Source organism: Flavobacterium melibiosi, assembly GCF_048158545.1.
GTDB lineage: Bacteria > Bacteroidota > Bacteroidia > Flavobacteriales > Flavobacteriaceae > Flavobacterium > Flavobacterium melibiosi.
On record NZ_JBLNKU010000007.1, the window covers coordinates 55,390 to 112,018 of the forward strand.

Below are 56,629 nucleotides of genomic sequence, written 5' to 3' on the forward strand. Positions count from 1 at the left end.
AAAAAATCAAATCTTTCACAAGAAGATTTTGGTAATTTTTTTGAATTAGGAAAAGGTTTGATTTCAAATTATATTCACGAAAGAGCACTTCCTAAAGTTGAGACAATCCAAAGAATATGTTTACACTTTGAAATTTCAATTGATGATTTTATAAATGCAGATTTATCAGCAGCAAAACCATACGCAACAAAACACGGTGAATTGTTGTATTCTAATGAGAAAGAAAGTCAGCCGTATGTAATAAGTCCTAAGTACGTGGAGTTACTTGAAAAATCCATAGAGGACAAAGACAAGATTATAAAGGCTCTTGAGGAAAAGATAAATCCTGAGAAAAGCAAAACAGCATAAAATCTTTATGCGTGTTGTGTATGTTCGAGAATTAAAATAAACCCAAATTATAAATTATGAAAAAATTACTACTTGCAGGAATGCTATTATTTAACCTGGTTATTTTTGCTCAATCCCAAAAATGGGAGCCGGCCGAGGAAATAACCGAGAAATCAACAACCGATAAAGAATATAATTATTTAACTAGAGGATTGTCTATTCAAGAAAGCAGCGGACTAGATATTATTGCTGGTTATCGTTTGACGCCTTGTATTATAAACAGGACTTTTGATAATAAACACATCTTTAATGTTTCTTATTTAGTTGATACAAAATCTAATTTGTTAAAAGGAATTTCTGTAGTAATAAATTCAAAAATGTATAGTAATAAAATTTATTTATGTATTCCAATTAAGAACGGTAAGCTAATGCTACAGCATCAAAAAATAATTGCTTCTCTTATAAGTCCTGTATCTACTTATTACTCATTTGTTATGGAGGAATGTTTTGCAACACTTGCTGTTCCTCAAGGATACTAATTAGCATTAAAAAATAAATAGAAAATAATTTGGCACGCGAATTGAGTATATTCGTACAAATTAATTAACCAAATTATATCAAAAAAATTATGAAAAGAATTATTTTCAGTGCTGTTTTATTAGCGAGTATTTCAGGATTTGCACAAGAAACCGCCAGCGTGAATGTTAGTGCAAATGCTGCAACTGCATCAGTAACTTTAAACGAAGGATCAATTATTAAAGTGGCTTTAAATGACGACATAAGCGGTAAAGAGGTCAGTGTGGGTCAAAAAATTAATTTCAGTCTTTCTGAGGACATTATACAAGGGAATTACATTGTATTAAGAAAAGGTTTGAAAGTTGTGGGCACTGTTACCGAAGCTGCAAAGTCTAAAGGACTGGGTAAAAAAGGTAAATTGTCATTTTCTATTGATTACCTGTATCTTGAAAATGGTAAAGTAGTGAAGCTAAGAAGCGACATTACAAAAAAATTAAATGGTAGCGGTGCTTTGGTTGCCACTACTGCGGTTTTATTAACTCCACTAGCTTTATTTGTAAAAGGTAAAAATGCCAAATACGAAAAAGGTGAGGTTTTTGAGGCTTATGTAGACGAAAATACAACAATTTAACGCACCTATTAGCGAGCCTATTTATAGGAAGTTCTTAAAAATTCTGATAAAATAAGGAGTTGAAAAACAGTTAGTTATGTTTTTCAATTAGTACAAAAATGACGTTCACAGAACTTAAAATCCAGTGAACAGCAATGTTCGTGCGGGTTCAAGTCCCGCTCTGAGTACTAAAAAAGCTTCAAACTATGTTTGGAGCTTTTTTTATTAAACAATTTTTTAAATGTATTTTATTTATATAATTTATTCTAAAAAATTAGACAGATTTTACGTAGGAACTACGGATGATGTCGAAAAAAGATTGGGTGAGCATAATTCAGGATTTTATAGCGAAGCTTTTACGGTAAAAGGAGCTCCTTGGGAGTTGAGTTTAAGTTTTGAATGTGAATCGAGTCAAAAAGCATATGGATTAGAGAAGTTTCTGAAAAGAATGAAATCTAGGGTTTTTTTGGAGAAAGTAATAGTTGGTCCGGATATCTTATTAGATATTCAAAATAAATTATAATGTTCTAACGGGTTCAACTCCGAAGCTTCGGAGCCGCTCTGAGTACTAAAAAAAGCTTCAAACTATGTTTGGAGCTTTTTTTATTTTATAATAAATCCATTTAGATTTTACTGTATTAATTACAAGTGTTTAAAAGTGCAGTGCTTTTAGTGTTTGTGTAATTTTAAAATAATCATCATCATTACGGTTTTGACTCTAATGATATAATTCATTTCAGGGATAGTATGGGGGCTTTTGTGATTAGTAAAAGAAATAATGATGAGTATAAATTTGTTTTCACTTCTAGAAAGGGAAAAATTATTTTTACAAGTTTAAGTTATGAACTTAAGTTTGAGTGTGAAGAAGATATTGAAAAGTTAAAAGCGGATATTGGATCAGCTGATTTTTTAAAGTTTAAGTCTTCCGGCGGGAAGTACTTTTTTAAATTGATGATGGAAGGTAGTCATTTTGCAACGAGTAGAAAATATACTACTTCATTAAGGCTTCAAAAAGGAATAAGTGAAATTGTGCTTTACGGTTCAAAGTCGGAAATATTAGATTTTTCAGAAAATGATTTTATTTTTATTGATTAAGATTAAGAAATACTGATTTGTATAAAAAAAGAGAGCAATTGTACGTACAATTGCTCTCTTTTTTTGGTTATCTATTCATGATTCTTAGTAAAGGTCATTATAGATAATTAAAAAAGCCATCTCGCATAGCGGATGGCTTTAAAATTTTTAGAATTTGAGTTCTAATTATTTTGCAGCTTCAGTAGCAGTAGCAGCAGCATCAGTTGCAACAGCAGCAGCAGAATCAACAACAACAGCAGCAGAATCAACTACAGCAGCAGCAGAATCAACAACAGCAGCAGCAGAATCAACTACAGCAGCAGCGTCCTCAGCAGGAGCGTCAGCTTTTTTACATGATACAACAGTCAAAACAGCAACAACAGCTAAACTTAAAAATACTTTTTTCATCTTAATTTAATATAAAAGGTTAATTATTAATTCGTGGCAAAGATATAAATTTTTTAATATGTAAAATATTTTTTTATTTTTTTTTTAAAAAATAATATTTAAGACCAACATTTCCATTCGTATCAATTATTATGCCATAGGATCAATTATGCGAAACATATAGCACTAATTTAATGAATAATACTCCTGCAGGCTTTATGTAAGCCAATTTTAACTTATATCTGTCCAGTTTTGGTACTAATTAAAAAAAATATTTAACAAATGGATTATTGGAATAAAAATGTTTTTTTTTTGATTATTTGTTTAGCAATAACGTTTTTAGTGTGAAATAATACTGGACAGCGATGAGTTTAAATTTTGGAAATGGTATTCATAATCACATTTGTGGCACCTTTATTCATTTGTACAAAAGTACCGCAAATATGTCCTCTTTCGTGTCGTTCTACCTCGTTTAGAATTAAGTTTGTAAAAGCAGTATTGAGTTCCTTTTTATTGGAGACAGAAATACAGCCTTCCAGATTCACTAGAGCAGTTGCTTCGGCAAAATGGGAGTAGTTTAGGCCTATAACTATTGGAACACCAAAAGTCGAAGGTTCAAGGATATTATGTACACCAGGATTCCCAAAACCACCGCCAACATAAGCAATGTCGGCATAACTATATATTTTGGTCAAAATACCAATCGTATCAATGATAAAAACATCGAAATCAGCTAGATTCTGTCCTTCTTTTTCAGAGAATAAAACGGTTTTTTTAGTGATGCTGTTTTTTAATTGCTGAATTTGTTCTTCTTTAATATTATGTGGCGCAATTATAAATTTGACATTTAATGTATTCGAATTAATAAAATCCACTAATAGATTTTCGTCTTTTGACCAAGAACTACCAATGACAATTGTTAACGTATCATTTTTAAAATTGGCAATGAAATCCAAAGTATTGTCTTTTTCTAAAATTGCTGCAACCCTGTCAAAGCGGGTGTCTCCAGAAACGGCTACATTGGTTTTACCTAATTCTAGTAATAATTTTTTAGAATTTTCATTTTGAACAAAAAAATAAGTAAATGTATCCAATGCTTTTCTATAAAAACCACCGTACCATTTAAAGAACATTTGGTTCTCTCTTAGAATGCCAGAAATTAAATAAGTTGGTGTGTTTTGTTTTTTAAGTTCACTCAAATAATTCAGCCAATATTCATATTTAATGAAAAACACTAAATCCGGGTGAATGAGTTTTAAAAATTCCTGTGCATTTTTTTTAGTGTCCAAAGGCAGGTAGACCGTAAGATCAGCAACGGTGTTGTTTTTACGTACTTCATAACCCGAAGGGGAGAAAAAGGTAACGACGATTTTGTGAGAAGGAAATTGCTCTTTTATTTTTTCAATCACGGGTAAGCCTTGCTCATACTCGCCTAAGGAGGCAGCATGAAACCATATTGTTTTATCCGTAGGTTTTATTTTTTGTTCCAAAACAGGAAAAACCAGTTTCCGACCTTCAACAAAAAGTTTGATTTTTGGGATGAAAAGTGCTGTGATTTTTAATAAAAAACCAGCAATTTGAACAATTAGATTATATAGAAAAAGCATCATTGAAATTTTGTGGCTAAAATACGTTTTCTTTATATTAATTTCTTCTGAAAGAAATATTTAAATTTTGGTAGTCAGGAACCCACTTTTTTATTTCATTGGAATAATATCTTTTTTAATGTGGGTTTCATTGGTTTAAACTCATTAAATAACTATTTTTGTTCTTCGTTTTAAGAAAGTGTTCGTCGTTTAAAGAAATTTTAAACTTTCGAATTTTAAACAAAAAATTTCAATGAAAAAAATCCAAATGGTTGACTTAAAAAGTCAATACGATAAAATAAAAATTGTTGTAAATGCCTCTATTCAAGAAGTTTTAGATACAAATACTTATATCAACGGACCTCAAGTTCATCAGTTTCAAAAATCTTTAGAAGAATATTTAGACATAAAACACGTAATTCCTTGTGCAAATGGAACCGATGCGTTGCAAATTGCGATGATGGGATTGGATTTAAAACCTGGAGACGAGGTAATCACTGCCGATTTTACTTTTGCAGCGACAGTGGAAGTAATTGCTTTACTGCAATTGACACCAGTTTTAGTCGATGTGGATATGTATAATATGAATATTTCTATCGAAGGAATCAAAAAAGCGATTACGCCAAAAACAAAAGCAATTGTTCCGGTACATTTATTTGGCCGTGCCGCTAATATGGAAGCTATTATGGCTATTGCCAAAGAATACAACCTATATGTTATCGAAGATAATGCGCAAGCGATTGGTGCCAATTGTAAATTTTCGGACGGCACTAAAAAGAAAGCGGGAACGATTGGACATGTAGGAGCGACTTCATTTTTTCCTTCTAAAAATCTTGGATGTTACGGAGATGGTGGAGCAATTTTCACGAATGACGATGTATTAGCGCACAAACTTCGCGGAATTGTAAATCACGGAATGTATGAGCGATATCATCATGATGTTGTTGGTGTAAATTCACGTTTAGACAGTATTCAGGCAGCGGTTTTGAATGCTAAATTGCCTTTATTGGACGAGTACAGCAAAGCGAGACAAGATGCAGCCAGGAAATATTCAACTGCTTTTGAAGGACATAAAAATATAATAGCACCAAGTATTTGTGATATTTGTGACTGCCATGTTTTTCATCAATATACATTGCGAATTATAGATGCTGATAGAAACGGTTTAATGCAACATTTGCTGGACAAAGGCATTCCATGTGCTATTTATTATCCGATTCCATTGCATTCGCAAAAAGCATATTTGGATTCCAGATATAAAGAGGAGGACTTTCCAGTTACCAATCAGTTAGTTAAAGAAGTACTTTCTTTGCCAATGCACACAGAATTAGACGATGAACAAATCAAGTTTATTACCGATAGCGTTTTAGAGTTTTTGAAATAATATAGAGACGCAATTTATTGCGTCTTTTTTTATGTGGTAAAATATTAAGAGATGCTATAAATTGCATCTGTACAAAAAGTAATCATGAAAATATTAGTTACAGGAGGTTTGGGTTTTATTGGTTCACATACCGTTGTCGAATTACAAAATGAGGGTTTTGAAGTATTAATTGTAGATAATTTATCGAATACATCATTGAGTGTGTTGGATGGAATTCAGAATATTACCGGAAAAGTTCCCGCTTTCGAAAAATTAGATTTGCGCGAAAAGGATAAGGTTCAGGACTTTTTTAAAAGACATCATGATATTTCAGGTGTCATACATTTTGCAGCTTCAAAAGCAGTGGGCGAAAGCGTAGAAAATCCATTGCTGTATTATGAAAATAACATCAATGCTTTAGTCTATATTTTGCAGGAATTACAGCAAAAAACAGAAGCGAATTTTATTTTCAGTTCCTCTTGTACCGTTTATGGTCAAGCTGAAACAATGCCAATTACCGAAAACGCACCAGTACAACAGCCAATTTCTCCTTACGGGAATACCAAAAAAATTGGAGAAGAAATCATCATTGATACTGCCAAAGTAACTAATGTCAATGCGATTTTATTGCGTTATTTTAATCCAATTGGGGCGCATCCTTCTACTGAAATTGGAGAATTGCCTATTGGAGTTCCTCAGAATTTAGTGCCGTTTATTACGCAAACTGGTTTTGGATTGCGTAAAGAATTAGCCGTTTACGGAGATGATTACCCAACTCCAGACGGAACTGCTGTACGCGATTATATTCATGTAGTAGATTTGGCGAAAGCCCATGTGATTGCTTTGCAACGATTATTGAATAAAAAAAATACAGCCAAAGTAGAAACTTTTAATCTGGGAACCGGAACTGGAAGTTCTGTTTTAGAAGTGATACATACTTTCGAAAAAGTAAGTGGTAAAAAATTGCCTTACAAAATTGTAGGACGTAGAGAAGGGGATGTTACTTCGGCTTACGCCAATACAGATAAAGCGAATACTGTTCTGGGGTGGAAAGCACAATCTACGCTTGAAGAAGCGATGGCTAGTGCCTGGAAATGGGAGCAGAAGATTAGAAAATAAAAAAAGGGCTGTCAAACGACGAGGGCACTGAAAAAGTCCTTAAAGAATTAGATTTCATTAAAAGAGTAGAAAAATAAGATTTTCTACTCTTTTTTTGTCCTGAAAATGAAGTGCTTAAGTAAAACTCGAATTTTCCTTAATCGCCTTAAAATGTCTAATTACTAAAAAGAGATACTTTTTCAGTGCTCTCTCAAACGACAGCCCTTTTTTTTTAATTATTTTTTTGCCGCTTCTTTCAATTTTTCTGCGGCTTGATTCATTTTGTCAGCCCCTTTTTCAAGAACTTCTCCTGCTTTAACCTTGGTAGAATCAGCTGCGGCATCCACTTTTACAGCTGCTGTATCTATAGCTTCTTCCATTTCATTACCAACGGCTTCTGTAGCCTCTTTTACTTCGTCTTTTGTTTCTTTTTTGCAAGAAGTCATTAAAGTCGCAATAAATGCTAATCCTAAAAGTGCTTTTTTCATTTTTTTCATTTTAAAAATTAAAATTGATTTGAACTCGTTTTATAAAGATAAAAAAAATCCTCACAAACTCTTGTTTATGAGGATACTATTTTGAACACTAAATGCTAATTATGCATTCGCAGTAAGTGTTTCTTTATCAATTTTTCCAATCAATCCGGCCAATACTTTTCCAGGACCTACTTCAGTAAATAAAGTTGCTCCGTCAGCAATCATTTGTTGTACAGATTGCGTCCATTTTACAGGAGCTGTCAATTGAATGATTAGGTTTTTCTTGATTTCTTCAGCATCAGAAACTGCGCTAGCCGTTACATTTTGATATACCGGACAAATAGGAGTAGAAAACGTAGTTGCTTCAATAGCTGCAGCCAATTCTTCACGAGCCGGTTCCATCATTGGAGAGTGAAAAGCACCGCCAACTGGTAATAACAAAGCGCGTTTTGCCCCCGCGGCTTTCATTGCTTCACAGGCTTTTTCCACTGCTGATGTTTCTCCTGAAATCACTAATTGCCCTGGACAGTTGTAATTTGCGGCTACTACAATTCCGTCAATAGAAGCACAAACTTCTTCCACAATATTATCAGCCAATCCTAAAACGGCTGCCATTGTAGATGGTTTTATTTCGCAGGCTTTTTGCATTGCCAAAGCTCTTTGTGAAACCAATCGCAATCCATCTTCAAAAGATAAAGCACCATTAGCTACTAAAGCCGAAAATTCACCCAATGAATGTCCCGCTACCATTTCTGGTTTGAAATCTTCACCAAGTGTTTTTGCCAAAATCACCGAATGCAAGAAAACTGCCGGTTGTGTCACTTTGGTTTCTTTCAATTCCTCGGCTGTTCCTTCAAACATGATGTCTGTGATGCGGAAACCTAAAATTTTATTGGCTTTTTCGAATAATTCCTTTGCTAATGGAGAGTTTTCATATAAGTCTTTGCCCATTCCTGTAAATTGTGCGCCCTGACCTGGAAATACGTATGCTTTCATCTGTAGTTTTTTTTATTTTTTATTTGTCAGATGGAATGCCAAAAGGCATTTCATATATTTTTGTTTAAAATTCTGCAGTGTTGCGGAAAATTTAAATTAAGCTGCAAAAATACTACTTTTTTGGGATTTATTGGAATGACTTTTAGGAGCAGGTGTTTTATGTTTTTTCATCACGAGTTGTCCCGCTTTCGCCTTTATCTCTTCGCTACGCTACGAGGATACCGGCTTTATCGGGGCTAAATAATTATTTTTGATTTCTTATTTGCTTTCTGATTTTTTGGGAAGTAGTTTAAATGAAGTCACTTTGAATCGATTATTCTCTACTTTTCCAACTACTTCGGCTTTTCTTACAGCTGCGCAAAAACCATCATTTGCATGTGCATCTCCATGAGAATCAATAGAAGTGCCGTCTACAAAATAGGTTTTTCCATCTATTCGAACAGCCAATTCACAGCCGTGTCCTTCCATTTTAAATTGGCATTGTCCACAGGCGGCTTCTACAATTTGTGATTTTGGTTGTTCTTTTTTATCCTGTGCGCTAGCTAAAGCTACAGAAAATAAAAAAATTAAAGTTGCTAACTGTTTCATTGTTTATGATTTACTCCTGCTAAGATAACTGTTTTATGACAGACGGAAATCATTAAATGGAATAATTTTTAAACATATAAATCCATAATAATCTGGAAAAACGAATGTTAAAAGAGGCCATGGTAACAATAACAACAGCAATAATAGGGATGATTCTTAAATCGAAAGTTTCCTTAAAGAAAAATTGGGCAATAAAATAGGTCGCAATTCCTTGGGCTACGGTCAGGCCATAATTGACATACATGGCACCGAAGAAATAGCCTGGTTCTTTCTCAAATTTAAATTGGCAATGTGAGCAATAGGGATTCATTTTAGGGAATCCAATATTGAAAAAAATGTTTTTTTCTTTAAATACTTTGCCTTCAAGACAATGAGGGCAATCATTATTTAGGATGTGAGCAATAGCGTTTGACATTTTATTATTTTTATCAAAGGTATTTCTTATCCAAGTCATGAATGTTTTCTATATTCGCTAATTATAGCACAATAAAGACATTTGAGGATTATGAAAAAATATCCTATTTATGACATTCAGCGGTTTAACTGTAATTCCGTGAATAGTGATTTGTATATTAATACATTCAAAAATCACTTAATCGACCATAGTTTTGTTGAGGAACCGCATCGGCATAATTCTTATGTTTTGGTCTTTTTTACGAAAGGCTCAGGAACACATGAAATCGATTTTGATGTATTTGCAATTCACCCCGGAAATATGTTTTTCTTACAACCTGGACAAATGCACCATTGGAATTTATCTGATGACGTGGAAGGGTTTGTGATTTTTTATTCGCAGGAAATGTACAATCTCTATTTTAGACAAAAAACCATCGGTGACTATCCTTTTTATTCATCAGTGACTAACAAACCTGAAATGGTGTTTGATTTAGCCGAGTCGAAAGCAATTTTGCCTTATTTCAATACTATGATTGCAGAAACTAAAGAAAATCAAATGTTGAAGCTGGATAAAATAATGAATCTGCTGGATATTATACATATTGAAATTGCCCGAAAATATAGTGAAACTTTTCTTCATGAAGTGCATTCCTATAATGTGAAAATTAAGAGTTTTGAGGTACTTTTAGAAAAGAATTTTAGGGTAGAAAAAACAGCTTCTTTTTATGCATCACAACTTCATATTACGTTAAAACATTTAAACAGGATAAGTAATGAAATCTTGAAAAAGACCACAACCGAAGTCATTACGGATAGAATTATTCTCGAAGCCAAACGCATGTTAATGGATAAAAAAATGACTGTTAATGAAATTGCAACAGAATTAGGCTATGATGATTATTCTTATTTCACACGATTGTTTAAAAAACATACCACAATGACTCCGACGGCTTTTCGAGTTTTTAAAAAGTGAGTTGCTGCGTCTGGTAAATATTTAAAATTGGATAAAAAAAGTTAGCCACGAATTTCACTAATTCTCTCTAATTTTATTAAAATTATAATGAATTAATTCATTGAATATTCGTGAAATTCGTGACGAAAGAAAATTCAATGCGAACAATTTGCGGTAAAGTCAATGGTAGTTACGAATTAACCGTAACCAAATTGGCTGCATTTTTCGCTTTTTCTATTACTTCTTCAATTGGAGTTTCTAATGTATCATTGACTAAAGCAACTCCCATTCTTCTATAAGGTCTTGAAGTTGGTTTGCCAAAGATTCTGAAATCAGTTTTGGGTAAAACAGCAATTTTTTCGATGCCGGAATACGTTGGATTTGTGGAGTTTTCGGATGCTAAAATTACAGCACTCGCTCCCGCTTTTTCTAATGTAATTTCGAAAATAGACAAACTCAAAATCGCTCGTAAATGCAATTCGAATTCGTTGAAGTTTTGTGTTCCAGCTAAAGTTACCATTCCAGTATCATGTGGTCTTGGCGATAATTCCGAGAAATAAACACCATCATCAGCCAAGAAAAATTCCACACCAAAAAGTCCTGCGCCACCCAAAGCTTCGGTTACTTTTTCGGCCATGTCTTGTGCTTCATACAAATCCTTATCGGAAATTCTGGCAGGTTGCCAGCTTTCCTGATAATCGCCTCTTTCTTGGCGGTGACCTATTGGTGCGCAAAATAAAGTAGGATTGTTATTTTGAACTACAGTCAATAAAGTGATTTCCGAATTGAATTTTACAAAGGCTTCCACAATCACTTCTACAACATCGCCTCGGGAACCTTCGACGGCATAATTCCATGCTTTTTCGATATCGGCTTCGGTTTTTATGGTCGATTGTCCTTTTCCGGACGAAGACATTAATGGTTTTACTACACATGGCATTCCAACGGCCTCAACACCTTTTTGTAACTCATCGGCAGTTGTAGCATATCGATACTTGGCGGTTTTTAAACCTAATTCTTTGGATGCCAAATCACGGATTGCTTTTCGGTTCATGGTGAAATTTGCCGCTTTCGCTGATGGAACTACAGTAATGCCTTGCTTTTCGTAATCATAAAAACGCTCGGTACGAATGGCTTCGATTTCTGGAACGATAAAATCAGGTTGGTGTTTGGCAACGATTCTATCTAAAGCTTCTCCGTCAAGCATATTGATGACTTCAAAACCATGTGCAACTTGCATGGCAGGAGCATTTTCGTAACTATCCACCGCGATTACGGTTTGCCCGATGCGTTGTGCTGCGATTACAAATTCTTTTCCTAATTCGCCTGAGCCTAGAAGTAGTATTTTCATATTTATCGTGTTAGGGACAAACGCCTCTTAGCAGTTGCAAGAATATTTAGTTTAATTCAGAATTCTAATTGTCAGCCAAAAAACAAAAAAGATCCCTCCAATTATTAAAATTCGATTTCCTTGTTTTCTGTCATTTTGAGAATAAACATAAATTCGGTTTCCATTTGGTAATGTTTTTTTATAAGTTAGCAAATGCCAGCCAATAAAAATTCCTAAAAATCCGCCCAAAATTGCAGTTATATATCCTAAAATTATATAAATTTTTTGATCTTCTTCGGGTTTTGACAATTCTAAAATTCTTTTCTGTTTAATTTCTTCGATTTTTTCGGGTGTAATTTCTTTGCCTTTTTCTTTAAGAATTTTTTTAGCAAGTGAAACGTCAAATTTATTCCATTCATCACTTTTTGAAACGACATCAATTAATTCGTCGTCAGAAAAACTTAACAGATAATAATCTTTATCAATTTCATTAATTTCATTTTCCGATTTATCAGTTAATATTTTGTTGGCTTTTTCAAAATCACTTTTTTTGAGTTTTATGCAATATTCTTTTCCAAAACTATTGTTAGCAAAAGTTGGGTCAAAACTCAAAGAATTGTCTTCTAATAAAAATTCGATATTTTGGTCATCAAGTAATGTACCTAATTCTTTTGCTGAATTTTGGTCATTAAATTTCTCAAATGTTATAAATTCTTCTTTCATACATATTTAATTTTTCAATTGGTATCCGTTGACTCACTATCTGTCGGTACTTTTTCATTGTTTTGCATGAGGGATAGAAGTGGAAATCCTTTTTATTCCCGTAGCGATAGCGAAGGTAATAAAAAGATTGCAACGAATAGCCTGACCCGCTTTTTCAGCGGGGCATGCCTATAAAAAAATAGTTTAAAGTATAAAGCGGTAAAACTTTAAACCTTAAACTATTTTAAATTTTAAACAGATTTTATATTATGCAGGAACTTCAGTAAGCGAAACTGCTTCTTTTATTCTGCGTAATGCTTCTTTCAATAAATCTTCGCTTGTTGCGTAAGAAAAACGGATACAGTCTGGGTTTCCAAATGCGTCACCAGTTACAGTTGCTACATTCGCTTCGCCTAAAAGGTACATAGAAAAATCGTTAGCATCTTTGATGAAAGTTCCTTTCAATGTTTTTCCGAAGAAAGAAGAAACGTCTGGGAATACATAAAAAGCACCTTCTGGAACGTTGATTTTTACTCCAGGAATGTCTTTCAATAATCCAACCACTAAATCTCTACGGCTATGGAAAGCGTCAACCATGTGTTTTAAAACACTTGGATCAGCATCTACTGCAGTAATGGTAGCACGTTGTGCAATACTGTTAGCACCACTTGTTACTTGTCCTTGTATTTTTGTACACGCTTTGGCAATGAATTCAGGAGCTCCAATATATCCAATTCTCCATCCTGTCATGGCGAAAGCTTTGGCAACTCCGTTTACGGTAATAGTTCTTTCTAACATTCCCGGGATGGAAGCGATGCTACAAAAAGTTCCAGAGAAATTGATGTGCTCGTAAATCTCATCAGCAACAACATAAACGTTTGGATATTTCTCCAATACTTTTGCCAAAGCCGTTAATTCTTCTCTGTTGTACACAGATCCACTTGGATTACAAGGAGAGCTGAACCACATCATTTTTGTTTTTGGTGTAATAGCTGCTTCTAATTGTTCTGGTGTGATTTTGAAATCAGTATCTACAGAAGTTGGAACTTCTACAGGAACTCCACCAGATAATTTTACGATTTCGAAATAAGAAACCCAGTAAGGGGCAGGTAAAATAACTTCGTCACCATCGTTTAACATTACTTGCGCAATGTTGTATAAGGATTGTTTTGCTCCCGTTGAAACTACAATTTGAGAGGGTTTGTACTCTAAATTATTGTCTCTTTTAAATTTTCTACAGATTGCTTCTTTTAATTCAGCATATCCTTCTACTGGAGAATATGTGCTGTAATTTTCATCAATCGCTTTTTTTGCCGCTTCTTTAATAAAGTCTGGCGTATTAAAATCAGGTTCGCCTAAACTTAAGCTGATGATATCTTTTCCTTGTGCTTTTAATTCTCTGGCCAAAGCAGCCATAGCTAGTGTTTGTGATGTAGCTAGATTGTTAATTCTGTCTGAAAGTGGATTATTCATTAAAAAAGTTTTGAAAGCCCCGAATTCCCATGTAGGAATTAAGGGAGGTTAATTATTATTTTTTAGTTTATTTATTTTCTGTTGAGATGTATTTGTGGTGCGTCTTTATTATATAAGTTCTGGTTTCATTCCCAATTCTTTCAAATGCTTAAAGTGAGCAATAACTGCACTTCGCATTGTTTTATATTCGTAATAAGGCAAGTTGCATTCTTGAGCAGTTTCTTTTACAATTTTTGCGATTTTACCATAATGTACATGACTAATATTTGGAAAAATATGGTGTTCTATTTGGTGGTTTAATCCGCCGGTGTACCAGTTTACAATTTTGTTTTTTGGAGCAAAATTGGTTGTGGTAAACAATTGGTGAATCGCCCAAGTATTGTCCATTTCCCCTAACTCATTTGGAGATGGATTAGTGGTTTCTTCCACAACGTGTGCCAATTGAAAAACAACGCTTAAGATTAATCCTGCGGTATAATGCATTACAAAAAAGCCAATAAGTACTTTCCACCATGTAATTCCTATAAGAATAGGTAATACAATCCAGATGGAAACGTAAATTACTTTTGTAATGATTAAAGTGGTCCAAAGTATTTTTGGGCTTTTGGGTTCACCATAGGATAATTTTCTTTTCAGGTAACTTTTCATTTGTTTAAAATCAGTGGTGATAGCCCAATTGAAAGTTAGTAATCCATATAAAAAAACGGAATAATATTGTTGAAAACGGTGAAAATTATACCATTTGGCTTCTTTTGTGAAACGGATGACGCGTCCGGCATCTAAATCTTCATCATGACCAGGAATGTTAGTATAGGTGTGGTGTAAAACATTGTGTTGTACTTGCCAGTTATATACATTTCCTGCAAGAACATAAATAGTTCCTCCCATGAATTTATTTACCCAATTTTTATTCGAATAAGAACCGTGGTTTCCATCGTGCATTACATTCATTCCAACTCCGGCCATGCCAATTCCCATTACAATAGTCAATAATACATGTGCCCAAAAAGGCATATCCAGTGTTAGTATCAAAAAATACGGCGCAAGAAAAACAGCAAACAGAATTATAGTTTTCAAATAAAGTTTCCAATTTCCTGTTTTTTGGATATTATTTTCTTTGAAGTAATTGTTTACCCGTGAGTTAAGTGTTCTAAAAAACTTTAGATTATCTTGCTTTGCAAATGTAGGGGCAGTATTCTTCATATAATTTTATAATAATTCCCAAAGGTAATTATTATAAATTTTCAATATGCAAAATTGAGTTAAATATTTACAATCTAAAAATAGTACTTTTGTTAAAAAATTAGAGCATGGACGAGATTCTTAAGTATTTTCCTTATTTAACCGATATTCAAAAAGAGCAATTCACAAAATTGGATTTTCTATACCACGATTGGAACGAAAAAATCAATGTCATTTCTAGAAAAGATATTGATGCTTTATACACCAAACATATTCTGCATTCGTTGGGAATTGCAAAAATTATAAAATTTGAACCGGGAACTTATGTCTTGGATGTTGGTACTGGCGGTGGATTCCCTGGAATCCCATTGGCGATTCTTTTTCCGGAAACACGTTTTTTTCTGATTGATATTATTGCTAAAAAAATCAAAGTGGTTCAGGCTGTTGCCGAAGCATTGGAACTTAAAAACGTAAAAGCGGAACAATTGCGTGCCGAAAATGTAAAAGGTGATTTTGATTTTATCGTGAGTCGTGCGGTAACGAATATGCCGGATTTTGTTTCTTGGGTAAAAACTAAAATCAAGAAGCAAAATAAACACGAATTGAAAAACGGTATTCTCTATCTTAAAGGCGGTGATTTAACCGAAGAGTTAAAGGATTTTCCAAAAGCTACGGAATATAATTTAGCTAACTTTTTTGAAGATGAATTCTTTGAGACTAAAAAAGTGGTGCATTTACCACTGAAGTTTGTGGTTTAGAAATTGTATTGCTGTATTGAATTTGTGTCTAAACTAGAAAATACATGACTTAAAAAATAATAATTTAATGACAAATAAATTAAAATCATTTTGCTTTTTGTTGTTACTACTGGTAGTAGCTAATACTAATGCACAAAAATCAGATGTAGGGAATTGGTTTGCTTATTTGGGCAACCAAAAAATAAATGATAGATGGAATTTTCATAATGAAGTGCAATATCGAAACTTTAATTTCGCAGGAGATCTCGAACAACTGCTTATTAGGACAGGTTTAGGTTATAATTTATCTGAAAATAATAATAATGTATTGCTTGGTTATGCTTACATTCATTCAGAACCTTATATAGCGGGAACAGATGATAAATCTCAAACAGATGAGCACAGGATTTTTCAGCAATTTATTACAAAACAACAGTTTGGACGAGTGAGTATTTTACATAGATATCGTTTTGAACAACGATTTCTTCAAGATGATTTTAAAATGCGTTTGCGTTATTCTCTCTTGTTAAATATTCCAATAAATAAAAAAGTGATGGAGAAAAATGCTGTTTATGCCTCGTTGTCAAACGAAGTCTTCATCAATACACAACAAAATCATTATGATAGGGACCGTATTTATGGTGGTGTTGGATATTGTTTAAGTAAATATATTAAAGTTGAGGCGGGTGTGATGTCACAACTTTTGCCGACAAATAGTAGAACTCAATTTCAAATTATGATTTTTAATAACTTGCCTTTTTAATTTGTTAAAAAGACTATTCTCTAATCTAATTTAGTGTTTAAAAAATAGACCCCGCAAGACTTCAAAATTATTTGAATTCTTGCGGGTTTTTTAATTCTAGAATCAAGAATCTTCATTCTGAAATCCTAAATCTTTTAAAACTATTCTCCTAAAAATGGATATCTATAATCTTCAGGAGTTACAAAAGTTTCTTTGATGGTTCTTGGTGAAGCCCAACGCAATAAGTTCAAAGCTGAACCCGCTTTGTCGTTAGTTCCAGATGCTCTTGCACCACCAAAAGGTTGCATTCCTACAACAGCTCCTGTTGGTTTGTCATTGATATAGAAATTACCCGCTGCGTTTTGCAATTTTGTAGTCGCTTGCTCAATTGCATAACGGTCTTGACTGAAAACAGCACCTGTTAGAGCGTATTCTGAAGTGGTATCAACTAATTCTAAAGTTTCTTCCCATTTGGCATCTTCGTAAACGAAAATGGTCATTACAGGTCCAAATAATTCGGTTTCCATTGTCGTGTAATGAGGATTAGTAGTCACAATTATTGTTGGTTCAATGAAATAACCAACAGATTTATCATAATTACCCCCAACGATAATTTCCGCATCAGTATCTTTTTTAGCTTGGTCAATAAAACTAGCCAATTTGTCGAATGAACCTTCGTGAATAACTGCCGTGATGAAATTTCCGAAATCTTCCGGAGAACCCATTTTCATGGATTTTGTATCAGTGATTAATTGTTCTTTTACGGCTAACCACAAACTTTGTGGAACATAAGCTCTTGAAGCTGCGGAACATTTTTGACCTTGAAATTCAAATGCACCACGTACAATTCCTGTTGCCACTTGTTTTGCATTGGCACTTGGATGTGCAATAATGAAATCCTTTCCTCCAGTTTCTCCTACAATTCTTGGATATGTTTTGTAATGGTGAATATTGGTTCCAATTTTTGCCCAGATATCTTTGAATACATGTGTTGAACCTGTAAAATGGATTCCTGCAAAATCGCGACTAGCCAAAACGGTATCAGTAATCATCAAAGCATCTCCAAAAACAACGTTGATAACGCCATCTGGAACTCCAGCTTCTTTGAAAACTTCAATTATTATTTGTGCAGAGAAAACTTGGCTGTCACTTGGTTTCCAAATCACTACATTACCCATCATTGCGGCACTTGCAGGAAGATTTCCAGCAATGGCAGTGAAGTTAAAAGGAGTGATAGCATACACAAAACCTTCAAGAGGTCTGTATTCTAATCGGTTCCACATATCCGAATTTGAACTAGGCTGATCACCGTAAATTTGAGTCATAAATTCTACGTTGAAGCGTAAAAAATCGATAAATTCACAAGAAGCATCAATTTCGGCTTGATGGATATTTTTAGACTGCGCAATCATTGTTGCTGCATTTATTCTTGCTCTATATGGACCAGCAATCAATTCAGCTGCTTTCAGGAAAATGGCTGCTCTTTGTTCCCAAGCCATATTTGCCCATGCAGTTCTAGATTCCAATGCATTTGCAATCGCTTTTTCGACATGTGCTTTTTCGGCTAGATGATAGGTTCCTACGATGTGTTTGTGATCGTGAGGAGCGGTCATGTTTTTTGTATTTCCGGTTCTAATTTCTTCGCTTCCAATATATAATGGGACATCGATTTTAGAATTCCACATTTTTTCGTAAGCTGCTTGAACAGCTGCTTTTTCTGGTGAATTTGGTGCGTATCCTTTTACTGGTTCGTTTACCGCTTTTGGTACATGAAAAAATCCTTTTAACATATTTATAGAATTAGAAAATTAGCGAATGTTTGTGTATGATAATTTTTTTCACAAAAGTACGAATGATTGTTTTAAAAATCGTCATTTGTTGGTATAAAACTATTGGTGGTAAATTAGATCGTTTGTGTTATAGCCCAGATAGAAATGGATAGCCCGGAGTAAAAAAAGTTTTTTTTGCGGCTCTAAAAAAGCGACTAACTGAAGCTCTTTTTAGGGCTTGCAAAAATGCTGTTTTTATGAGGACTTGTAATGAATAGCTGGAATAGCTACTAGAAATAAAGGCGATAATTTTAGTTTAATGCAAATGGAGCACACAGTCTAAAAGTAGGTACAATAACTTTGAAATTTTTTGTGGAAGTAAAATTAATCATGTTAAAGTATCCTTTCATTGCTCCATAAGGAGAGGATAATAGGCAACCAGAGCTGTACGTATGAAATTCGCCTGGTTTTAAAACTGGTTTTTTTCCAATGATACCTTCGCCATCTACTACTTCAATATCGTTTAAGGAATCAAAAATTTCCCAATGGCGAGAAGTTAACTGTACAGAATCTTTACTGTGGTTTTCAATTGTGATTTCATAACTAAAGGCAAAGTGAATTTTATAGTTCTTGAAGTAGGTGCCTTCAAAACTAGTCAATACCGATATCTTTATGCCTCTTGTTATTTGAGAAACCATAATAAATAAATGAATAGGTGCTTAATAATGACAAATTTACAAAAATTTGATTTCGTATAGTCATTTTTAGAAAAGTTTTTTTTAGTTGATGATATTTAATGAATTTGCCGTGCCTTTTCCGATGGCTCTATCATATCGATCGATATTTTCCCGGTAATAGACCATTATAAAATAATCATTTTCTGTTTGATAAAAATTTCCGTCAATTGCATTTTCATGATCGATAATTCCTTTGTTGTCTGCAATTGTATATTGGAAATTTGTAAATCCTTGTTTTATTAAAACTGCTTTTTCATAAATGCCCTTTTTTTCATTATAATCCATTTTGTATTCTGGTGTTAGATTATAATTATTGAACATTCCGGTGATGTAGATGTCTTTGTTAATTCTAAAAGTAGGGGCGGAAAGACTAAAATAGGCCCAGGCATAATCGGCTTCTATTTCGCTGTTGGTTGCGTTTATATTCTTAACAACAAAATTTCCATTCACGTCTTGGGTTACCGAATACGGATAATTTGTTCTGGCATCATTTGTATATAAATGAGAACTGTAGATTTCATTATTCGAATCTACTCGGGCTACATTATTATTAGCAGCTCTAATATCTTTATTTTCAAAATACAAAAACTCATTTCCTGCCCAAAACTGTGTTTGAGTATCATATTTATAAATTAAATCGTTTCCAATGGTATACTGGGGGGCAATGTTTGTAATGGCGTCATTGAATTGCCCATTTTGAAGTAAAACTACTTTCACGTTTTTCAATGGATTTTGAAAAGTAATGGTACTGGATTTAATGGTAAATTCTAAGTTGTGTTTGGAATCTAAATTACTCACGGTTCTGGCTCTTTTTACTTGGATAGGAATTGTGACAATATCTTCATAAAGGATGAATTTTCTGGAGAAAACGACTTCTTTGTCGTTGTTTAAAATTTTCAGCATGTAATTGCCACTGATTAATAATTGGGTAAACTGATTTGGAATAGCCAGCCTATAATGGGAATAGATTTGTAACGTGTTGAAAGAATTAGTGTAATCTGAGATTCGTTGGTTATCGAACCCTTTCAAATACTCGCTTTTAGGGATGTCTGTTGGTTTCCAATTATAATCGCAATGAGCTATTTCGTAGTAATAATCAGCTTCATTACCAAACAGATCGTCAAATTGCAACTGAAATCCTTCGCCTAATTTAAAAATTGGAATTACATTTTGTTCATTTTGTACAAAAGAAATCGTCTTAATATTATAGGGTGGAGCAGCCTCTTTTTCTACTTGTGCAGTAGTTGAAGTGATTATGAAAAGCAGAACTATTTTTTGAAAAAGAGCTTTAAGCATATATTTTGAATTGCTGAAATGTAAATATAACGAATTAAGCAATACTATTATTATGCGAATTATTGAGTAGCTTCATTTGATTTGTCCCAAATCTATTTAAAACAAACCGGAATAATTTCCCCTTTGGCTAAACAATATTTTTCTACTAATTCAGGTTTGATTTTATTAGTGTAATCTTCTTCAATTACTTTAAAACCAATGTTTCGTAATTTATCAAAATAATCGCGTCCATAAATACGAACGTGATCGTATTGACCAAATATTTTAGCGCGTTCTTTTTGATCTGTAATTGAATCATCAGCAAAAGTAGTTGTTCTTGATAAATCCTGTGGAATTTGTAAAATTGCCATTCCGCCTGGTTTCAAAACCCGATACAATTCCTGCATGGCTTTTGTATCATCCGGAATATGTTCCAAAACGTGATTGCAAAGAATAACATCATATTGATTATCTTCAAAAGGCAAATTACAAATATCTGCTTTCACATCTGCTAATGGTGAAAACAAATCGGTTGTGGTGTAGTCCAGATTTTTCTGATTGCGAAACAATTTATAAAAGGCCTGTTCTGGTGCAAAATGCAGCACTTTCTTTTTTTCTTTTGAGGTAAAAAAATCGGTTTCTTCATTTAAATACAACCACAATAAACGATGTCTTTCTAATGAAAGTGTACTTGGCGAAAGCACATTATTTCGTTGTGTTCCGTATCCGTAAGGTAAAAACATTCGAAAACTTTTCCCATCAATAGGATCTGTGAATGTGTTTCCTTTTAATGCCAATGCAAGAATTGGACGAGCCACATAACTTAAACGAATAAGAATTGGACGCGGGATAGTGTTGAGTATAAGTTTAAAAAGTTTTTTCATTACAGAACCAAAGGTGTTTGTCTAAACTCATCTTCTTCATTACTCACAATTCCTAATGCTTGATACACATACGCAAAAGTCGATAAAATCTCTGGTTTCCCATCGATAATTGCCACGTCATGTTCAAAATGCGCACTTGGTTTTCCATCGGCAGTAAGGATTGTCCAGCCGTCTTTTAATTGTTTGATGTTTCGAGTTCCCATATTAATCATCGGTTCAATAGCGACAACCATTCCTTCTACAAAAAGTTTTCCTCTTCCTTTTTTGCCATAATTAGGCATTTCAGGATCTTCATGCATTTTTTGTCCTACGCCATGACCTACTAATTCACGAACAACGCCATAACCATGCGCTTCCGTATATTTTTGAATTGCATTTCCTACGTCTTCTACACGATTTCCTAATTTGAATTCGCGGATTCCTACGTATAAAGATTCTTTGGTTACCTGTAATAATTTTTTAGTTTCAGGAGCGACTTCACCTATTTCAAAAGAATATGCATGATCGCCATGGTATCCATTTTTATATGCGCCACAATCTACAGAGATTACATCGCCGCTTTTTAAAGGCGTATTGTTTGGGATTCCATGGACCACTTGCGCATTTGGACTCATGCAAAGTGAATTCGGAAAACCATATAATCCGAGAAAACTTGGTTCAGCGCCATGATCACGAATGAATGTTTCGGCTAATTTATCTAGATATAAAGTAGTGACTCCTTCTTTTATTTCAGAAGCAATCATTCCTAATGTTTTTGATACGATCAACGCACTTTCGCGCATTAATTCTATTTCTTCACGTGATTTTACAATAATCATAATTTCCAATTTTCAGTTTGCAAAAGTACAATTTTATGAGAACTTTTAATGTCAAATATTTGATAATAAAAAAAGCTGCTCTAATTAGAACAGCTTTTATTAGTTTTATTTAAATCGTATTTAATATTTTGATTCAAATTACATCTAAGTTTTACAACAAAGAATGACAGGTCATTACCTCTGGTTTTTCTACTCCCATTAATTCCAAGATAGTTGGAGCGATATCGCCAAGAACTCCATCATGAATAACTCTTAAGTCTTTGTCCACTAAAATAATTGGAACTGGATTTGTAGTATGTGCTGTATTTGGACTTCCGTCAGGATTAATCATAGTTTCACAGTTTCCATGATCTGCAATTACGATGGTAGTGTAATTATGGGCTAATGCTGTCGTGATTACTTTCTCTACACACTTATCAACAGCTTCACAGGCTTTTATTGCGGCACTCATAATCCCGGTATGTCCCACCATATCACCGTTGGCAAAATTAAGACAAACAAAATCTACTTCTTCTTTCTCCAATTCTGGAACCAAAGCATCTGTCAATTCAAAGGCACTCATTTCCGGTTGCAAATCATAAGTGGCAACCTTTGGAGAGTTTTTCAAGATGCGGCTTTCTCCTATAAAAGGTTGTTCTCTTCCTCCAGAAAAGAAGAAAGTCACGTGAGGATATTTCTCCGTTTCGGCAATACGAATTTGCTTTTTATGTGCTTTTTCTAAAACCTCACCAAGAGTTTCAGTTATATTATCTTTATTATAAACGACTTTTACATTTTGGTAAGTTTCGTCATAATTAGTAAGGGTTACATAATACAAGTTTAACTTGTGCATATTCTGCTCATGAAAATCTTGTTGTGAGAGAGCTTCGGTTAATTCCCTTCCTCTGTCTGTTCTGAAATTAAAAAATATAACCACATCGTCTTCTTCAATTGTGGCCAATGGTTTGTCATATTCATCAACTATAACCGTTGGATGAATAAATTCATCGGTTACATTAACTTCATAACTTTCTTCGATGGAAGCAACTGCATTTGTTGAATGTGTTCCAATTCCGTTTACCAATAAATCGTAAGCGAGTTTTACTCTTTCCCATCGTTTGTCACGATCCATTGCATAATAACGTCCCACAACCGAAGCCAGTTTTACAGTAGTATTAGCAATATAATCCTGTAAATCCTGAATGTAATGTTTACCGGATTTTGGGTCTACGTCACGACCATCAGTGAAGGCGTGAACGAAAACTTTTTGTAATCCGTGTTTTTGCGTAGCGTCAATCAAGCCGCGTAAATGAGAAGTATGAGAGTGTACACCCCCATCAGAAACCAGACCTAAAAAGTGTACTTTTTTATTGTTTATTCTGGCATAAGTAAAGGCATCAACTAATACTTGCTCCTTTGCTAAAGTGTCATGTGCAACGGCAAGGTTAATTTTGGCTAAATCCTGATATACAATTCTACCAGCACCAAGATTCATATGTCCTACTTCGCTATTTCCCATTTGTCCCTCAGGAAGTCCAACATTTAAACCGTCAGTTCGAAGTTGGGCGCTTGGAAAATTTCTATATAAACTGTTAATAAATGGCACATTGGCATTGTCAATTGCAGATACCTTAGGGTCAGGAGATTTTCCCCAACCGTCCAAAATCATAAGAATTACTTTTTTGTTCATTATACTATATTTTAAACAAAGATAAAGTATTTCTAAAAATGTTCGAATGAATGGAAATCACTATTATACATTCGGAGGCTAACAATAACAAATAATGATTATTTTGTTGTGGAAAGTTGTCTTTTTTAAAATTAATGCATTTAGAATTTATTCTTAACTTGATTGTAATCTATAAAATAACGCACACTTATTGAGAAAACATGACTCAATGCATCGTTATTCAGTAGATTAGTAACATTGTCCGTAAACTCTTTATTGATGTCTCTTTCAAAGGCACCAGCATTATTTCGATACAAAACAGAAACTTGACTTCCGGGCGCAAACCACCAAGAATAGGACAAGTCAGCATTCCAGGAATAAAAACTCGAGTTTTTATTAGTTGTATATCCTGTAAAATCAGCAAGTCTTCCGTTTTGTTCTAATGATAAAGTATTTTTATTTTCGGCATACGACCAATATTGACGCAACGAAATATTAAATGTCATTTGACTATTCAGTGAATACTTTCCAGAAAGGGTATTGGAATATGTGATAACATTTCTATTAGCAAAAATGATAGTATTTGGCGTAGCCGAATTCATGTCATCATTAATGCTGTCAATGTATCCTTTATTGTTGTTTTGTCTGAAAAAGTTGAAGTTGTAATTCAGAGATAATTTGTCATTAAAACGATATCTTGGACCTACAGAAAAACCATAGGAATTTCTTCCTGCTTCATCAAAAAAAGCATAAGAAGGATTTACATCAATGGCAAAACTATTATTGTAATTGGTCGAAACATATACATAACCTCCAATTTTCGTTGGTTTTATCACATATCTGTCGGCCGTTCTGGGTTCATAATAATCAAATGTTTCTAATGCATTAGCATCAATTCCAATTCCAAAAAAGTGATTTTTTTTGTTTTTGGAGTTTATCTCAAAATTGATATTACTGGATTGAATTTTACCAGTTTCTTTTTGAAATTGTGAGTAGACATTAAGGTTAGTATTAAAGCTGTTAAAGTACTTCGTTGGATTAAGGATTCTATAACTGGTATTACCATATAAACTGTAGTAATTAGTTTCAAAATTGATTCCTAAATCATTATTGTCGAAATCTTTAGTAGTTATGTTAGCACCAAAACCATAACGGTATTTTCCGCTGGTCTCTGAGAAATTTAATTGGGAATTAATCCCTTTTTTATCTTCAACACTGTTGATGTAACTGTATTTGAAATCTCCGGCAAGATTGTAGGTATTTTTCTTTGTGTTCAAATCCCAAACTAATGCGGTCACATTTCCATCCCTAAAACTTCCGTTTCGAGTCACATTCGTGTTTACAAATGCAACTGAGGAATTTTTGCGAAAGCGTTGATCTAAAACCAATACGCTATAATTTGCCAAAGGTTCTATTTCATTTCTTATTTCGCCACTATCATTGTTAAAAATAGTAGTAGGTGTTTTTTCAGTAACAGCGTTCAGAATTCCGATTCCTAAACCATCTTTGGTTCTACCAGAAATTTTAAATGCATTGATAAGACTAATATTTGGTGTCTCTGTAAATGATTCATTTTCATTTAGTTTGTATGTTGGGACTCCTCCAATTCGTCTCGAATAAACCAAATTTCCTTTGCTAAACAAATCGGTTCCTTCCGTGAAAAAAGGTCTGTTCTCGTTAAATTGTTGTTCGAATGGCCCTAAATTCAGGATTTGATCATCGTATTTTGTTTGTCCAAAATCAGGAATAAGAATCATGTCCAGTGTAAAAGCATCGTTTATTCCATACTTTAAATCTAATCCCCCTTTTAGTGTTCCGTATGTTTTTTGTTGTGCATTGGCATTTACATAAAAAGAAGAATACGGCAAAAGAAAGAGTCGAGTAGGTGGTTTTATGTTTTCAATTCCTTCCAAAACTCCTGTTTGTTGGGTGAAAGTTCCCAGTTTTGAATCAATGAAATTCCAAGTATATTTATGACGATCTCGTCTAATTTCTCTAAAAAAATTAAGTCCCCAAGTTTGTTTATTCTCACCAGAAAAACGCAGTGCTGCATATGGAATTCTCATTTCTACAACCCAGCCTTTATCCGTAATTACGGCTTTGCTTTTCCAAACGGCGTCCCAAGAATAATCCTCGCCATTGGTATCTGTGGTAATGCAATCTGCCTGACCATCTGCTGCATTGACAAAAAATTGAAAATCTTGTTGTCCATCATTAAAGCCATTTATAAAAACACCAAAAAGGTCAGAAGTACCAAAATTATCTCGTTGGGTAATTTCTCTTAAGATTTTATCTGGATTTTCATCATACATAATGGCTCCAATATATACGGCGTCATTATCGTATAAAACTTTTACTTCGGTTCTCTTATTTTCTGGAATTGCTTTGCCATTGTCTGGATCAAACATGATGAAATCATTGGCTATTGCAGCTGTTTGCCATGTATTTTCGTCTAATTTTCCGTCGATTTCGATTTTTTCCGAAATGAATTTAGTTTGTAAGACTTTTTTTTGGCTGTAGCCAAAAGCATATAGTAATAGAAAACAAAGTAATAACTGATTTTTCATGAAACGATTGATTGGTTGATTGATGCAAAATTTAGAAAAACCAAATAGCTTCAAAGCGAGTAATCACCAATCCACGGAATAGTTTGAGTTAATAGACTCCCTTTTCAATCGAATGTTACAGTTTGATGTGAAAAAATTAAAATTTATTTTTCACTGCATTGTAATCAATAAAATAGCGAATGCTTATGGAAAGCACATTAGTGAGGTCGCTATTAAGAATACTTTTAAGATTTTTTGATAGATCTTTTTCGACTACACTGGCTCTTTCTAATCCATAGTTACGGTACAAAATGGATATTTCACTTCCCGGAGCAAACCACCAAGAATAGGATAAATCGAAGTTCCAAGAATTAAAATTCCTGTCTTTGTTTTCTGAGTACGTACTGTTTGGAGTTAAATAACCGTTGTTTTGTAAGGTGAAAAATTCATGATTTTTTGAGTATGACCAATAATAACGGGCTGTTAAGTTGATAGTCATTTTATTGTTCAATGAATATTTTCCTGTAAGGTCATTTTGAACTATTTCTCGATTACGTTCCGTAAATACAATGCCGGAATCATTAGAGTCAACCCATCCACGATCATTTTTCATATTGGTGTATTCTAAAGCATAGGCTAACGAAAGTTTGTCATTGAATCTATATTTTGGACTTGCATAAACGCCATAATTAAATCTTCCTTTTTCGTCATATTTAGTAAACGAGGGTGTCATGTCAAAAGTTAATGCATTATTTCGGTTCAATTCAAATCCAAAATAAGAAGCAATTCTTTTAGGGATATAGACGTATCTACCATACTCACGAGGCTCATAAAAATCAAATGTTTCAAGAGGATTTGTCACGATGCCTAACTCAAAATAATCATTGTTTAAAGAAGTTGCTTTTACCACTGTTTTATACCAGCCTTCTTGAATTTTCCCAGTTATATTATGAATTTCTAAATTCAATTCCTGTTCTATTTTTAGGGTGTTAAATATTTTTGTAGGGTTTAATATTCTATAACTCCCATTTGCCAATGCAGCATGATAGTTTGTATAGAAAATAATTCCTAAATCATTGATATCGTAATTCTCCGAGATGTATTTTCCGGAGAATAAATAGCGGTACCTTCCGCTTGTTTTTGCAAAGTTTAAAGAGGCTTTAAAACCATTGTAATCCTTAAAATCATTAATTGCGCTGTATTTAAAATCTCCGGATAGATTGTATTTATTTGCTTTGGTGTTCAGATCGAATAATAAGGCTGAGACATTCGCATCTCTGAAACCGCCATTTCTGGTGGTGTTTGCATTAACAAAGGAAACCGATGAATTTTGGTTAAAGCGCTGATCCAAAACTAGCATATTATAATTGGTTAATGGTTGTATGACTTCTTTTAATGTGGTATTCGAGTTATTATCGCGAATAGTTGCATAAGTTTTCTCGGTAACGGCATTCAAGAATCCAATTCCTAATCCTTTTTCGTTACGACCAGATATTTTTACAGCATTAAGAACATCTACAGTGCTTGGAAAATTGCTTATTTCTTGGTTTGGGGATAATTGATATTCCAGTATTTCTTGTTCTAGAATAGGACTACCGCCAATCCTTCGGGAATAAAACAATCCACCTTTGCTAAATAAATCGGTTCCTTCTGTAAAAAAAGGTCTGTTTTCAGCAAATTGCTGTTCAAAAGGTTCTAAATATAGTACAGCATTGTCAAATTTTGTCTGTCCAAAATCAGGCACCAAAATGGCATCTAATGTAAAGGAGTCGTTTATTCCGTATTTTATATCCAACCCAGCTTTTAAAGTCATGTCAGAACCAATATCACTTTGTTGATAGTAAGCAGATGAATACGGAATCAAGAAAAGTCGGGTAGGAGTTTGTATACTTTCAATTCCTTGAAGAATTCCCGCTTGCGGAATAACAGCGCCAATTTTAGTATCAATCCTATTCCAAGTATATTTTTGGACATCTCGCTTGATTTCACGCATGAAGTTTAAACCCCAAGTTTGTTTATCGGCTTTCGAAAATCGTAAAGCAGCATAAGGAATTTTCATTTCAACAACCCAGCCAAATTCAGTAACTGTTGCTTCGCTGTCCCAAATGGCATCCCAAGTAAAATCTTCAAGATCTTCCGTTGCCAAACAATCCATTTGAACTCCTGCGGCACTTACAAAAAACCTAAAATCTTGTTGACCATCATTGAATCCGTTAATGTAAACAGAAAAGTGATCTGAAACCCCGAAAACATCTCGTTTTGTTATTTCTCGTTGAATTTTTTCTGGTTCATTGTCATAAAGTAATGCCGATATGTAAATGGCATCGTTATCGTACAGTACTTTTACTTCTGTTTTTTTATCGTTGCTTATTGGTCTTCCATTGTCGGGTTCAAACATTATAAAATCGGTAGCTACTGATTCTGTTTTCCAAATTTCCTCGTTAATTTTTCCATCGATGGTGATGTTTCCAGTGATGGATTTGGCCTGAAGCGTTTTTTTCTGGCTATAAACTGTATAACTAAAGAATATTAAAAAAAACAGAGCTATAGAATGAAATTTGGACATAAATTAGAATTGTATCAAAACAAAAATAACAAAATTAACATAGAAAGTGTTTTTTTTATGATTTTTCACTCAATATTTCCCTTGTATGTTCGTTATAGTTAGACTAAAGTTTTGTTAAATTATTTTTAATGGTTTTATTTTACCGTAGGTTTGCAATCCCAAATTAGTATATAACTTAAAGAAAGCCAATGATTTATAAGATATTTCCTGCGATTTTATTTATGCTTGTTTCCTTCTCTCCGAGTAAAACAAGTTTTTCTGAGCCAAAGAAGGTTAAGTCAGTGGTTTATGCCAAAAAGGTAGAATCTAATGTTGATGCTAAAATTGAAATGGCCTATAATAACTTACATTCCAATCAATTTGCCTTGCCTAAATTAGAAAGCTTCGCAGTCGCTTTGAAAGGGTTTTATTCGTTGAAAGAAAAGGGATTGATCAAGAAAGACATCTTAACCTTAGTTGATTTTAGTTTGTCTTCCAACACTAAAAGACTTTGGGTGATTGATTTGATTACTGGTGATGTATTGTTTCATTCTCTTGTTGCTCATGGAAGAAATACCGGCGAAGAATTTGCTTCTAATTTTTCTAATTCAGCTGAATCGTATAAAAGCAGTTTAGGATTTTATGCTACAGGTGAAATTTACAATGGTAAACATGGAATGTCCCTTAAATTAGATGGTTTAGAAAAAGGAGTTAACGATAACGCAAGAGCAAGAGGTGTGGTCATGCATGCAGCTGAATACGTTTCTAATTCGTTTATTAAAAATAACCACAGATTAGGAAGAAGTCAAGGTTGTCCTGCTGTACCGGTGGAATTGTCTAAAGAAATTATCAGTGTAATAAAAAACAAATCGTGCTTCTTTATATATCATCCTTCAAGGATTTCTAAATTTGGAGCAGAATCAATTTCTTAATTTAGTGTATAAATCAGCATCTAGATTGTAAATATCATCTCTAAAAATTAATTTGTTGTTTTCGCTCCAAGCGGTCCAATATAATAAATGGAAGGAAACTTCTTTTTTGATTTTTATAAATTTTGTTTTTTCATTTTGTAAGGTTTCTGTAATTTTTTCCAGATTCCAATTGATGGCATCATCCAATAAATACTCCGTTAATTCTAATGGATTGTCTACTCTGACACAACCCGAACTCAACGAACGATCTATTTTGTCGAAATAATCCCTGTGATTGGTGTCGTGTAAATAAACAGAGAAGCGGTTTGGAAAAATAATCTTAACCATTCCCAGCGAATTAAAAGTTCCTGGACTTTGCACATAACGATAACTTTTGGCTTGCGATAACTGCCATTCGTAAGGACTTACAATTCTCCCATTACGATCATATACCTTAATATTTGATTGGGCTAAATAGCTTCGGCTTTTTAAAATGGCAGGAATAACATCTTCTCGCAAAATGGTGGGAGGAACAGTCCAAGTTGGATTATAAACAACCTGAGTTAATTTAGACGATAAGATTGGTGTTTTTCTTTTAGCTCTTCCCACTATTACTCTGTGCGTTCTTAGTGTATCTTTATCTTTAATTAACGTCAATCTGTAGTCGGGGATATTAATGATTACGTATTCTTTTCCCATTTCTTTAGGATACCATTTCCATCGCTCAAGATTTACTATAATTTGTTGCATTCTTTGTTTTTTGGAAAAATTGAGAGAGGAAATTGTTGCAGGTCCAATTATTCCATCCATAGCTAAGCCATGACGGTTTTGAAATTTTTTTATGGCAAGTATAGTTTCTTCGTCATAAATGGGCGTTAAGCTGTCTTGAAGTTGTAATTCTTTCCAGTAAGTCAATCTTTTTTTAATGTCAATTATGGAAAGATTGGTGTCGTTTGGAGAAATTATTTGAGCGATTTTTAATGCTTTAAAATTATCTTTAGGAAAAGTATTAATCAATCTCAGCGCTTTTTTTAACCTTTTGTAAGCAATATGATTGGGTTTCAATTGCTCTATTTTATCTGCTAAGGAGTCGCTGTCCAGTAAATTTGTCAAAGTCTCATTTAGGTCAATGTAGTTTTCTTTTAAATCCCAGTTTTTATATAGTTTTCTTGGATTTAATGTTCCGTTTGTCAAATTCGAGATGTATTTTTGAAAACTTGAGGTCAGTAAAATGTCATATTTAGCTAAATCAGAATCGTCTAGTGTCGCTGATTTTTTTTCGAAATCATTTAATGTTTTTACTTTATAATCCTCTGGATTTAATCCTTCCTCATCAGATTTAAGGAGTTCTGCTAAAATTATTTTTCTATTTTCTTTAAATTGCCAAACGGTTCTGTATCCAGTAGATTTATAAAAATCAGTGAGTGTTTTGTCGTCAAAAGAAATTAATAACGTTGAGTCAATTTTAATTGATTTGCTTTCAGGTTGGATATGAGGTTCAACAGTCTCTTTTTTTAGGAGTACCTCGCTTTTTAGTTCTTGCTTTTTACAACTAGTTATGAGGCATAGCAATAGTATTAGGGATAATTTATTCATCACTCATTTTTTTAAACATGATAACATGTTTTCCAACTTCTGATATTTCAAAAGGCAATCCTTTAACTTGGTATCCCATTTTTTCATAGAAACCAATTGCCTTTTTTCGGGCATTGAACCAAATTAAATTTGCTTTTTGGACTGAACAATATTTCTCAGAATTGAGAATAAGCTTTTCGCCGAAACCCTTTTTTTGATGCTCTTCTAAAACTGCCATGCCCCTAATTTGATACTGTTTTTCTGTCACAAATAAATTATTTTTTGCTTCGAATATTGAAATAACGCCAATGATATTGTTCTTGTCAAACAAACCAAAATGGGAGGTAGTTTCTAAATTATCGCCATCAAAATGACAGCTATCTATCGATTTGTCGGCTCGAAGTACAGGATATCTTACTGGAAATGTCTCTAAAGCGGTAATTTTTTTGATATTTTGCGTCATTTTTTTTAATATTTTTTCAGCTTAATAAAGGTATAATATTTTCATATTAAATTCTTTATGATTTGAATATGCTTTAATAAAAAAGTTGTGGGTGTAAGTTTGCAATTTTTTAAGAAAAAAAACTTGCATTGAAGCAAACTTATTAATTATATTTGCACCGTTGTTAATGCGAAAGTAGCTCAGTTGGTAGAGCTCCAGCCTTCCAAGCTGGTTGTCGCGAGTTCGAGCCTCGTCTTTCGCTCTAAGCCTCAAATTTAGTTTTGAGGTTTTTTATTTAAATTTTGTCATGCGAAAGTAGCTCAGTTGGTAGAGCTCCAGCCTTCCAAGCTGGTTGTCGCGAGTTCGAGCCTCGTCTTTCGCTCTTCAAAGCCGAAACTTTATTGTTTCGGCTTTTTTGTTTATTATAAATTCGTTTCAGAATCATTTTATAAAACTCAAATCAGTTCCGCTTTCTAATTCTTCAGGAGCTTGGTTTTGTCTAAAAAGTCTCGCAGATAAGTTTCCTCTTAAAGTTATTTTTTCACCTTTAACATCCAGCCAACTTCCTTCTCGTAATCCTAAAACGGGAATAGTATTAAAAGCATGAAACTCTTTGATTCTTGTTTCGCGCGTTTCGCCCATGTGTTTTGATTGTTCATTGACATCTAAATAATGCGGATTTAAATTGAAAGGTATTAATCCCAAAGTTTGAAAGCTCGGCGGGTAAATAATAGGCATATCATTCGTGGTTTGCATCGTCAGTCCGCAAATATTACTTCCGGCACTTGTTCCTAAATAAGGCGTTCCTGCTTTTACGGCGTCAGCAAGAACGGTCATGATTTTGTTTTTATACAATTGTGAAACCAGTAAAAAAGTATTACCGCCTCCTGTAAATATACCTTCTGCATTTTGGATTGCTTCAGCTGCATCTTCAAATTCATGAATTCCTTTTATTGTTTTATTTATTTTGGCAAAAGCCAAAGCAACTTTTGAAGTATATTCCTCATGTGAAATACCTCCTGAACGTGCATAAGGAATAAAAAGTATCGTTTTGCAATTTAAAAAATGCAAGCTTAATTTGGGTAATAAATAGTCTAAATAGTCCCCGCCATGAAGGGTAGATGTACTGGCGATAAGTATGTTTTTCATTGTGTTTTCTTGTAAAGAATAGTTTGGGTTAAAGATATAAAATTGTGTTTTTTTATGTTGTGATTCCGTTTTTTAATTAACATATTTTTACCAAGTCGTTAATAATTAATTTGGAAGAGAGTAAGATACTTTTACAGGATACCAATAATCGAAATTTGATTGTCATCTGATGAGTAGAGTTGTATGCATTTTTTTTATTTTAATTGCTTCTAAGGGTTTTGCGCAAGAATCTATTCCTGATAAATTGGACGGAAAAATAATTGCTGACATGTCGAATTTAGGAGGGATTTATGTGATAAATTTAAAAACTGAAAAAGCAGCAATTACTGAAAAAGATGGTTATTTTTCGATACCTGCAGTTCTAGGAGATACACTTATGTTTTCTGCGGTGCAATTTAAGGGAATTCGTATTGTTTTGACCCAAAAACATTTTGAAAATGATTTTCTTTTTGTCAAAATGGAGCCAATAATGAATCAATTAAGAGAAGTTGTCGTTAGAAGGGGATTTGATAATATAAATGCAGTTGCACTTGGGATTATTCCAAAGGGACAAAAATCCTATACAGTTGCAGAACGTAAATTATATACTGCAACGGACCTTAATGCGTCAGCTAATTTGTCTGGAATGGCTGGCGGCTCAATTTCTGCAGATCCTTTACTCAATTTTCTTTCTGGCAGAACGGGAATGCTCAAAAAACAACTGGAAGTAGAGAAAAAAGAGTTTTATTTAAAACAGTTAGAAAAACTGTTTGATATTGGCCATTTTGTAAATAAATTAAAAATTCCTTCTGAATATGTAAAAGGATTTGAATATTTTGCGGTTGAAAATATTAAATTCACGAAAATTTTGGACACAAAAAATAAAACTACAATTGAATTTTTATTGGGCGAATTAGCTACAAAATATAACGAAATAATAGCCAGTGAAAATAAATAATACGTTACTGCTGTTTTTGTTTTTTATAACGACTATTTCTTTTGGTCAAGCTATTTCTGAAAAAGAAATTAATGGAAAAATTACTGCTGATACAATAACTGTTGAAGGTATAAAAATTGTCAATTCATCTACTGAAAAAGTAACTGTAACCGATAAGAATGGATTCTTCTACCTATTCGTAAAAGAAGGAGATGTTTTAGTTTTTTCTGCTGTAAATCTTGTAACTTTACATAGAAGAATGAGTAAACAGGATTTGATTCAGGATATTCTTAAGATTCAAATGTCGCCAAAGAGCATTGCGCTAAAAGAAGTTATTGTCAATGAAAATTCACAAATAACTGCTGAAAATTTAGGGATTATTCCTTACGGCCAAAAAAAATATACGCCAGCGGAAAGAAAATTATACACTGCAACTTCTGGTGGTGGTATCGATGGTTTGCTAAACACTATTTCGGGTCGTAAAGCGATGCTTAAAAAAGAAATAGTAGTTGAGAATAAGGAACAGTCATTGAGTAGACTTTTGCCGCTTTTTGAGGATAAATATTATATAGAAACCTTAAAAATTACTGCTGATTATATCAAAGATTTTCAACATTATTGCGTTGATGATGCCAGTTTTACCGCGGCTTTGAAATCTAAAAATAAAACATTGATTATGTTTTTAATTGTTGGACTGTCTGAAAACTATACTAAAATTATTGCAGATGAAAAATAAAATCATAATACCGGTTTTGTGTTTGTGTTGTCAATTTTGTTTTAGTCAATTGACAAGAAAGACATTGTATGGTCAAGTGGTAAATGATTCCATTAAGTTAGAAAATGGAATTGTTTTCAATGTTACTTCTAAGACAGGAACGGTTATAAACCAACAAGGGTTTTTTAGTATTTTGGCAAAAGCCAAAGACACATTAGTTTTTTCTGGCTTAACTTTTAAATCAAAAAAAATAGTTCTTACCCAAAAAGAAACTTCGACTCCACTTTTAAGGATAAAACTGGATGCATTTATCAATTTGTTGCCGGAAGTGCTGGTTTATGGAGATAAAAAATTAAATCCGATTTCAGGAAATTCTCAAAAGTATGTCGATATGCAATATTTTGATGACGAGAAGTCTTCTCCAAAAAATAGAACGATGCCATCTGATGGAACTATTGAAAATGGAATGAATTTTGTTAGGATATATAAAGATGTATTAAAAGCTTTGAGGAAAAACAATCCTGAAAGAACAGATTTTACAAGTGAAATAAGCTTTACGGAACTGGTCATGAAAAAAGTTAGTTACTCCTTTTTTACAAATACATTAAACCTGAATGATGATGAAATTGGTCTTTTTCTTATTTTTTGTGAGAATGATTCCAAGTCAAAAATAGTCATGAAACCTGGTAACGAATTTCAAGTAATGGATTTTCTCATTACAAAAAACAAAGAATTTAAAAGAATTACTACTTTTGAAAAATGAAATCGCCATGATTCCAAAACATAAATGAGATTGAAGAAAAGGCGATACCGTATTCCGATAAAAAACAAACAGAATCTTCGTATGAAAAAAACAATCTTATATGCCTTTATTGGGTTTTTATTCCTGAGTCTAACCGCTTTCAGCACCCATAAATTTTATATGGGGATATATCAGGTAAATTATGCTCCTGAAAAGAAAATGCTCCAAATTACCTCTCGTGTTTTTATTGATGATTTGAATAATGCTTTGGAAAAAAAGTATAACAAAAAAGTGTATTTAGGGACCGAAAAAGAATCCCCTGAAGAAGTAATTTTATTAAAGAAGTATTTCTTGGAGAAATTCTCTGTAAAGGTAAACGGTCAATCCAAGTCCATCAATTTTCTAAGCAAAGAGCTGGAAGGGGATATCCTTATTTGTTATTGCAACGTAAAGGAAATTACTAAAATTAATACGCTTGAAATTTTCAATACAGTTTTGATAGATTGGAATACTGAACAGCAAAACATTACCCATGTTACTGTATTAGGAGAGAAAAAAAGTATACTCTTTACAGATTCTAATAAAGGCGAAATGTTAAAATTCTAATAAAATGCAAGTAATTTGTTAAAAATTATTATTTTCACACGCTTAAATAATTTTCCTTCTATAACATGAAAAAAATCACATTATTATTTATTTTTCCAGTAATTCTATTTGCTCAAGAAAAACCCACCACATTAACCCAGAAACAATCAGGAAAGCTCGACACGAACAAGTTTAGTCAAATGTATGACTTATTAGCCACGCCTAATATGTTTCGTACTGCTTCCGGAGCTCCAGGACCAGCTTACTATCAGCAACAAGCAGACTATAAGATAGACGTGGAATTAGATGATAAAAATGCCAAATTAAGTGGCTCTGAAACAGTAACATATTATAATAATTCTCCAGATAGTTTAGAGTATTTATGGGTGCAGTTAGATCAAAATCAAGCAGCTAAAAACTCAGAATCCCCTTTAGTTGAAAGCGAAAAGATAGAACAAGTATTGCCAGCAGATAAATTTGCAAATGAATATTTGAAGAAAGGGCTTGATCGCGGGTTTAATATAGAATATGTAAAAGATGCAAAAGGGAATCTCTTGTCTTATACTGTAAATCAGACCATGATGCGAATCAATTTAGTGACTCCTATTAAACCTGGTGAAAAATTTATATTTTCTACTAAATGGTGGTACAATATAAATAATTACATTCAAGATGGAGGTCGTTCTGGTTATGAACCATTCGAAAAAGAAGGGAATAGATTGTATGTAATTGCTCAGTTTTATCCTAGAATGGCAGTTTATAATGATGTAGAAGGATGGCAGAATATGCAATTTTGGGGAGGTGGGGAGTTTGCTTTACCTTTTGGAAATTTTGATGTAAATATTACGGTTCCTGCCGATCACGTTATGGATGCAACAGGAGAATTGATGAATAGAAGCGAGGTGTTTACGCCAGCTCAGGTAAAAAGATACGAATTGGCACAAAAAACATTTGATAAACCGATTGTTATTGTTACCCAAGCAGAGGCTGAAGCCAATGAAAAAGGATTTTCAGACAAGAAAAAAACATGGAAATTTAGTGCTAAAAACGTAAGAGATTTTGGTATCGCCACCTCAAGAAAGTTTATTTATGATGCTATGGCGGTACAATTAAGTAGTAAAGTTGTAATGGCTGAATCACTTTATCCTAAAGAAGCAAACCCGCTTTGGGGAGAAACTTCAACGCAAATGGTAGCGCATACTTTAAAAAGTTATTCTTCTCATACCTTTGACTATCCTTATCCAAAAGCAGTCTCAGTATCTGCAGAAGATCAAGGGATGGAATATCCTATGATTTGTTGGAATTTTGGTCGCCCTGATGCAAATGGCGTGACCAGTGAACAAGTGAAAAATGGAATGATAGGAGTGGTGATTCATGAAGTAGGGCATAACTTTTTCCCAATGATTGTTAATTCTGATGAGCGTCAATGGACTTGGATGGATGAAGGTTTAAACTCTTTTATGGAATTTATGGCAGAACAGGAATTAGGAACTAATTTTCCTTCAAGACGTGGGCCTGCAAAAAACATTGTTCCTTACATGAGCGGAGATCAAAAGTTTCTAGAGCCTATTATGTCAAATTCGGAGGGTATTATTCAGTTTGGAAATAATGCCTATGGAAAGCCAGCTACGGGTTTAAATATTCTTAGGGAAACCATCATGGGAAGAGAATTATTTGATCATGCTTTTAAAGTGTATGCGAATAGATGGAAATTCAAACACCCAACACCTGAAGATTTCTTTAGAACGATGGAAGATGCTTCGGCAGTAGATTTAGACTGGTTTTTTAGAGGCTGGTTTTATTCAACTGATTTTGTTGATATTGGTATAAATGAAGTGAAACAATATTATGTTTCAGAAACTCCTACAGTAGCGTTGAAAGATGCTAAGATTAGAAAAGGTCGTTTTGGAATGGATAAAGGTCCATTCGTATATTTAATTTCAGAGAATAGCGATGAATTAAAAAATTCGGATAAGAAATCTTTAGAAATTGGACAAGTAAAATTGCTTTCGGAATATGTAGACCAAAAACTTACCGCTGAAGAAAAAGCAACGATGAAGACGCCTAAATATTTTTATGAAGTAGAGTTCAATAAACCGGGAGGTATGCTGATGCCAATTATTGTTGAAATTACTTATGAGGATGATAGTACAGAAACGTTCAAGTATCCAGCTCAAATCTGGAGAAAAAACAATGAGACTGCCAAAAAAGTATATGCAACCGAAAAAGCAATAAAAAAGATTCAAATTGACCCAAAATTGGAAACTGCTGATATAGATGTTACGAATAACACTTGGCCAAAATCAGAGGTGAAATCAAAATTTGACTAAGAAGAACAGTATAAAAGAGGCTTGAATTAAGCCTCTTTTTTTTATGAAAAAATTAAAATACTGAGATTTAAAAAATGATATCTTTGTATTCAAGAAAAATCTAAAAATATGTTTGGTATAGGAGGAGGCGAATTAATTTTTATAATGTTTATTGTACTTATGCTTTTTGGTTCGGATAAAGTGCCTGAGATAGCACGTACTATGGGAAAAGCGATGGCGCAGATAAAAAATGCTACCAACGATATAAAAAGTGAAATTCAAAAAGGAGCTGAAGCCAATGGTTTTGATACAAAATCATTGAGTGATATAAGAGGTAGTATTACCTCAGAAATCAATAAAGCAAAAGATAATCTGTTAGGCGATACTTCAGCATTTAGCGATATGGCGGGGAATATTACCTCAGAAATAAACAAGGCTAAAGACAATCTATTAGGGGATGCAACAACAGAAATAGAAAAAGCAAAAGATAATCTATTAGGGGATGCAACAGAAATAGAAAAAGCAAAAGAAGAAATTGACGATATTACTGGTCCTATAAAACGCCAGATGTAATGTTGGAAAAATTACTGTCTTTAGATACGAAATTATTTGTTTTTTTGAATGGATTAGGGTCGGAAACGTATGACGGACTTTGGTTATTTATTACCAAACAAAGCAACTGGATTCCTCTTTTTTTACTCCTTTTGTATGTTATTTATAAAAAACTAGGTGCTAAACAAACCTTGTATTTACTGCTGTTTGTAGCAGTTTTAGTTACGATTACAGATCAAACAACAAACTTGTTCAAGAACGGATTTCAACGATTACGCCCTTGTAATAATTCTGAAATCAATTCTTTTATACGCATCGTTCAAATCCGAAGCTCATTTAGTTTTTTCTCAGGGCATGCAGCAAATTCAATGGCAGTTGCGACATTTTTGTATTTTAATTTTAAAGATAAAATCAAATTTTTCGGTTTCCTGTTCTTGTGGCCGCTCATCTTTGCGTACAGTAGAATCTATCTGGGATTGCATTATCCATTAGATATTTTATCAGGCTATTTGTTCGGACTTACTTTTGGATTTTTGATGTTCAAAGGATACAAAATAGCACAGCAAAAATATTTCCCTCTATAATGCATTGCGAGGAGGAACGACGTGGCAATCTGGAGCTTTTTCCTGCTCTACGCTGTATCTTTTTCTTGTTATTCTTCTTAGGTCAGAATAACAAGAAAAAGGATGCCGCTTCCATCAGGGCTAGGGCATTTGTTTTCAATAGAAATATCCTAAACTAAAGAACTCGACTCACTGTCAATCCATCACGAATAGGCAACAAAACCGTTTCTACTCTTGGATCAGTTGCTAATAACTGATTGTATTCCAATAATATTTTTGTGCTCAAATCTTTAGGATTCAATGGTTCGAGAATTTTACCACTCCACAACACATTATCCGATAAGATAATTCCGCCTTTATTCATTTTTGGAACAATCAACTCAAAATAGTTAAGGTAATTTTCTTTGTCGGCATCAATAAAAACCAAATCAAATTTTATATCAAGCGTTGGGATAATGTCAATAGCTTCACCTAAATGTTGTACAATTTGCTTTCCCCAAGGCGATTTGTCAAAATGTTTTCTTTGAAAATCAACCAGCTCTTCTTTGATGTCAATCGTATGCAATTGTCCGGTTTCTTGCATGCCTTCGCACAAACACAACGCCGAATAGCCAGTGTAAGTGCCAATTTCCAGAATATTCACAGGCCGAATCAATTTAGACAACATACTCAAAACCCGACCTTGAAAATGCCCGCTCAACATTCGCGGCAGCAGAATTTTTTGATAGGTTTCTTTATTCAAAGCGGCGAGTAAAGCCGGTTCTTTTTCTGAATGTTGTTCGATATAATCTTCTAATTCTTGGGAAATGAAATGCATTATCTTAAACTTTTTATTGGGTCTTGAAAAGTATTGAATATTCTAACAACATAAATTGTGTTGTGATGGAATTGGTAAAGTATTTTGTAGTTTCGGGTAATTATTCTTCTGCAATCAATTCGGTATTCGTCAATTTGAAATTGATCAGGAAAAGTTATTGAATTTAAATTTTCGAAAATTTCATCGGTTATTTTAGTTGCAACAAGGAGAGAAATTTTTTGTTCTAATGAAAGATAAATATCTTTTAAATCAAGTTTTGCATTAGTAGTCCAAAAAATGACATAATTAGTATTATTCATTTTTCCAGGCTTTCATTTCTTCAATAAGATTTTCTTGAGAAATTACTCTGTTGTATTTAATATCTTCTAATCCTTCTTCAACCTTATTATGATATTCCGAAAGTGTTAAGGCATTTCCTTTAGCATCGTAAGAAACAATTTCATTCAAATAATTATCAAATACGGATGATACAATACGGAGTACTCTTTCGTCTGCTAAATCTAATTGAAGTTTAATTTTTTGTTTTAATTCTGGAAGTCCCATTTTCACTAATTTATATACAAATTTACAAAAAAATATAATAGGTTTCTTTATTGTATTTGGTCTGCTATTTAGACTCTTTTTATAATTTCACTCCATTTAATCTTCTAATTCTTGGGAAATGAAATGCATTTTTTGAATTTTTTTCAATGGAGAGCAAAGTTATCAAATTATCAAATCAACAAATCAACAAATTGTCATTAAATTTGCACCATGGAAATCGAGAAAAAAGACATACGATCCTTATCAAAAGAACAATTGCGAGATTTTTTCGTTGCAAATGGTGACAAAGCCTTTCGTGGAAATCAAGTTTACGAATGGTTGTGGAGCAAAGGTGCACATAGTTTTGAGGATATGACCAATGTTTCTAAGGGAACACGAACGATGCTGGAAACGCATTTTGTTATTAATCACATCAAAGTAGATACGATGCAGCGCAGTGAAGACGGAACCGTGAAAAATGCCGTTCGTTTGCATGATGGTTTGGTGGTGGAATCGGTTTTGATACCTACAAATACAAGAACTACGGCTTGTGTTTCGAGTCAAGTAGGTTGTAGTTTGGATTGCAACTTTTGCGCTACAGCGCGATTAAAAAGAATGCGAAATCTGGAGCCGGCTGAAATATATGATCAGGTAATTGCCATTGATAAAGAAAGCCGTTTGTATTACAATCATCCGTTATCGAATATTGTTTTCATGGGAATGGGAGAGCCGCTTATGAATTACAACAATGTGTTGAAGGCAATCGAAATGATAACTTCTCCGGAAGGTTTAGGAATGTCGCCTAAGCGTATTATGGTTTCGACTTCGGGAGTTCCTAAAATGATAAAAAAACTCGCTGATGATGACGTGAAATTCAAATTAGCAGTTTCTCTTCACTCGGCAATCGATGAAATTCGTTCCAGAATTATGCCGTTTAGTGCTAATTTTCCTTTGGCGGATTTACGCGAATCATTAGAATATTGGTACCGAAAAACCAAAAGCAAAATTTCTTACGAATATGTCGTTTGGAAAGATATCAATGACAATAAAGCTTCAATAGATGCTTTGGTGAAGTTCTGTAAATATGTTCCTTGCAAAGTGAATTTGATCGAATACAATCCAATTGATGATGGAGAATTTCAACAAGCTTCCGAAGAATCAATTAATGCGTACATAAAAGCACTGGAAGCTAGTGGTATCGTGGTGAAAGTACGAAGAAGCCGCGGAAAAGATATTGATGCTGCTTGCGGTCAATTAGCCAATAAAGAAGCGTAAAAGATTTATTTTCGAAAAATATTCAAAAGAATGCAAGCATTTGTAAGATTACATGCTAAAATTGTATCTTTGAATTCTAAATGAATATTACTTCACAAATAAAACAGCCCATTTTCAATGAAATGGAACTTTTTGAAAAAAAGTTCTATGAATCGATGACTTCAAAAGTGGCTTTGTTAAATAGAATCACGTATTACATTGTCAACAGAAAAGGAAAGCAAATGCGTCCTATGTTTGTTTTTTTGACTGCTAAAATGGTTTCGGCCGGAATAGTAAACGAAAGAACGTATCGTGGAGCTTGTGTTATCGAACTGATTCATACTGCGACATTAGTTCACGATGATGTAGTGGATGACAGCAATCGCAGAAGAGGTTTTTTCTCGCTTAATGCACTTTGGAAAAATAAAATTGCGGTACTTGTTGGTGATTATTTATTATCCAAAGGATTGTTGCTTTCTATTGATAATGGAGATTTTGATTTACTTCGGATTATTTCTGTCGCTGTACGCGAAATGAGTGAAGGCGAATTACTTCAAATTGAAAAAGCCCGAAGACTTGATATCACAGAAGATATCTACTATGAAATCATTCGAAAAAAGACAGCGACACTTATTGCTGCCTGTTGTGCTCTGGGCGCAAGATCCGTTATTGAAGATGAAGTTCAGGTAGAAAACATGCGCAAGTTTGGAGAACTCATTGGAATGGCTTTTCAAATAAAAGATGATTTATTCGATTATACGGATGAAGCCATTGGTAAACCTACCGGAATTGACATCAAAGAACAAAAAATGACTTTGCCTCTTATTCACGTTTTGAATACGTGTACTTCAAAAGAGAAAACATGGCTTATCAATTCCATTAAAAACCATAATAAAGATAAAAAACGCGTCAAAGAAGTTATTGCTTTTGTGAAAAACAATAACGGATTGCTTTATGCAGAACAAAAAATGATAAAATTCCAGCAAGAAGCACTTTTGCTTTTAGATAGTTATTCTGATTCGGAGTTTAAAGATGCGCTGATTTTGATGGTAAATTATGTGATTGAAAGAAAAAAATAATTATTTTTTTAAATAATTTTCTCTCGTTAACTATTGATTTTATTGGCTTTTTTTGATTTTAAATTTATACAATCAAAAATTTTTATATTTAGGATGCAACCTTTTTGCATTGTCAATCGTCTATACTTATAGAAACACTTTATAAAGATTTTGAAAGTAATCAACTTACATCAGGAAGAAAATGAATTAATCCGGTTAGCTGTCGAAAATAATCGGCAGGCACAACAGCAAATTTATACCCAGTTTTCTCCAAAAATGTTAAGCGTTTGCCGCCAATACATAAAAGACATTCATCAGGCCGAAGATATCATGATTACAGCTTTTATGAAAGTGTTTACCAATCTGAAGAATTTTCAGAACAAAGGAAGTTTCGAAGGTTGGATTAGAAGAATCATGGTCAATGAATGTATTTCTTTTATCCGAGTTGAAAAAAAACTAAAATATAGTGAAGATGAAACCTATTTTGAAGAAAGTTTCAATAACATCGAAAGCCAATTTTCAATAGACGATATCCAGTTTTTAATAGACAGTTTACCGGATGGTTATAAAATGGTTTTCAATTTATATGCTATCGAGGGTTATAAGCATCAGGAAATTGCCAGTATGTTAGGAATTAATGAAGGAACATCAAAGTCGCAATTGTCACATGCCAGAAAAATGTTGCAAGGACAGATTAATACCTTAAAAAATTACAGTTATGGAACCGAATAAATTAGAAACACAGTTCAAAGAGCAATTAAATTCTCGGGAAATCAAACCATCAGAAATGGCTTGGAGCAAATTGGATGCGATGCTTACGGTTGCTGAAAAACCAAAAGCTAAATTCCCTTTGATGTATATTGCTGCAAGTATTCTGGGATTTCTATTAATAGGGACAGTTTATTTTAATCAAAAAGACGTTGTGATTCAGAATTCAGCTGTTCCTAAAACTACTGTAGTTCTTGACAATAGTATAAAACTAAAACCGGAGGATAAAAAAGGTTTAGTTACGAATGTTGTTCCAAAATTAACTTCGAGAACTAATAAAACTCCAAGTTTAAAAGAAAAACCGATAGTCGTTAATAATAATTCAAATCAAAATCAAGTAGCAGAAGTTTCAATCAGTAATCAAAAAACAGAACAAAAAACAATCAAATCACAAACTAGCAATGTTGCAGTTGACGAACTGTTAACAGTTGTTGAAAATCCTTCGAAAAAAGAAAATCAATTGAATCAAAAGCCGGTTGTGCGTGTAAATGCAAGTAATTTACTGTCTCAGGTTGATGGAGAATTGGAACTTTCCTTTCGAGAAAAAGTAATCAACAAAATAAGCAAGAATTACCAAACGGTAAAAGTGGCTTTGAACAATCGTAACTTAGAATAAAAATCATCAATCACCTTTAAAATCAAATCATCATGAGAAATTTTACAATTTACTTAGTAACACTGTTATGTTTTTTTGCCAGTAAAATGCTTGGACAAGAAACATTTGAAAAACGAGCAAAAACCATTGCTTCAAAAATTGAAACCATTACGAATGAAGAAAAAACGGCTTTGAAAATAGAAGTTGAAGCAGTTAATGATCAATTAATCAACGGTACAATTACAAGAGAAGAAGCGGAGAGTAAAAAGAAATTATTAGCTGAGGCCAGAGCAATCAATATCGAGTCAAGAGTAGTTGTGGAGCAAGAAGCATTAAAAAACTTGATTCAGGAAAAAGTTGACGGGAAAATTAAAGAACAGGATTCTATTCGAACATATAGTTTTTCTTTCCACAGAAAGAACCATAAGCATGATTTTAAAGATACAATCCAGATAGAAAGAAGAACAACGTCACAGTTTGTCTTTGCGGCCGGTTTGAATAATTTAGCCACGGATAGTAAACTGGAAGATTCTGATTATAGATTCCTGGGTTCTCATTTTTATGAATTAGGTGTTTCTTACAATAGCAGAATTGCTAAAAATAACAATTTACTTCATGCTAAATATGGCCTGTCTGTGATGTACAATAATCTTCGTCCTACTGATAATCGAAGTTTTGTAGTCAATGGGAATCAGACTAATCTTTTGGTTAATCCTATTGATATAAAAGATTCTCGTTTTAGAAATGTATATTTAGTGGTGCCAGTTCATTTAGAGTTTGATTTTTCGGGTAAAAAAATGAAAGAGGATAAACCATTTTTTAAAACGCATCAAAGTATTCGTTTTGGAATAGGTGGTTATGCAGGAATTAATTTGAAATCAAAGCAAATCATCAAGTATGATGACAATGATTTGAAAGCTACGGAAAAAACCAAAGGGGACTTTAATACCAGTAATTTTATCTATGGTTTGAGTACTTATATTGGCTATAAAGAAACGAGTTTGTACTTGAAATATGATTTAAATCCGTTGTTTAAAGATAATGTGATAAAGCAAAACAATGTTTCTTTGGGATTGCGTTTTGATTTAAATTAAAATTTGTTTGAGTTAGTTTTATACTTTGAAAAGCACTTTGTATGAAGTGCTTTTTTTGTTTTAGATATTCAATTATAAACTTTGATTTGTGTATTTTTACACACTTTTCAACTATTAAATATTTTATCCAATTTGATTTCAAAAGCCACTATAGATACTGTTTTCGAAACTGCTCGAGTAGAGGAGGTTATTGGTGATTTTGTACACTTGAAACGTGCAGGAAGTAACTTCAAAGGGCTAAGTCCGTTTTCTGAAGAGCGTTCTCCATCGTTCATGGTTTCTCCTGCCAAAGGAATTTGGAAAGATTTTAGTTCTGGGAAAGGTGGCAACTCTGTGGCTTTCTTGATGGAACACGAAAAGTTTACGTATCCGGAAGCTATTCGCTATTTAGCCAAAAAATACAATATTGAAATTGAAGAAACCGAGCAAACGGATGAAGAGAAAGCCAATACTGATGTTCGAGAAAGTATGTATTTGGTTTCGGAATTTGCAAAAACGTATTTCCATAATACACTTTTGAATTCGGAAGAAGGAAAAGCAATTGGGTATTCTTATTTCAAAGAAAGAGGTTTTACAAATGAAACTATAAAGAAATTTGGATTGGGTTATTCCCCAGAAGCTTGGGATGCTTTCACAAAAGAAGCTTTAGGAAAAGGATACAAATTAGAGTTTCTGGAAAGTACGGGTTTAACAATCGCTAGAGAAGACAGGCCATTTGACCGTTTCAAAAGTCGTGTGATGTTTCCAATACAAAGTATGTCAGGAAGGGTACTTGGTTTTGGAGGACGTATTCTCACTAATGATAAAAAAGCTGCAAAATACCTGAATTCTCCAGAAAGTGATATTTACCATAAAAGTAAAGTCCTTTATGGGATTTTTCAAGCTAAACAAGCAATAGCTAAACTGAATAATTGTTATTTAGTCGAAGGATATACGGATGTAATTCAGTTCAATCAATCTGGAATTGAAAATGTTGTTGCTTCCTCAGGGACAGCTTTGACACCAGATCAAATTCGATTAGTAAATAGATTAACAAAGAATATTACTGTTCTTTTTGATGGAGATGCGGCAGGTTTGCGCGCTTCCATTCGAGGAATCGATTTGATTCTTGAAGAAGGGATGAATGTAAAAGTATGCACATTTCCTGATGGAGATGATCCGGATAGTTTTGCCAAGAAAACGTCTTATGATGATTTAGTTTTATACCTCGAAAATAATGCTAAAGATTTCATTCAGTTCAAAGCATCACTTTTGATGAATGAAGCCAAGAATGATCCTATCAAAAAAGCGGATTTAATTCGGGACATGGTGGTGAGTATTTCGAAAATTCCGGATAGAATTCAACGCGAAATTTATATTCAGGAATGTTCCCGAATTATGGATATTTCTGAACAAGTCTTGCTAAGTACTTTAGCACAATTGGTACAAAAAGACGTTGTTGAAGTTGGGAAAAAACAAAAACAAGAGCAAAAAGCTTTTGAAATTGTGAAAAATGAAAATCCAGTTGATGCAGAAAAAGTAGACATTCTTTATCGTTTGGAAAGAAAAATCATTGAAATTCTTCTATTGTACGGAAATAAAACAGAAGAGTTTGAAGATGCTTTTTTGAAGACAAATGAGGATGGTGAAATCGAAAATGTTTTAGAAAAAAAGGAATATAAAGTATATCAGAGAATTTATTTGAGTTTGCAGGAAGATGAGGTTGAATTAGCAAATCCACTGTTTCGGGATATATTTAATGATTTGATAAACTTCTATCATCAAAATGAAAGTTTCAGTTTAGAGCAGTATTTGATGCATTTACAGTCGGATTTTGCGCAAGAAGTAACTGATATTTTGATGGAAGATGAAAGAGTTATTTTGCACAATTGGGAGGGACAGAATATTTTTCCAAAATCTAAAAATGATACTATAGTTCAGAATGTTTCCGAGACTATTTTAACTTTGCGATGGTATTTAGTGGGTAAAATAATCGAAGAACTAAAAAGCTCTATATTATCAGAACCAAATTCAGATAACACAGAGCCCATGTCTATGATTATGGATTATAATATGTTAACCCATTCGTTTTCAAAAAAATTAGGAAGAGTAATGTCTAGATATTACTAAACGATTTCTAATGTTTTTGCTTTGTTTACTAAATCGACTAAATTGGTAACATTCAGTTTTGTCAGTAATCTTAATTTGTAAGTACTAATTGTTTTTTCGTTGAGTTTTAGAATTTCAGCTATTTCATGATTCTTTTTTCCATCACTTAAATAGCGTAAAACTTCTACCTCACGATTGGAAAGCTTTCGATACAATCGTTCGCTCTTACTTTGTTTTGCAATTAATGCTAGATTTTTCTTAACGGTTTCGTTAATAATTATCTTTCCTTGGTGGACTTTGATAATTGAAACTCCTAAAGTTTCTAGTTTTTCTTTTTTGTGAATAAATCCTGAAACCCCTGCTTTTATAGCATTTGGTGCGTAAATTTGTTCTGAAAGACCACTGAATATAATAATTTTTGTTTTTGGAAAATTTTTCAAAACTGATTTTACTTCAAAAATGCTTGAAAGCCCCTCTAATTCCAAATCCAATATTAATACATCAATCTCTTTGGTAAGCAATATATCCCGAACCATCAAAAAATTCCCAACATTGGCAACTATTGAAATTTCAGCATGATCTTTAAAGTAAGATTTTACTCCAAAATGCACTACGGGATAATTATCGGCTAAACATACTTTAATCATAATTTTAATTTTTTAAGTTTTAAGTGTTGTTTATCTTTTGGGATAGTAAATTTAATAAATAAATTCTGTAATTAATTGAAAATCAATATAAAATGCAATTTATTTTTTTAATTTATAATAAACAAACTGGTATTGCGTTCATTTTGTGTTTGTTGGCAGCGTTTAAACGCTTGTAAATTTCAAAAACCACCTTTTCTCTGCCAGTAAAATCATTTGCAGTTTTTCCTTTTTCGTCTTGATTCATTGCCCATTCCAGCTCGTCATAACTGGCTCCTAATTGATCTTCATCGGTTCTTTCGTCACCAAATAATCCGTCAGATGGAGATGCTTTTAAAATAGAATCAGGAACTTCTAAATAAGCAGCCAAACTATAAACTTCAGATTTCACTAAATCAGCAATAGGACTTAAATCTACTCCGCCATCACCATATTTTGTATAGAAGCCCACTCCAAAATCTTCTACTTTATTTCCTGTACCTGCAACCAATAATCCATAAATACCTGCGAAATAGTATAATGTAGTCATTCGTAAACGTGCTCGTGTATTGGCTAAGGATAAGTTTAATTTATGTGTGTCAACATCATCTGGAACTATTTTTTTGAAACTTTCAAAAACAGAAGTCAAATCAGCTTCTATACTTGTTACATTTGGAAATCTATTTTTTAATTGTTCGATATGTTCGCGACCACGAGTTACATGACTGTGCGGCTGGTGGATTGGCATTTCAACACATAAAACTTGTAATCCGGTTTGCGCACATAATGTTGATGTAACAGCTGAATCTACTCCTCCTGAAATCCCGATGACAAATCCGTTAACTTTTGCATTTTCTGCATAAGTTTTAAGCCAATTTACTATGTGAGCATTCACTTTTTCAACTTGGATTGTACTTTTTTTAGTCATAATAGTTTACGTTTTAAAAAGCAGGAATGTATATTTGCAAAATCAATTTGTTGCGCATTCGTTTCCTTTTTTCTTAGGTAGCAAATTTAATTAATAAATATGAAAAAAAATTTGTTTTTTGTAGTCTTTTGTCTCTTTTTTTTATCCTGTGATAAAAAAAATAAGATAGAAAATAATGTTGAAAAAATTCCTTTAGTATTAAAAGTAGAACGCTTCGACAAAATATTTTTTGAAACTCCTCCAGAAGATTTAGAAAAAATAAAGGCAGCCTTTCCTTTCTTTTTCCCTAAAGGAAATGATAATAGCATTTGGTTGAATAAAATGCGGGATCCAATCTGGAGGGAATTGTATACCGAAGTTCAAAAAAAGTATACTAATTTTGAACCTGTAAAAGTAGAACTGCAGTCTCTTTTTAAGCATATTAAATATTATTTTCCCCAAACAAAAGCTCCAAAAGTTATCACTATAATCTCAGAAATGGATTATAATAATAAGGCTATTTATGCAGATAGTCTGGTGATTGTTTCGCTTGAATTGTATTTAGGAAAAAATCATAAATTTTATCAATTTCCAAATTACATAAAGCAAAATTTTGAACAAAGACAAATCTTACCAGATATAGTTTCGAGTTTTTCAACACATAAAATTGCGCCTGTTACAGATAAGAATATGATTAGCCAAATGATTTATTTTGGCAAACAATTATATTTAAAAGACTTACTTTTGCCAAATTATAGTGATGCAGAAAAAATGGGCTACACACCAGAACAAATTAAATGGTGTGAAGAAAATGAAAGTTATATGTGGCGTTATTTTATTGAAAAAGAAATGCTCTATAGTGATGATCAAAAATTAATACCGCGATTTATTAATCCAGCTCCATTTTCTAAATTTTATTTGGAAATTGATAATGAATCACCAGGGCAGGTTGGTGCCTGGATAGGATGGCAAATGGTACGCTCTTATATGAAAAATAATGAAGTGCCTTTGGTAGATTTATTAAAAACCAATGCAAAAGAAATATTTGTGAAATCAAAATACAAACCCAAAAAGTAATGTCGAATAAAAATACATCAGAAATTAAGTTTCTAATTGAATTAGATGAAAACCGTGTTCCGGAAAAATTAATGTGGTCTGCCAAAGACGGTGGAGTTGAACAAGAAGAGGCAAAAGCAATTATGTTGTCTATCTGGGACAGCAAGGCAAAAGAAAGTATGCGAATTGATTTATGGACCAAGGATATGCCGGTTGATGAAATGAAAATTTTCTTTCACCAGACTTTAGTGGCGATGTCCGAAACATTCAAACGAGCTACAGATGACGAAAAAATGGCAGATACTATGAAAGATTTTTGCGATTATTTTGCCGAGAAATTGGAGCTAACAAAATAAATAAGGTTTTGTTCCAAAAAAAATCCCAAAACTATATTTTTGAAGTTTTGGGTTTTTTTATAAAAAATAGAGTTTCTAAAACTGACTATTATTTTTGAATACTTCTTGATTTACTTCATCAATATAGCTTAATAATTCTTCTTTTCCGGTAGATTCTGTTGCTGAGGTAACAAAGTAATGAGGCATTTCGGCCCAATTGTTAGCAAACATTTTCTTTTTGTATGCTGCAATATGAGAATCGATTTTTACCTTACTGATTTTATCTGCTTTTGTGAAAACGATACAAAAAGGAATTTCACTTTCGCCCATGTAGGACATAAATTCAATATCTATGGTTTGCGCTTCATGACGAATGTCAATCAAAACAAAAGCGCAAACGAGTTGTTCTCTGGTTTCGAAATAATCAGTGATAAATTCCTGAAAAATAGATTTTGTTTTTTTAGAAACTTTCGCATAACCGTAACCTGGTAAATCGACTAAAAACCAATTGCTATTAATCAAAAAATGATTAATTAATTGTGTTTTTCCCGGCCTTCCGGATGTTTTAGCTAACTTTTTATGATTGGTCAGCATGTTTATCAAAGAGGACTTCCCAACATTTGATCGGCCTATAAAAGCATATTCAGGCAAAAAGTCTTTCGGACATTTGGCTACATCGGAGTTGCTGATAACAAATTCGGCAGTATTAATTTTCATTTTTTCTAGGTGTAAAATTCTCCTTTTAAGATTAATGTGCTGCTAAATGAGTATGGGTTAGCCAATCTTCTAACAAACGATTAAACTCATCAGGATGTTCCATCATAGCGGCATGACCACATTTGTCTATCCAATATAAAGTTGAATTAGGTAATAATTTATTAAACTCTTCGGCAACATCTGGCGGAGTAACTTTGTCATTTTTTCCCCAAATGATACAGGTTTGAACATGCATTTTTGGTAAATCTTTTGCCATATTATGACGAATAGCGCTTTTAGCAATTGTCAATGTTTTGATCAATTTTATCCTGTCATTTACAGATTCGTAAACTTCATCAATAAGTTCTTTAGTAGCTACTTTTGGATCATAAAATACATCTTCGGCTTTTTTCTTGATGTATTCATAATCGCCTCTTTTAGGATAACTATCACCCATTGCGCTTTCGTAAAGTCCAGAACTTCCGGTTATTACAAGTCCGGCTACTTTTTCGGGATACATTTTAGTGTGATATAAAGCAATATGACCACCTAATGAATTTCCTAAAAGAATTACCCTGTCTAACCCTTTGAATGTTATGAAATCTTTAACATATTTTGCAAAACTTTTTACATTCGTTTTTAAAATGTTTTGAGTGTATATAGGTAAATCTGGGATGATTATTTTATATCCTTTTGTAGAAAAGTAACTTGCAACAGCATCAAAGTTGCTAAGTCCACCCATAAGCCCATGTAAGATGACAATTGGAGTTCCTTCACCAGCTTCATAATAGCTATATCTACCTTCTTTTTTATAGTGTTTTTCCATTTTTTTTGAATACGGATTTTCAATTTTGACAAATATAGGATTTAATAAATAAAAATGAATTTTTACAACAATTTTTAATTGTAAAATTATACGTGTTGCTATAAAAACAGACATCTCTTTTTTGTGTATTTGGGTTCTGAAATTTAATTATTTCGAATTTGTTCTTATGCTTTTAAATTCAAATTTCATTGTATTTAGCCTCCTTTTTTTTATAACATTACCTTTCTTACAAATAAAATAAAAGAGAGCTAACGTTCTGACTGTCCAAAAATTAAGGCTTTTTTCTCGAAAGTGGTTAAACTTATTAACAAAGTGGTAGATAGTGGTAAATAGTGGTAATATTTTTTATATTTTTGCTCAACATCATTTAATATTTTTTGCTTGGATACAATTATTGGAACATATGAATGTAAAGTTGATGCTAAAGGGAGGTTGCTGTTGCCGGCGCCTTTAAAAAAGCAATTGGCTACTTCTCTTCAAAACGGTTTTGTTTTGAAGCGTTCCGTCTTTCAACCCTGTTTAGAGTTGTATCCTATGAAAGAGTGGGATTTGATGATGCAAAAAATCAATAAGCTGAATCGGTTCGTGAAGAAAAACAATGACTTTATCCGCAGGTTTACAGCCGGGGTTAAAGTGGTTGAGATAGATGCTTTAGGTAGATTGTTGGTGCCGAAAGATTTAGTAATGTTTGCGAGTATTGCTAAAGAAGTTGTGTTCTCATCGGCAGTGAATATTGTTGAGATTTGGGATAAAGATTTATACGAAAAATCAATAAATGGAGAAGATGTTGATTTTGCAGATTTGGCAGAAGAAGTAATGGGAAATATAAATGACGACGACAATGGAATATCATAATCCGGTTTTGCTTCAGGCATCAGTAGATGGTTTAAATATTAAGCCAGATGGCATTTATGTGGATGTGACTTTTGGCGGTGGAGGGCATTCGAAAGAAATATTGAAAAGACTCGGGCTAAACGGAAAGTTGTTTGCTTTCGATCAGGATGAAGATGCTTTGGCGAATGCCTTGCCTGATGAAAGATTTACGCTTATTAATGAAAATTTCCGTTTTATAAAACGTTTTTTGCGTTTTTATGGGGTGAAAAGTGTTGATGGAATCTTGGCGGATTTAGGGGTTTCGTCTCATCAATTTGATGTTGCTGAAAGAGGTTTTTCTACTCGTTTTGATGCGGATTTGGATATGAGAATGAGTCAAAAAAATGATTTGAATGCCTATCGAGTTGTCAATGAATATGAAGATGCGGATTTGAGAAGGGTGTTTTTGGATTATGGTGAATTAAAAAATGCACCTGCTTTGTCAAGAACAATTATAGAAGCCAGAGAGGAGCAACCAATCAAAACAACTGATGAATTGAAAGCCGTTTTGGCGAGATATTTACCTGAAAGAGTTAGAAATAAAATATTGGCTCAAATCTATCAGGCCATCCGAATTGAAGTAAATCAGGAAATGGATGTTTTGAAAGAATTCTTGGAACAATCCTTAGAAATATTAAATCCAGGCGGCAGATTAAGCGTGATATCATATCATTCATTAGAAGACCGTTTGGTGAAAAGATTTATGAAAAACGGAATGTTTGAAGGGGAACCTGAGCGAGACTTTTTTGGTAATTTTTCTGTTCCATTCAAGACAGTTGGAAAATTAATAGTTCCAGACAACGCTGAGATTAAAGAAAATAATAGAGCAAGAAGTGCCAAATTAAGAATAGCTGAAAAGATATAATTAGTTATGAAAAATGGAGTTTACAGCCTATTAAAAGCTAAATTTCTTATAGATGATGATGCGGTAAAAAACTGGCGATTCATTGTTTTTATAATTATTTTAGCGATTGTCATGATTGCTAATACACAACGATTTGAGCAAAAAGTGTTTAAGATTGTTGAGTTGACAAATCAGGTTAAAGAGTTACGTTCGGAATTTGTTGATAGACGTTCGGAATTGATGAAATTGAAAATGGAATCGACTGTTTCTGAAAAAATGGTAGAAAAACAAATTTTCCCGTCAACAGTTCCTCCAGTTAAAATCAAAGTTAAAAAAGAAGAAGAAAAAAGCTTTTTCAAAAAAATATGGCAGTAGAAGATAAATACATATCGTACAGAATTTATCTGGTTGCATTCGCTATCTTTTTGATGGCCATTGCGATTGCTGTAAAATTGACAAATATTCAATGGGTCGAAGGAGATTATTATAGAAAATTAGCTAAAGAAAGAACTGTTAGGAATTTTGTAATTCCTGCTAATAAAGGGAATATTTATTCTGCTGATGGGAGTCTTTTAGCGACTTCTATTCCTAATTATGAAATACGTTTTGATGCTGTGGCTCCAAAACCTGAAGCATTCGAAAAAAATGTTAAGTCATTGTCCGATTCATTAGCCTTCGTTTTAGGAAAAACATCTAATTTTTTTGAAAACGAATTACGAAAAGCCAGAGCAAATAAGAACAGGTATTATTTGATTGCCCGTAATTTGAGTTACACCCAGTATTTTAAAATTAAAGGTTTTCCATTATTTAAATTAGGTGCTTACAAAGGAGGGATTATTATTGAACAAGAAACAGTAAGAGAGCATCCAATAGGGAAAATTGCAGAACGAACCGTAGGTTACGAGCGAACTTCTAATGGTGAATCGCTAGATGGAAAAGGAATTGAATGGGCTTTTAGAAAATATCTGAACGGTAAAGACGGAAAAATTTTAAAACAAAAAATAGCAAAGGGGCAGTGGAAACCTATTCGTGATATTAATGAAGTTGATCCTCAAGATGGCTATGATGTCATATCAACTATAGATGTTTATGTTCAAGATATAGCGCATCATGCTTTACTAAAACAGTTGGAACTGTATCAGGCTGATCATGGTTGTGTGGTAGTTATGGAAACTAAGACGGGTCATGTAAAAGCAATTTCAAATTTAGGAAGAGCGAAAGACGGAACTTACTATGAAACCACAAACTATGCAGTTGCCGAATCTCATGAGCCAGGTTCTACCTATAAATTAGCGGATTTAATGGCGCTTCTTGAAGATAAAAAAGCGGACACCAGTACTGTTTATGACAGTAAAGGTGGAGTTGTGATGTATTCAGGAAAAAAAGTGCGCGACTCTCATGAAGGCGGTTACGGTAAAATTTCTTTAGCGAGAGGTTTTGAACTTTCATCTAATACGATTATGGTTCAAGCGGTTTATGATAATTATAAAAATAACCCTTCGCAATTTGTAAATCATCTTAATAATTTTGGATTAAACAAGCCATTAGGACTTTCAATTAAAGGGGAAGGTCGACCATATATTCCGCAACCAAGTGATAAAAACTGGTCAAACATTTCACTTCCTTGGATGGCTTTTGGATACGGAGTTTCCATTACACCAATGCAAACATTAGCATTTTATAATGCTGTTGCTAATAATGGGGAAATGGTTAAACCTCAGTTTGTTTCTGAAATTAAAGAATGGAACAAGACTATCAAAAAGTATGAGAAAGAAGTTTTGAATCCAAGAGTTTGCTCGAAAGAGACTATTTTGAAATTACAAGCAGTTTTAGAAAACGTAGTGAAAAAAGGTACTGGTTCAAAATTGTATTCTAAAGATTTTTCTATGGCGGGAAAAACAGGAACGGCACAAGTGAATTACGGTAAAGACGGAGGTTCGGGTAAATATTATGCTTCCTCGTTTGTTGGTTATTTCCCAGCAGATAAACCGATGTATTCCTGTATAGTAGTAGTACACAAGCCAAGTACAGCGCTAAATAATTATTATGGTGCAGACGTGGCAGGTCCCGTTTTTAAGAGAATCGCACAAAAGATTTTTACAGACGCCCCTTCGACAAATGAGATTAAAAACTTAGATAGAAAAATACAAAAACAAGAAATTAATTATGATTCTTATTTTGTTAAGTCACAAAAGAAAGAGCAGTTAATTCCTAATGTAAAAGGAATGTCAGGTATGGATGCAGTTGCCTTATTAGAAAATTTAGGCATAAAAGTAAGAGCTATTGGAGTAGGGAAAGTGAAAAAACAATCGCTTGCTGCCGGTCAGAATATTGTAAAAAATACAACTATACTATTGGAATTATCATGAGTATATTAAAAGATATATTATACAAAGTAGCTATCGAAGCCGTAAAAGGTTCGACGGATATTACTATTAATAAAATGGATTTTGATTCTAGAAAAATCGAATCCAATGATGTTTTTATTGCTATTCGTGGCTCCATTTCTGATGGTCACGATTTTATAGAAAAAGCAATTGAGCAAGGCGCTGTAGCCGTTATATGCGATACATTTCCGGAGAATATTGCAAAAGGGGTTACCTATGTTCAGGTAAAAGATACGAATTCAGCGGTAGCATTTATGGCTGCAAATTATTTTGGAGATCCTTCTCAAAACTTGAAATTGGTTGGAATTACAGGAACAAACGGTAAAACTACTATTGCTTCTTTATTGTATCAATTATTTAAAAAAGCAGGTTTTAAAGTTGGATTACTTTCTACAGTAAAAATTTTAGTTGATGATGTTGAATATAAAGCGACACATACCACTCCTGATTCAATTACGATAAATCATTATCTAAAAGAAATGGTGGAGAACGGTGTTGAATACTGTTTTATGGAAGTGAGTTCTCATGGAATTCATCAAAAAAGAACCAAAGCATTGCATTTTGTTGGCGGTATTTTTACCAATTTGTCTCACGACCATTTGGATTATCATCCAACGTTTGCAGAATACAGGGATGTGAAAAAATCGTTTTTCGATAATTTACCTAAAAC

Annotated in this window: 59 protein-coding genes and 2 tRNA genes (2 of these 61 running past the window's edge); 33 read left to right on the forward strand and 28 right to left on the reverse strand. The window is 33.3% G+C overall.

Going from position 1 to position 56,629, the window contains the following annotated elements; translation table 11 throughout:
* The 5 genes from ACM55F_RS10160 to ACM55F_RS10180 form a co-directional block, all read left to right on the forward strand.
* On the forward strand, positions 1-348 hold the 3' portion of the coding sequence (locus ACM55F_RS10160) for a helix-turn-helix domain-containing protein (protein ID WP_416853689.1). The gene continues 45 nt to the left of window position 1, outside the view; the window shows 348 of its 393 coding nt (coding positions 46-393); its start codon lies off the left edge, out of view; its stop codon occupies positions 346-348.
* Between the two features lie 56 nt (positions 349-404).
* Positions 405-866 (forward strand): hypothetical protein, encoded by a 462-nt coding sequence (locus ACM55F_RS10165; RefSeq protein ID WP_416853690.1) that lies wholly within the window; start codon positions 405-407, stop codon positions 864-866.
* Between the two features lie 89 nt (positions 867-955).
* Positions 956-1,474: a hypothetical protein gene (locus ACM55F_RS10170; protein WP_416853691.1), complete on the forward strand. Its 519-nt coding sequence runs from the start codon at positions 956-958 to the stop codon at positions 1,472-1,474.
* Between the two features lie 220 nt (positions 1,475-1,694).
* Complete coding sequence (locus ACM55F_RS10175) at positions 1,695-1,976, forward strand: GIY-YIG nuclease family protein (RefSeq protein WP_416853692.1); 282 nt, start codon at positions 1,695-1,697, stop codon at positions 1,974-1,976.
* Positions 1,977-2,200: 224 nt separating this feature from the next.
* Complete coding sequence (locus ACM55F_RS10180) at positions 2,201-2,548, forward strand: DUF1508 domain-containing protein (protein WP_416853693.1); 348 nt, start codon at positions 2,201-2,203, stop codon at positions 2,546-2,548.
* Between the two features lie 165 nt (positions 2,549-2,713).
* Here the strand turns inward: ACM55F_RS10180 and ACM55F_RS10185 are convergent, their stop codons facing one another.
* A complete protein-coding gene (locus ACM55F_RS10185) occupies positions 2,714-2,935 on the reverse strand; it encodes a hypothetical protein (RefSeq protein ID WP_416853694.1) in 222 nt (73 codons plus the stop codon).
* Positions 2,936-3,285: 350 nt separating this feature from the next.
* Positions 3,286-4,521, reverse strand: a complete 1,236-nt coding sequence (locus tag ACM55F_RS10190) for a 3-deoxy-D-manno-octulosonic acid transferase (protein WP_416853806.1) — start codon at positions 4,519-4,521, stop codon at positions 3,286-3,288.
* Positions 4,522-4,753: 232 nt separating this feature from the next.
* On the opposite strand from ACM55F_RS10190, the gene ACM55F_RS10195 reads away from it, so the two are divergent.
* Positions 4,754-5,884 (forward strand): DegT/DnrJ/EryC1/StrS family aminotransferase, encoded by a 1,131-nt coding sequence (locus tag ACM55F_RS10195; RefSeq protein WP_416853695.1) that lies wholly within the window; start codon positions 4,754-4,756, stop codon positions 5,882-5,884.
* Between the two features lie 84 nt (positions 5,885-5,968).
* Complete coding sequence (gene galE, locus ACM55F_RS10200; protein WP_416853696.1) at positions 5,969-6,982, forward strand: UDP-glucose 4-epimerase GalE; 1,014 nt, start codon at positions 5,969-5,971, stop codon at positions 6,980-6,982.
* Between the two features lie 215 nt (positions 6,983-7,197).
* Here galE and ACM55F_RS10205 read toward each other — a convergent pair whose 3' ends face one another.
* From ACM55F_RS10205 to ACM55F_RS10220, 4 genes are all read right to left on the reverse strand, one after another.
* On the reverse strand, positions 7,198-7,449 hold the full coding sequence (locus ACM55F_RS10205) for a hypothetical protein (RefSeq protein ID WP_416853697.1): 252 nt from the start codon (positions 7,447-7,449) through the stop codon (positions 7,198-7,200).
* 108 nt (positions 7,450-7,557) lie between these two features.
* A complete protein-coding gene (gene fabD / locus ACM55F_RS10210; protein ID WP_416853698.1) occupies positions 7,558-8,433 on the reverse strand; it encodes an ACP S-malonyltransferase in 876 nt (291 codons plus the stop codon).
* 258 nt (positions 8,434-8,691) lie between these two features.
* Positions 8,692-9,021: a DUF6370 family protein gene (locus tag ACM55F_RS10215; RefSeq protein ID WP_416853699.1), complete on the reverse strand. Its 330-nt coding sequence runs from the start codon at positions 9,019-9,021 to the stop codon at positions 8,692-8,694.
* Positions 9,022-9,073: 52 nt separating this feature from the next.
* Positions 9,074-9,436 carry a structural protein gene (locus tag ACM55F_RS10220; RefSeq protein WP_416853700.1) on the reverse strand — a complete coding sequence of 121 codons (363 nt, stop codon included), beginning with the start codon at positions 9,434-9,436 and terminating at the stop codon, positions 9,074-9,076.
* Between the two features lie 90 nt (positions 9,437-9,526).
* Here ACM55F_RS10220 and ACM55F_RS10225 point away from each other — a divergent pair, with 90 nt between their 5' ends.
* Positions 9,527-10,390: an AraC family transcriptional regulator gene (locus ACM55F_RS10225; protein ID WP_416853701.1), complete on the forward strand. Its 864-nt coding sequence runs from the start codon at positions 9,527-9,529 to the stop codon at positions 10,388-10,390.
* A gap of 169 nt (positions 10,391-10,559) precedes the next feature.
* On the opposite strand, the gene purT is transcribed toward ACM55F_RS10225, so the two are convergent.
* The 4 genes from purT to ACM55F_RS10245 form a co-directional block, all read right to left on the reverse strand.
* A complete protein-coding gene (purT, locus tag ACM55F_RS10230) occupies positions 10,560-11,720 on the reverse strand; it encodes a formate-dependent phosphoribosylglycinamide formyltransferase (protein ID WP_416853702.1) in 1,161 nt (386 codons plus the stop codon).
* Positions 11,721-11,771: 51 nt separating this feature from the next.
* The gene (locus ACM55F_RS10235) at positions 11,772-12,422 is read right to left on the reverse strand and encodes a hypothetical protein (RefSeq protein ID WP_416853703.1); all 651 of its coding nucleotides are present in this window, start codon (positions 12,420-12,422) and stop codon (positions 11,772-11,774) included.
* Between the two features lie 246 nt (positions 12,423-12,668).
* Complete coding sequence (locus tag ACM55F_RS10240) at positions 12,669-13,874, reverse strand: pyridoxal phosphate-dependent aminotransferase (RefSeq protein ID WP_039108878.1); 1,206 nt, start codon at positions 13,872-13,874, stop codon at positions 12,669-12,671.
* Positions 13,875-13,982: 108 nt separating this feature from the next.
* A complete protein-coding gene (locus tag ACM55F_RS10245; RefSeq protein ID WP_416853704.1) occupies positions 13,983-15,077 on the reverse strand; it encodes a fatty acid desaturase family protein in 1,095 nt (364 codons plus the stop codon).
* Positions 15,078-15,184: 107 nt separating this feature from the next.
* Between ACM55F_RS10245 and rsmG the strand changes: the two genes are divergently transcribed.
* Together rsmG and ACM55F_RS10255 are read left to right on the forward strand one after the other, a co-directional pair.
* The gene (gene rsmG / locus ACM55F_RS10250; RefSeq protein WP_416853705.1) at positions 15,185-15,814 is read left to right on the forward strand and encodes a 16S rRNA (guanine(527)-N(7))-methyltransferase RsmG; all 630 of its coding nucleotides are present in this window, start codon (positions 15,185-15,187) and stop codon (positions 15,812-15,814) included.
* 67 nt (positions 15,815-15,881) lie between these two features.
* The gene (locus ACM55F_RS10255) at positions 15,882-16,556 is read left to right on the forward strand and encodes a DUF2490 domain-containing protein (RefSeq protein WP_416853706.1); all 675 of its coding nucleotides are present in this window, start codon (positions 15,882-15,884) and stop codon (positions 16,554-16,556) included.
* A gap of 140 nt (positions 16,557-16,696) precedes the next feature.
* On the opposite strand, the gene pruA is transcribed toward ACM55F_RS10255, so the two are convergent.
* From pruA to ACM55F_RS10295, 8 genes are all read right to left on the reverse strand, one after another.
* Positions 16,697-18,325 carry an L-glutamate gamma-semialdehyde dehydrogenase gene (pruA, locus tag ACM55F_RS10260; protein ID WP_416853707.1) on the reverse strand — a complete coding sequence of 543 codons (1,629 nt, stop codon included), beginning with the start codon at positions 18,323-18,325 and terminating at the stop codon, positions 16,697-16,699.
* A 290-nt stretch (positions 18,326-18,615) separates the two neighbouring features.
* Positions 18,616-19,002 (reverse strand): Co2+/Mg2+ efflux protein ApaG, encoded by a 387-nt coding sequence (gene apaG, locus ACM55F_RS10265; RefSeq protein WP_416853708.1) that lies wholly within the window; start codon positions 19,000-19,002, stop codon positions 18,616-18,618.
* A gap of 81 nt (positions 19,003-19,083) precedes the next feature.
* Positions 19,084-20,337: a type IX secretion system plug protein gene (locus ACM55F_RS10270; protein WP_416853709.1), complete on the reverse strand. Its 1,254-nt coding sequence runs from the start codon at positions 20,335-20,337 to the stop codon at positions 19,084-19,086.
* Between the two features lie 92 nt (positions 20,338-20,429).
* Positions 20,430-21,200: a class I SAM-dependent methyltransferase gene (locus ACM55F_RS10275; protein ID WP_416853710.1), complete on the reverse strand. Its 771-nt coding sequence runs from the start codon at positions 21,198-21,200 to the stop codon at positions 20,430-20,432.
* Positions 21,200-22,018, reverse strand: a complete 819-nt coding sequence (map, locus tag ACM55F_RS10280) for a type I methionyl aminopeptidase (RefSeq protein WP_416853711.1) — start codon at positions 22,016-22,018, stop codon at positions 21,200-21,202. The genes ACM55F_RS10275 and map overlap by 1 nt, the downstream gene beginning before the upstream one ends.
* A 151-nt stretch (positions 22,019-22,169) precedes the next feature.
* On the reverse strand, positions 22,170-23,687 hold the full coding sequence (gpmI, locus tag ACM55F_RS10285; RefSeq protein ID WP_416853712.1) for a 2,3-bisphosphoglycerate-independent phosphoglycerate mutase: 1,518 nt from the start codon (positions 23,685-23,687) through the stop codon (positions 22,170-22,172).
* Positions 23,688-23,827: 140 nt separating this feature from the next.
* Entirely contained in the window at positions 23,828-26,233 is a 2,406-nt protein-coding gene (locus ACM55F_RS10290; protein ID WP_416853713.1) for a DUF5916 domain-containing protein, read from the reverse strand.
* A gap of 136 nt (positions 26,234-26,369) precedes the next feature.
* The gene (locus ACM55F_RS10295) at positions 26,370-28,778 is read right to left on the reverse strand and encodes a DUF5916 domain-containing protein (RefSeq protein WP_416853714.1); all 2,409 of its coding nucleotides are present in this window, start codon (positions 28,776-28,778) and stop codon (positions 26,370-26,372) included.
* 188 nt (positions 28,779-28,966) lie between these two features.
* Between ACM55F_RS10295 and ACM55F_RS10300 the strand changes: the two genes are divergently transcribed.
* On the forward strand, positions 28,967-29,689 hold the full coding sequence (locus ACM55F_RS10300) for a murein L,D-transpeptidase catalytic domain family protein (RefSeq protein ID WP_416853715.1): 723 nt from the start codon (positions 28,967-28,969) through the stop codon (positions 29,687-29,689).
* Here the strand turns inward: ACM55F_RS10300 and ACM55F_RS10305 are convergent.
* Entirely contained in the window at positions 29,678-31,264 is a 1,587-nt protein-coding gene (locus tag ACM55F_RS10305; protein ID WP_416853716.1) for a L,D-transpeptidase family protein, read from the reverse strand. The genes ACM55F_RS10300 and ACM55F_RS10305 overlap by 12 nt on opposite strands.
* On the reverse strand, positions 31,257-31,706 hold the full coding sequence (locus ACM55F_RS10310; protein WP_416853717.1) for a GNAT family N-acetyltransferase: 450 nt from the start codon (positions 31,704-31,706) through the stop codon (positions 31,257-31,259). Before ACM55F_RS10310 ends, ACM55F_RS10305 begins: the two co-directional genes overlap by 8 nt.
* A gap of 168 nt (positions 31,707-31,874) precedes the next feature.
* Here ACM55F_RS10310 and ACM55F_RS10315 point away from each other — a divergent pair.
* Both ACM55F_RS10315 and ACM55F_RS10320 read left to right on the forward strand, forming a co-directional pair.
* Positions 31,875-31,947, forward strand: a tRNA-Gly gene (locus ACM55F_RS10315).
* A gap of 47 nt (positions 31,948-31,994) precedes the next feature.
* Positions 31,995-32,067: transfer RNA gene (locus tag ACM55F_RS10320), tRNA-Gly, on the forward strand.
* Positions 32,068-32,126: 59 nt separating this feature from the next.
* On the opposite strand, the gene pepE is transcribed toward ACM55F_RS10320, so the two are convergent.
* Entirely contained in the window at positions 32,127-32,834 is a 708-nt protein-coding gene (gene pepE, locus ACM55F_RS10325; RefSeq protein ID WP_416853718.1) for a dipeptidase PepE, read from the reverse strand.
* A gap of 169 nt (positions 32,835-33,003) precedes the next feature.
* Here pepE and ACM55F_RS10330 point away from each other — a divergent pair, with 169 nt between their 5' ends.
* From ACM55F_RS10330 to ACM55F_RS10360, 7 genes are all read left to right on the forward strand, one after another.
* A complete protein-coding gene (locus tag ACM55F_RS10330; RefSeq protein ID WP_416853719.1) occupies positions 33,004-33,771 on the forward strand; it encodes a peptidase associated/transthyretin-like domain-containing protein in 768 nt (255 codons plus the stop codon).
* Positions 33,758-34,486 carry a peptidase associated/transthyretin-like domain-containing protein gene (locus ACM55F_RS10335; RefSeq protein WP_416853720.1) on the forward strand — a complete coding sequence of 243 codons (729 nt, stop codon included), beginning with the start codon at positions 33,758-33,760 and terminating at the stop codon, positions 34,484-34,486. The genes ACM55F_RS10330 and ACM55F_RS10335 overlap by 14 nt, the downstream gene beginning before the upstream one ends.
* The gene (locus ACM55F_RS10340) at positions 34,476-35,228 is read left to right on the forward strand and encodes a peptidase associated/transthyretin-like domain-containing protein (protein WP_416853721.1); all 753 of its coding nucleotides are present in this window, start codon (positions 34,476-34,478) and stop codon (positions 35,226-35,228) included. The genes ACM55F_RS10335 and ACM55F_RS10340 overlap by 11 nt, the downstream gene beginning before the upstream one ends.
* Positions 35,229-35,309: 81 nt before the next feature.
* A complete protein-coding gene (locus ACM55F_RS10345; protein WP_416853722.1) occupies positions 35,310-35,813 on the forward strand; it encodes a DUF6702 family protein in 504 nt (167 codons plus the stop codon).
* 65 nt (positions 35,814-35,878) lie between these two features.
* Positions 35,879-38,122: a M1 family metallopeptidase gene (locus ACM55F_RS10350; RefSeq protein ID WP_416853723.1), complete on the forward strand. Its 2,244-nt coding sequence runs from the start codon at positions 35,879-35,881 to the stop codon at positions 38,120-38,122.
* Positions 38,123-38,230: 108 nt separating this feature from the next.
* Positions 38,231-38,674 (forward strand): Sec-independent protein translocase subunit TatA/TatB, encoded by a 444-nt coding sequence (locus tag ACM55F_RS10355; RefSeq protein ID WP_416853724.1) that lies wholly within the window; start codon positions 38,231-38,233, stop codon positions 38,672-38,674.
* The gene (locus ACM55F_RS10360; protein WP_416853725.1) at positions 38,674-39,237 is read left to right on the forward strand and encodes a phosphatase PAP2 family protein; all 564 of its coding nucleotides are present in this window, start codon (positions 38,674-38,676) and stop codon (positions 39,235-39,237) included. Before ACM55F_RS10355 ends, ACM55F_RS10360 begins: the two co-directional genes overlap by 1 nt.
* Positions 39,238-39,391: 154 nt before the next feature.
* Here ACM55F_RS10360 and ACM55F_RS10365 read toward each other — a convergent pair whose 3' ends face one another.
* From ACM55F_RS10365 to ACM55F_RS10375, 3 genes are read right to left on the reverse strand one after another with little or no spacing between them, the layout of a single operon-like run.
* Positions 39,392-40,033, reverse strand: coding sequence for an O-methyltransferase (locus ACM55F_RS10365; RefSeq protein ID WP_416853726.1), 642 nt, complete (start codon positions 40,031-40,033; stop codon positions 39,392-39,394).
* A complete protein-coding gene (locus ACM55F_RS10370; protein WP_416853727.1) occupies positions 40,033-40,332 on the reverse strand; it encodes a type II toxin-antitoxin system RelE/ParE family toxin in 300 nt (99 codons plus the stop codon). Before ACM55F_RS10370 ends, ACM55F_RS10365 begins: the two co-directional genes overlap by 1 nt.
* Entirely contained in the window at positions 40,325-40,576 is a 252-nt protein-coding gene (locus ACM55F_RS10375; RefSeq protein ID WP_416853728.1) for a hypothetical protein, read from the reverse strand. Before ACM55F_RS10375 ends, ACM55F_RS10370 begins: the two co-directional genes overlap by 8 nt.
* A 210-nt stretch (positions 40,577-40,786) precedes the next feature.
* Between ACM55F_RS10375 and rlmN the strand changes: the two genes are divergently transcribed.
* From rlmN to dnaG, 6 genes are all read left to right on the forward strand, one after another.
* Entirely contained in the window at positions 40,787-41,830 is a 1,044-nt protein-coding gene (rlmN, locus tag ACM55F_RS10380; protein WP_099714427.1) for a dual-specificity RNA methyltransferase RlmN, read from the forward strand.
* A gap of 80 nt (positions 41,831-41,910) precedes the next feature.
* The gene (locus ACM55F_RS10385; protein ID WP_416853729.1) at positions 41,911-42,888 is read left to right on the forward strand and encodes a polyprenyl synthetase family protein; all 978 of its coding nucleotides are present in this window, start codon (positions 41,911-41,913) and stop codon (positions 42,886-42,888) included.
* Between the two features lie 150 nt (positions 42,889-43,038).
* The gene (locus ACM55F_RS10390) at positions 43,039-43,599 is read left to right on the forward strand and encodes an RNA polymerase sigma factor (RefSeq protein ID WP_416853730.1); all 561 of its coding nucleotides are present in this window, start codon (positions 43,039-43,041) and stop codon (positions 43,597-43,599) included.
* The gene (locus ACM55F_RS10395; protein WP_416853731.1) at positions 43,586-44,251 is read left to right on the forward strand and encodes a hypothetical protein; all 666 of its coding nucleotides are present in this window, start codon (positions 43,586-43,588) and stop codon (positions 44,249-44,251) included. Before ACM55F_RS10390 ends, ACM55F_RS10395 begins: the two co-directional genes overlap by 14 nt.
* A 32-nt stretch (positions 44,252-44,283) precedes the next feature.
* Positions 44,284-45,324 carry a hypothetical protein gene (locus tag ACM55F_RS10400; RefSeq protein ID WP_416853732.1) on the forward strand — a complete coding sequence of 347 codons (1,041 nt, stop codon included), beginning with the start codon at positions 44,284-44,286 and terminating at the stop codon, positions 45,322-45,324.
* Between the two features lie 132 nt (positions 45,325-45,456).
* Positions 45,457-47,433, forward strand: coding sequence for a DNA primase (dnaG, locus tag ACM55F_RS10405; RefSeq protein ID WP_416853733.1), 1,977 nt, complete (start codon positions 45,457-45,459; stop codon positions 47,431-47,433).
* On the opposite strand, the gene ACM55F_RS10410 is transcribed toward dnaG, so the two are convergent.
* Entirely contained in the window at positions 47,430-48,059 is a 630-nt protein-coding gene (locus ACM55F_RS10410) for a LuxR C-terminal-related transcriptional regulator (RefSeq protein ID WP_416853734.1), read from the reverse strand. The two genes, dnaG and ACM55F_RS10410, sit on opposite strands and share 4 nt — an antisense overlap.
* Before the next feature lie 112 nt (positions 48,060-48,171).
* Entirely contained in the window at positions 48,172-48,963 is a 792-nt protein-coding gene (nadE, locus tag ACM55F_RS10415; protein WP_416853735.1) for an NAD(+) synthase, read from the reverse strand.
* Between the two features lie 99 nt (positions 48,964-49,062).
* On the opposite strand from nadE, the gene gldB reads away from it, so the two are divergent.
* Both gldB and gldC read left to right on the forward strand, forming a co-directional pair.
* The gene (gene gldB, locus ACM55F_RS10420; protein WP_416853736.1) at positions 49,063-50,019 is read left to right on the forward strand and encodes a gliding motility lipoprotein GldB; all 957 of its coding nucleotides are present in this window, start codon (positions 49,063-49,065) and stop codon (positions 50,017-50,019) included.
* Entirely contained in the window at positions 50,019-50,354 is a 336-nt protein-coding gene (gene gldC, locus ACM55F_RS10425) for a gliding motility protein GldC (protein WP_091165314.1), read from the forward strand. Before gldB ends, gldC begins: the two co-directional genes overlap by 1 nt.
* A gap of 75 nt (positions 50,355-50,429) precedes the next feature.
* Here the strand turns inward: gldC and yihA are convergent, their stop codons facing one another.
* Positions 50,430-51,050, reverse strand: coding sequence for a ribosome biogenesis GTP-binding protein YihA/YsxC (gene yihA, locus ACM55F_RS10430; RefSeq protein ID WP_282728946.1), 621 nt, complete (start codon positions 51,048-51,050; stop codon positions 50,430-50,432).
* A gap of 31 nt (positions 51,051-51,081) precedes the next feature.
* Complete coding sequence (locus tag ACM55F_RS10435; protein WP_416853737.1) at positions 51,082-51,855, reverse strand: alpha/beta fold hydrolase; 774 nt, start codon at positions 51,853-51,855, stop codon at positions 51,082-51,084.
* 381 nt (positions 51,856-52,236) lie between these two features.
* On the opposite strand from ACM55F_RS10435, the gene mraZ reads away from it, so the two are divergent.
* The 5 genes in view from mraZ to ACM55F_RS10460 are tightly spaced (at most 6 nt apart) and all read left to right on the forward strand, a layout consistent with a single transcriptional unit that may run on beyond the window.
* Positions 52,237-52,710, forward strand: a complete 474-nt coding sequence (gene mraZ, locus ACM55F_RS10440; protein WP_416853738.1) for a division/cell wall cluster transcriptional repressor MraZ — start codon at positions 52,237-52,239, stop codon at positions 52,708-52,710.
* Positions 52,685-53,593 carry a 16S rRNA (cytosine(1402)-N(4))-methyltransferase RsmH gene (gene rsmH, locus ACM55F_RS10445; RefSeq protein WP_416853739.1) on the forward strand — a complete coding sequence of 303 codons (909 nt, stop codon included), beginning with the start codon at positions 52,685-52,687 and terminating at the stop codon, positions 53,591-53,593. The genes mraZ and rsmH overlap by 26 nt, the downstream gene beginning before the upstream one ends.
* A gap of 6 nt (positions 53,594-53,599) precedes the next feature.
* Positions 53,600-53,947 (forward strand): FtsL-like putative cell division protein, encoded by a 348-nt coding sequence (locus ACM55F_RS10450; protein ID WP_416853740.1) that lies wholly within the window; start codon positions 53,600-53,602, stop codon positions 53,945-53,947.
* Positions 53,938-55,941: a penicillin-binding protein gene (locus ACM55F_RS10455; RefSeq protein WP_416853741.1), complete on the forward strand. Its 2,004-nt coding sequence runs from the start codon at positions 53,938-53,940 to the stop codon at positions 55,939-55,941. The genes ACM55F_RS10450 and ACM55F_RS10455 overlap by 10 nt, the downstream gene beginning before the upstream one ends.
* Positions 55,938-56,629 carry the 5' end (the start) of a UDP-N-acetylmuramoyl-L-alanyl-D-glutamate--2,6-diaminopimelate ligase gene (locus ACM55F_RS10460; RefSeq protein WP_416853742.1) on the forward strand. Its footprint extends 772 nt past the window's final position, so 692 of the gene's 1,464 nt are visible here — the first part of the coding sequence; it begins with the start codon at positions 55,938-55,940; its stop codon lies off the right edge, out of view. Before ACM55F_RS10455 ends, ACM55F_RS10460 begins: the two co-directional genes overlap by 4 nt.

Excerpts from the sequence above, each read along its gene's own strand:
- ACM55F_RS10330 (WP_416853719.1), top strand. The coding sequence starts at position 33,004 with ATGAGTAGAGTTGTATGCATTTTTTTTATTTTAATTGCTTCTAAGGGT.
- ACM55F_RS10270 (WP_416853709.1), bottom strand. The coding sequence starts at position 20,337 with ATGCTTAAAGCTCTTTTTCAAAAAATAGTTCTGCTTTTCATAATCACT.
- ACM55F_RS10310 (WP_416853717.1), bottom strand. The coding sequence starts at position 31,706 with ATGACGCAAAATATCAAAAAAATTACCGCTTTAGAGACATTTCCAGTA.
- ACM55F_RS10190 (WP_416853806.1), bottom strand. The coding sequence starts at position 4,521 with ATGCTTTTTCTATATAATCTAATTGTTCAAATTGCTGGTTTTTTATTA.
- ACM55F_RS10195 (WP_416853695.1), top strand. The coding sequence starts at position 4,754 with ATGAAAAAAATCCAAATGGTTGACTTAAAAAGTCAATACGATAAAATA.
- ACM55F_RS10375 (WP_416853728.1), bottom strand. The coding sequence starts at position 40,576 with ATGGGACTTCCAGAATTAAAACAAAAAATTAAACTTCAATTAGATTTA.
- ACM55F_RS10255 (WP_416853706.1), top strand. The coding sequence starts at position 15,882 with ATGACAAATAAATTAAAATCATTTTGCTTTTTGTTGTTACTACTGGTA.
- yihA (WP_282728946.1), bottom strand. The coding sequence starts at position 51,050 with ATGAAAATTAATACTGCCGAATTTGTTATCAGCAACTCCGATGTAGCC.
- ACM55F_RS10365 (WP_416853726.1), bottom strand. The coding sequence starts at position 40,033 with ATGCATTTCATTTCCCAAGAATTAGAAGATTATATCGAACAACATTCA.
- ACM55F_RS10450 (WP_416853740.1), top strand. The coding sequence starts at position 53,600 with ATGAAAAATGGAGTTTACAGCCTATTAAAAGCTAAATTTCTTATAGAT.
- map (WP_416853711.1), bottom strand. The coding sequence starts at position 22,018 with ATGATTATTGTAAAATCACGTGAAGAAATAGAATTAATGCGCGAAAGT.
- ACM55F_RS10340 (WP_416853721.1), top strand. The coding sequence starts at position 34,476 with ATGAAAAATAAAATCATAATACCGGTTTTGTGTTTGTGTTGTCAATTT.
- fabD (WP_416853698.1), bottom strand. The coding sequence starts at position 8,433 with ATGAAAGCATACGTATTTCCAGGTCAGGGCGCACAATTTACAGGAATG.
- ACM55F_RS10220 (WP_416853700.1), bottom strand. The coding sequence starts at position 9,436 with ATGTCAAACGCTATTGCTCACATCCTAAATAATGATTGCCCTCATTGT.
- rsmG (WP_416853705.1), top strand. The coding sequence starts at position 15,185 with ATGGACGAGATTCTTAAGTATTTTCCTTATTTAACCGATATTCAAAAA.
- ACM55F_RS10245 (WP_416853704.1), bottom strand. The coding sequence starts at position 15,077 with ATGAAGAATACTGCCCCTACATTTGCAAAGCAAGATAATCTAAAGTTT.
- purT (WP_416853702.1), bottom strand. The coding sequence starts at position 11,720 with ATGAAAATACTACTTCTAGGCTCAGGCGAATTAGGAAAAGAATTTGTA.
- ACM55F_RS10400 (WP_416853732.1), top strand. The coding sequence starts at position 44,284 with ATGAGAAATTTTACAATTTACTTAGTAACACTGTTATGTTTTTTTGCC.
- gpmI (WP_416853712.1), bottom strand. The coding sequence starts at position 23,687 with ATGAACAAAAAAGTAATTCTTATGATTTTGGACGGTTGGGGAAAATCT.
- ACM55F_RS10360 (WP_416853725.1), top strand. The coding sequence starts at position 38,674 with ATGTTGGAAAAATTACTGTCTTTAGATACGAAATTATTTGTTTTTTTG.
- ACM55F_RS10370 (WP_416853727.1), bottom strand. The coding sequence starts at position 40,332 with ATGAATAATACTAATTATGTCATTTTTTGGACTACTAATGCAAAACTT.
- ACM55F_RS10215 (WP_416853699.1), bottom strand. The coding sequence starts at position 9,021 with ATGAAACAGTTAGCAACTTTAATTTTTTTATTTTCTGTAGCTTTAGCT.
- ACM55F_RS10185 (WP_416853694.1), bottom strand. The coding sequence starts at position 2,935 with ATGAAAAAAGTATTTTTAAGTTTAGCTGTTGTTGCTGTTTTGACTGTT.
- ACM55F_RS10300 (WP_416853715.1), top strand. The coding sequence starts at position 28,967 with ATGATTTATAAGATATTTCCTGCGATTTTATTTATGCTTGTTTCCTTC.
- ACM55F_RS10345 (WP_416853722.1), top strand. The coding sequence starts at position 35,310 with ATGAAAAAAACAATCTTATATGCCTTTATTGGGTTTTTATTCCTGAGT.
- ACM55F_RS10295 (WP_416853714.1), bottom strand. The coding sequence starts at position 28,778 with ATGTCCAAATTTCATTCTATAGCTCTGTTTTTTTTAATATTCTTTAGT.
- ACM55F_RS10290 (WP_416853713.1), bottom strand. The coding sequence starts at position 26,233 with ATGAAAAATCAGTTATTACTTTGTTTTCTATTACTATATGCTTTTGGC.
- ACM55F_RS10240 (WP_039108878.1), bottom strand. The coding sequence starts at position 13,874 with ATGAATAATCCACTTTCAGACAGAATTAACAATCTAGCTACATCACAA.
- ACM55F_RS10435 (WP_416853737.1), bottom strand. The coding sequence starts at position 51,855 with ATGGAAAAACACTATAAAAAAGAAGGTAGATATAGCTATTATGAAGCT.
- galE (WP_416853696.1), top strand. The coding sequence starts at position 5,969 with ATGAAAATATTAGTTACAGGAGGTTTGGGTTTTATTGGTTCACATACC.
- gldC (WP_091165314.1), top strand. The coding sequence starts at position 50,019 with ATGTCGAATAAAAATACATCAGAAATTAAGTTTCTAATTGAATTAGAT.
- ACM55F_RS10165 (WP_416853690.1), top strand. The coding sequence starts at position 405 with ATGAAAAAATTACTACTTGCAGGAATGCTATTATTTAACCTGGTTATT.
- gldB (WP_416853736.1), top strand. The coding sequence starts at position 49,063 with ATGAAAAAAAATTTGTTTTTTGTAGTCTTTTGTCTCTTTTTTTTATCC.
- nadE (WP_416853735.1), bottom strand. The coding sequence starts at position 48,963 with ATGACTAAAAAAAGTACAATCCAAGTTGAAAAAGTGAATGCTCACATA.
- ACM55F_RS10350 (WP_416853723.1), top strand. The coding sequence starts at position 35,879 with ATGAAAAAAATCACATTATTATTTATTTTTCCAGTAATTCTATTTGCT.
- ACM55F_RS10180 (WP_416853693.1), top strand. The coding sequence starts at position 2,201 with ATGGGGGCTTTTGTGATTAGTAAAAGAAATAATGATGAGTATAAATTT.
- ACM55F_RS10455 (WP_416853741.1), top strand. The coding sequence starts at position 53,938 with ATGGCAGTAGAAGATAAATACATATCGTACAGAATTTATCTGGTTGCA.
- ACM55F_RS10205 (WP_416853697.1), bottom strand. The coding sequence starts at position 7,449 with ATGAAAAAAGCACTTTTAGGATTAGCATTTATTGCGACTTTAATGACT.
- rsmH (WP_416853739.1), top strand. The coding sequence starts at position 52,685 with ATGACGACGACAATGGAATATCATAATCCGGTTTTGCTTCAGGCATCA.
- ACM55F_RS10175 (WP_416853692.1), top strand. The coding sequence starts at position 1,695 with ATGTATTTTATTTATATAATTTATTCTAAAAAATTAGACAGATTTTAC.
- ACM55F_RS10235 (WP_416853703.1), bottom strand. The coding sequence starts at position 12,422 with ATGAAAGAAGAATTTATAACATTTGAGAAATTTAATGACCAAAATTCA.
- pruA (WP_416853707.1), bottom strand. The coding sequence starts at position 18,325 with ATGTTAAAAGGATTTTTTCATGTACCAAAAGCGGTAAACGAACCAGTA.
- ACM55F_RS10225 (WP_416853701.1), top strand. The coding sequence starts at position 9,527 with ATGAAAAAATATCCTATTTATGACATTCAGCGGTTTAACTGTAATTCC.
- ACM55F_RS10385 (WP_416853729.1), top strand. The coding sequence starts at position 41,911 with ATGAATATTACTTCACAAATAAAACAGCCCATTTTCAATGAAATGGAA.
- ACM55F_RS10275 (WP_416853710.1), bottom strand. The coding sequence starts at position 21,200 with ATGAAAAAACTTTTTAAACTTATACTCAACACTATCCCGCGTCCAATT.
- apaG (WP_416853708.1), bottom strand. The coding sequence starts at position 19,002 with ATGGTTTCTCAAATAACAAGAGGCATAAAGATATCGGTATTGACTAGT.
- ACM55F_RS10395 (WP_416853731.1), top strand. The coding sequence starts at position 43,586 with ATGGAACCGAATAAATTAGAAACACAGTTCAAAGAGCAATTAAATTCT.
- ACM55F_RS10305 (WP_416853716.1), bottom strand. The coding sequence starts at position 31,264 with ATGAATAAATTATCCCTAATACTATTGCTATGCCTCATAACTAGTTGT.
- rlmN (WP_099714427.1), top strand. The coding sequence starts at position 40,787 with ATGGAAATCGAGAAAAAAGACATACGATCCTTATCAAAAGAACAATTG.
- ACM55F_RS10410 (WP_416853734.1), bottom strand. The coding sequence starts at position 48,059 with ATGATTAAAGTATGTTTAGCCGATAATTATCCCGTAGTGCATTTTGGA.
- pepE (WP_416853718.1), bottom strand. The coding sequence starts at position 32,834 with ATGAAAAACATACTTATCGCCAGTACATCTACCCTTCATGGCGGGGAC.
- ACM55F_RS10355 (WP_416853724.1), top strand. The coding sequence starts at position 38,231 with ATGTTTGGTATAGGAGGAGGCGAATTAATTTTTATAATGTTTATTGTA.
- ACM55F_RS10170 (WP_416853691.1), top strand. The coding sequence starts at position 956 with ATGAAAAGAATTATTTTCAGTGCTGTTTTATTAGCGAGTATTTCAGGA.